Annotated in this window: 51 protein-coding genes (1 of these 51 running past the window's edge); 14 read left to right on the forward strand and 37 right to left on the reverse strand. The window is 39.3% G+C overall.

The features are described 5' to 3' along the window. Nucleotides 1-84: 84 nt before the first annotated feature. The gene (locus tag I6F53_RS04430; RefSeq protein ID WP_331460750.1) at nt 85-771 is read right to left on the reverse strand and encodes a M48 family metallopeptidase; all 687 of its coding nucleotides are present in this window, start codon (nt 769-771) and stop codon (nt 85-87) included. 246 nt (nt 772-1,017) lie between these two features. Here I6F53_RS04430 and I6F53_RS04435 point away from each other — a divergent pair, with 246 nt between their 5' ends. Both I6F53_RS04435 and I6F53_RS04440 read left to right on the forward strand, forming a co-directional pair. Continuing rightward, nucleotides 1,018-4,350, forward strand: a complete 3,333-nt coding sequence (locus I6F53_RS04435) for an MHYT domain-containing protein (protein ID WP_197238625.1) — start codon at nt 1,018-1,020, stop codon at nt 4,348-4,350. 3 nt (nt 4,351-4,353) lie between these two features. Beyond that, nucleotides 4,354-5,346, forward strand: coding sequence for a response regulator (locus I6F53_RS04440; RefSeq protein ID WP_197238627.1), 993 nt, complete (start codon nt 4,354-4,356; stop codon nt 5,344-5,346). Here I6F53_RS04440 and I6F53_RS04445 read toward each other — a convergent pair. Together I6F53_RS04445 and I6F53_RS04450 are read right to left on the reverse strand one after the other, a co-directional pair. Beyond that, a complete protein-coding gene (locus I6F53_RS04445; protein ID WP_197238628.1) occupies nt 5,343-5,783 on the reverse strand; it encodes a VOC family protein in 441 nt (146 codons plus the stop codon). The genes I6F53_RS04440 and I6F53_RS04445 overlap by 4 nt on opposite strands. A 1-nt stretch (nt 5,784) precedes the next feature. Next, nucleotides 5,785-6,516 carry an HD domain-containing protein gene (locus tag I6F53_RS04450; RefSeq protein WP_231616537.1) on the reverse strand — a complete coding sequence of 244 codons (732 nt, stop codon included), beginning with the start codon at nt 6,514-6,516 and terminating at the stop codon, nt 5,785-5,787. Nucleotides 6,517-6,580: 64 nt separating this feature from the next. Here I6F53_RS04450 and I6F53_RS04455 point away from each other — a divergent pair, with 64 nt between their 5' ends. Next, nucleotides 6,581-7,771 carry a class I SAM-dependent methyltransferase gene (locus I6F53_RS04455; RefSeq protein ID WP_197238630.1) on the forward strand — a complete coding sequence of 397 codons (1,191 nt, stop codon included), beginning with the start codon at nt 6,581-6,583 and terminating at the stop codon, nt 7,769-7,771. Nucleotides 7,772-7,802: 31 nt separating this feature from the next. On the opposite strand, the gene I6F53_RS04460 is transcribed toward I6F53_RS04455, so the two are convergent. From I6F53_RS04460 to I6F53_RS04510, 11 genes are all read right to left on the reverse strand, one after another. Continuing rightward, a complete protein-coding gene (locus tag I6F53_RS04460) occupies nt 7,803-8,099 on the reverse strand; it encodes a PilZ domain-containing protein (RefSeq protein WP_007581065.1) in 297 nt (98 codons plus the stop codon). A gap of 9 nt (nt 8,100-8,108) precedes the next feature. Then, entirely contained in the window at nt 8,109-8,489 is a 381-nt protein-coding gene (locus I6F53_RS04465; protein WP_007581064.1) for a response regulator, read from the reverse strand. A 75-nt stretch (nt 8,490-8,564) separates the two neighbouring features. Further along, nucleotides 8,565-12,452 (reverse strand): ATP-dependent RNA helicase HrpA, encoded by a 3,888-nt coding sequence (gene hrpA, locus I6F53_RS04470; RefSeq protein WP_197181512.1) that lies wholly within the window; start codon nt 12,450-12,452, stop codon nt 8,565-8,567. Nucleotides 12,453-12,557: 105 nt separating this feature from the next. Beyond that, nucleotides 12,558-13,589 carry an isoaspartyl peptidase/L-asparaginase family protein gene (locus I6F53_RS04475; protein WP_197238631.1) on the reverse strand — a complete coding sequence of 344 codons (1,032 nt, stop codon included), beginning with the start codon at nt 13,587-13,589 and terminating at the stop codon, nt 12,558-12,560. 290 nt (nt 13,590-13,879) lie between these two features. Then, nucleotides 13,880-14,584, reverse strand: coding sequence for a SapC family protein (locus I6F53_RS04480; protein ID WP_024591000.1), 705 nt, complete (start codon nt 14,582-14,584; stop codon nt 13,880-13,882). A 335-nt stretch (nt 14,585-14,919) separates the two neighbouring features. After that, nucleotides 14,920-15,630: a 6-phosphogluconolactonase gene (gene pgl, locus I6F53_RS04485; RefSeq protein WP_197238632.1), complete on the reverse strand. Its 711-nt coding sequence runs from the start codon at nt 15,628-15,630 to the stop codon at nt 14,920-14,922. A 2-nt stretch (nt 15,631-15,632) separates the two neighbouring features. Next, nucleotides 15,633-17,105: a glucose-6-phosphate dehydrogenase gene (zwf, locus tag I6F53_RS04490; protein WP_197238633.1), complete on the reverse strand. Its 1,473-nt coding sequence runs from the start codon at nt 17,103-17,105 to the stop codon at nt 15,633-15,635. Nucleotides 17,106-17,374: 269 nt separating this feature from the next. After that, nucleotides 17,375-19,021, reverse strand: a complete 1,647-nt coding sequence (gene pgi, locus I6F53_RS04495) for a glucose-6-phosphate isomerase (RefSeq protein ID WP_197238634.1) — start codon at nt 19,019-19,021, stop codon at nt 17,375-17,377. Between the two features lie 667 nt (nt 19,022-19,688). Continuing rightward, nucleotides 19,689-21,944 (reverse strand): aminotransferase class V-fold PLP-dependent enzyme, encoded by a 2,256-nt coding sequence (locus tag I6F53_RS04500; protein ID WP_197238635.1) that lies wholly within the window; start codon nt 21,942-21,944, stop codon nt 19,689-19,691. A 135-nt stretch (nt 21,945-22,079) separates the two neighbouring features. Then, nucleotides 22,080-23,156, reverse strand: a complete 1,077-nt coding sequence (locus tag I6F53_RS04505; protein ID WP_197208773.1) for an AI-2E family transporter — start codon at nt 23,154-23,156, stop codon at nt 22,080-22,082. After that, entirely contained in the window at nt 23,149-23,367 is a 219-nt protein-coding gene (locus tag I6F53_RS04510; protein WP_197238637.1) for a hypothetical protein, read from the reverse strand. The genes I6F53_RS04505 and I6F53_RS04510 overlap by 8 nt, the downstream gene beginning before the upstream one ends. A 145-nt stretch (nt 23,368-23,512) precedes the next feature. Here I6F53_RS04510 and I6F53_RS04515 point away from each other — a divergent pair, with 145 nt between their 5' ends. The 5 genes from I6F53_RS04515 to I6F53_RS04535 are packed head-to-tail and all read left to right on the forward strand — an operon-like array spanning nt 23,513 to nt 27,032. After that, complete coding sequence (locus I6F53_RS04515; RefSeq protein ID WP_165728201.1) at nt 23,513-24,178, forward strand: hypothetical protein; 666 nt, start codon at nt 23,513-23,515, stop codon at nt 24,176-24,178. A gap of 1 nt (nt 24,179) precedes the next feature. Further along, entirely contained in the window at nt 24,180-25,637 is a 1,458-nt protein-coding gene (locus tag I6F53_RS04520; RefSeq protein WP_197118895.1) for a M48 family metalloprotease, read from the forward strand. Between the two features lie 53 nt (nt 25,638-25,690). After that, nucleotides 25,691-26,038: an arsenate reductase (glutaredoxin) gene (arsC, locus tag I6F53_RS04525; RefSeq protein WP_197238638.1), complete on the forward strand. Its 348-nt coding sequence runs from the start codon at nt 25,691-25,693 to the stop codon at nt 26,036-26,038. Beyond that, nucleotides 26,038-26,592: an NAD(P)H:quinone oxidoreductase gene (wrbA, locus tag I6F53_RS04530; protein ID WP_197238639.1), complete on the forward strand. Its 555-nt coding sequence runs from the start codon at nt 26,038-26,040 to the stop codon at nt 26,590-26,592. Before arsC ends, wrbA begins: the two co-directional genes overlap by 1 nt. Further along, nucleotides 26,589-27,032 carry a DUF2069 domain-containing protein gene (locus I6F53_RS04535; RefSeq protein WP_197238640.1) on the forward strand — a complete coding sequence of 148 codons (444 nt, stop codon included), beginning with the start codon at nt 26,589-26,591 and terminating at the stop codon, nt 27,030-27,032. Before wrbA ends, I6F53_RS04535 begins: the two co-directional genes overlap by 4 nt. Nucleotides 27,033-27,130: 98 nt before the next feature. On the opposite strand, the gene I6F53_RS04540 is transcribed toward I6F53_RS04535, so the two are convergent. Together I6F53_RS04540 and I6F53_RS04545 are read right to left on the reverse strand one after the other, a co-directional pair. Continuing rightward, nucleotides 27,131-28,468, reverse strand: coding sequence for an ankyrin repeat domain-containing protein (locus I6F53_RS04540; RefSeq protein ID WP_197238641.1), 1,338 nt, complete (start codon nt 28,466-28,468; stop codon nt 27,131-27,133). 242 nt (nt 28,469-28,710) lie between these two features. Further along, on the reverse strand, nt 28,711-29,304 hold the full coding sequence (locus I6F53_RS04545; RefSeq protein ID WP_166421845.1) for an MlaC/ttg2D family ABC transporter substrate-binding protein: 594 nt from the start codon (nt 29,302-29,304) through the stop codon (nt 28,711-28,713). Between the two features lie 245 nt (nt 29,305-29,549). On the opposite strand from I6F53_RS04545, the gene I6F53_RS04550 reads away from it, so the two are divergent. Both I6F53_RS04550 and I6F53_RS04555 read left to right on the forward strand, forming a co-directional pair. Next, nucleotides 29,550-30,086, forward strand: coding sequence for an acyloxyacyl hydrolase (locus I6F53_RS04550; protein WP_197181587.1), 537 nt, complete (start codon nt 29,550-29,552; stop codon nt 30,084-30,086). Between the two features lie 106 nt (nt 30,087-30,192). Then, complete coding sequence (locus tag I6F53_RS04555) at nt 30,193-30,339, forward strand: DUF2897 family protein (RefSeq protein WP_197238642.1); 147 nt, start codon at nt 30,193-30,195, stop codon at nt 30,337-30,339. Between the two features lie 30 nt (nt 30,340-30,369). Here I6F53_RS04555 and I6F53_RS04560 read toward each other — a convergent pair whose 3' ends face one another. After that, nucleotides 30,370-31,812: a YjiH family protein gene (locus tag I6F53_RS04560; RefSeq protein ID WP_197238643.1), complete on the reverse strand. Its 1,443-nt coding sequence runs from the start codon at nt 31,810-31,812 to the stop codon at nt 30,370-30,372. Between the two features lie 66 nt (nt 31,813-31,878). Continuing rightward, nucleotides 31,879-32,940, reverse strand: coding sequence for an outer membrane protein assembly factor BamC (gene bamC / locus I6F53_RS04565; RefSeq protein ID WP_197238644.1), 1,062 nt, complete (start codon nt 32,938-32,940; stop codon nt 31,879-31,881). Between the two features lie 359 nt (nt 32,941-33,299). Here bamC and I6F53_RS04570 point away from each other — a divergent pair, with 359 nt between their 5' ends. Next, entirely contained in the window at nt 33,300-33,833 is a 534-nt protein-coding gene (locus I6F53_RS04570; RefSeq protein ID WP_197238645.1) for a glycine cleavage system protein R, read from the forward strand. Between the two features lie 11 nt (nt 33,834-33,844). Beyond that, nucleotides 33,845-34,324: a thioredoxin-dependent thiol peroxidase gene (bcp, locus tag I6F53_RS04575; protein WP_007375925.1), complete on the forward strand. Its 480-nt coding sequence runs from the start codon at nt 33,845-33,847 to the stop codon at nt 34,322-34,324. Nucleotides 34,325-34,661: 337 nt separating this feature from the next. Here the strand turns inward: bcp and I6F53_RS04580 are convergent, their stop codons facing one another. The 6 genes from I6F53_RS04580 to queE all read right to left on the reverse strand — a co-directional run bounded on the left by I6F53_RS04580 (nt 34,662) and on the right by queE (nt 40,833). Then, complete coding sequence (locus I6F53_RS04580) at nt 34,662-35,195, reverse strand: GNAT family N-acetyltransferase (RefSeq protein ID WP_197238646.1); 534 nt, start codon at nt 35,193-35,195, stop codon at nt 34,662-34,664. Between the two features lie 258 nt (nt 35,196-35,453). Further along, nucleotides 35,454-36,386 carry a retron St85 family RNA-directed DNA polymerase gene (locus tag I6F53_RS04585; protein WP_197238647.1) on the reverse strand — a complete coding sequence of 311 codons (933 nt, stop codon included), beginning with the start codon at nt 36,384-36,386 and terminating at the stop codon, nt 35,454-35,456. Further along, nucleotides 36,383-37,348, reverse strand: coding sequence for a retron St85 family effector protein (locus tag I6F53_RS04590; protein WP_197238649.1), 966 nt, complete (start codon nt 37,346-37,348; stop codon nt 36,383-36,385). The genes I6F53_RS04585 and I6F53_RS04590 overlap by 4 nt, the downstream gene beginning before the upstream one ends. A gap of 907 nt (nt 37,349-38,255) precedes the next feature. Next, complete coding sequence (locus I6F53_RS04595) at nt 38,256-38,681, reverse strand: hypothetical protein (protein WP_197238650.1); 426 nt, start codon at nt 38,679-38,681, stop codon at nt 38,256-38,258. A 457-nt stretch (nt 38,682-39,138) separates the two neighbouring features. Then, nucleotides 39,139-39,882 carry a class I SAM-dependent DNA methyltransferase gene (locus I6F53_RS04600; protein WP_197238651.1) on the reverse strand — a complete coding sequence of 248 codons (744 nt, stop codon included), beginning with the start codon at nt 39,880-39,882 and terminating at the stop codon, nt 39,139-39,141. Nucleotides 39,883-40,167: 285 nt separating this feature from the next. Continuing rightward, nucleotides 40,168-40,833: a 7-carboxy-7-deazaguanine synthase QueE gene (queE, locus tag I6F53_RS04605; RefSeq protein ID WP_197238729.1), complete on the reverse strand. Its 666-nt coding sequence runs from the start codon at nt 40,831-40,833 to the stop codon at nt 40,168-40,170. Nucleotides 40,834-40,978: 145 nt separating this feature from the next. On the opposite strand from queE, the gene queC reads away from it, so the two are divergent. Further along, a complete protein-coding gene (gene queC / locus I6F53_RS04610; RefSeq protein ID WP_007583902.1) occupies nt 40,979-41,635 on the forward strand; it encodes a 7-cyano-7-deazaguanine synthase QueC in 657 nt (218 codons plus the stop codon). A 93-nt stretch (nt 41,636-41,728) separates the two neighbouring features. Here the strand turns inward: queC and I6F53_RS04615 are convergent, their stop codons facing one another. Continuing rightward, nucleotides 41,729-42,178, reverse strand: coding sequence for a methyltransferase family protein (locus I6F53_RS04615; RefSeq protein ID WP_197238653.1), 450 nt, complete (start codon nt 42,176-42,178; stop codon nt 41,729-41,731). A 208-nt stretch (nt 42,179-42,386) separates the two neighbouring features. Here I6F53_RS04615 and I6F53_RS04620 point away from each other — a divergent pair, with 208 nt between their 5' ends. Next, complete coding sequence (locus tag I6F53_RS04620) at nt 42,387-42,629, forward strand: hypothetical protein (protein WP_007583900.1); 243 nt, start codon at nt 42,387-42,389, stop codon at nt 42,627-42,629. A gap of 4 nt (nt 42,630-42,633) precedes the next feature. On the opposite strand, the gene I6F53_RS04625 is transcribed toward I6F53_RS04620, so the two are convergent. From I6F53_RS04625 to I6F53_RS04680, 12 genes are all read right to left on the reverse strand, one after another. Beyond that, nucleotides 42,634-43,656, reverse strand: a complete 1,023-nt coding sequence (locus tag I6F53_RS04625) for a hypothetical protein (protein ID WP_197238654.1) — start codon at nt 43,654-43,656, stop codon at nt 42,634-42,636. 101 nt (nt 43,657-43,757) lie between these two features. Further along, entirely contained in the window at nt 43,758-44,438 is a 681-nt protein-coding gene (locus I6F53_RS04630) for a tRNA (adenine(22)-N(1))-methyltransferase (protein WP_165740059.1), read from the reverse strand. Next, nucleotides 44,439-45,377: a class I SAM-dependent methyltransferase gene (locus tag I6F53_RS04635; RefSeq protein ID WP_197120008.1), complete on the reverse strand. Its 939-nt coding sequence runs from the start codon at nt 45,375-45,377 to the stop codon at nt 44,439-44,441. A gap of 2 nt (nt 45,378-45,379) precedes the next feature. Then, on the reverse strand, nt 45,380-47,374 hold the full coding sequence (gene uvrB, locus I6F53_RS04640) for an excinuclease ABC subunit UvrB (protein ID WP_197238655.1): 1,995 nt from the start codon (nt 47,372-47,374) through the stop codon (nt 45,380-45,382). Beyond that, complete coding sequence (locus I6F53_RS04645; RefSeq protein WP_166421067.1) at nt 47,371-48,750, reverse strand: MATE family efflux transporter; 1,380 nt, start codon at nt 48,748-48,750, stop codon at nt 47,371-47,373. Before I6F53_RS04645 ends, uvrB begins: the two co-directional genes overlap by 4 nt. A 734-nt stretch (nt 48,751-49,484) precedes the next feature. After that, the gene (locus tag I6F53_RS04650; protein ID WP_197238657.1) at nt 49,485-49,709 is read right to left on the reverse strand and encodes a hypothetical protein; all 225 of its coding nucleotides are present in this window, start codon (nt 49,707-49,709) and stop codon (nt 49,485-49,487) included. Further along, nucleotides 49,702-51,531, reverse strand: a complete 1,830-nt coding sequence (locus I6F53_RS04655; protein WP_231616538.1) for a hypothetical protein — start codon at nt 51,529-51,531, stop codon at nt 49,702-49,704. Before I6F53_RS04655 ends, I6F53_RS04650 begins: the two co-directional genes overlap by 8 nt. Nucleotides 51,532-51,548: 17 nt before the next feature. Then, nucleotides 51,549-51,854 carry a hypothetical protein gene (locus I6F53_RS04660; protein WP_197238658.1) on the reverse strand — a complete coding sequence of 102 codons (306 nt, stop codon included), beginning with the start codon at nt 51,852-51,854 and terminating at the stop codon, nt 51,549-51,551. Beyond that, nucleotides 51,854-52,714 (reverse strand): hypothetical protein, encoded by an 861-nt coding sequence (locus I6F53_RS04665; RefSeq protein WP_197238659.1) that lies wholly within the window; start codon nt 52,712-52,714, stop codon nt 51,854-51,856. The genes I6F53_RS04660 and I6F53_RS04665 overlap by 1 nt, the downstream gene beginning before the upstream one ends. 3 nt (nt 52,715-52,717) lie before the next feature. After that, on the reverse strand, nt 52,718-54,832 hold the full coding sequence (locus I6F53_RS04670) for a hypothetical protein (RefSeq protein WP_197238661.1): 2,115 nt from the start codon (nt 54,830-54,832) through the stop codon (nt 52,718-52,720). 10 nt (nt 54,833-54,842) lie between these two features. Continuing rightward, nucleotides 54,843-55,205 carry a hypothetical protein gene (locus tag I6F53_RS04675; RefSeq protein WP_197238662.1) on the reverse strand — a complete coding sequence of 121 codons (363 nt, stop codon included), beginning with the start codon at nt 55,203-55,205 and terminating at the stop codon, nt 54,843-54,845. Then, nucleotides 55,202-57,671 carry the 3' portion of a tape measure protein gene (locus tag I6F53_RS04680; protein WP_197238663.1) on the reverse strand. 1,133 nt of this gene lie beyond the right edge of the window, so the window shows 2,470 of its 3,603 coding nt (coding positions 1,134-3,603); the start codon falls outside the window, past its right edge — the gene reads right to left on this strand; the stop codon is at nt 55,202-55,204. Before I6F53_RS04680 ends, I6F53_RS04675 begins: the two co-directional genes overlap by 4 nt.

The raw sequence follows: 57,671 nt of genomic DNA on the forward strand, positions 1-57,671 counted from the left end.
TATTCCTATATTCCTATATTCCTATATTCCTATATTCCTATATTCCTATATTCCTATATTCCTATATTCCTATATTCAGCAGTATCAAAACACCCACTGCAAACTCATACCATTTTGTTTTAACCAATTAGAGGATGCTTTGTAATCGGGGAAAAACGCCTCTACTCGTTGCCAAAAAGCTTTGCTATGGTTCAAATACTTTAGATGAGCAAGTTCATGAACAATCACATAATCTATAGCATGATAAGGAGCACCGATAAGATGCAAATTAAAAGTGAGTTCTCGCTTACTATTACAACTCCCCCACTTTCGCTTATAAACCCCTATTTTTAGATCGTCCGGTAGCTCTTCATTCATCTGAGTGCAAAAATACGCTAAACGCATTTCTATATAAGCAATAAGCTGCTCTTTTAGATAAGTCTCTAATAGCTGTTGATACTTTTGAGAAGTGTTTTTAACTCGAGGAGATATTGTAATGAGTAAATGGTTATCATATTGGGTTACTTTGGAATCTTGGCCTGAGTCCAGTTTTAAATAAATAGTTTCTGAAAAAATACTGATTTTTTTAGACTCGAAAGGATATTGCTTAGTGTCCTCAATTAAAAATTGCTTTTTTAATTGCTCTGCAACCCACTCTTGTTTGTCAAACAGCCAAGTGTCAATGTGCTTTTTAGCGACAAAATGTGGTGCATACACAGTCACATTTTGATTGTGTACTTTTATAGCAACTGTTTTGCGTCTAACACTTTTCTTTAACTTATATTCAAACACTCAATTTCTCATAAACTTTTTATTATAACTCAACCCTGCGTAGGCTAAAAACAGGCGTATTAAAACTTAATATTATAAAATGCGTGATATTAAAACAAAAAAACAGATTTAGAAAAACAATAATTGCTGATTAAAAGGAAGTATAAAGTTATAAAGACATTATTTTAGACGGTTAACTTAATTAACAGTTTATTTATTAGTAAATTAGATTAAACTTGTGCAATAAAGACTATATTTTGAGCCATTATGTTATCAGCTTTTTTCATTACTGACCAAGACCCAAGCTTAATTATTAATGGCGTTTATGATCCTGTTTTAGTTTCAATGTCTATCTTGATTGCTATTTTTGCAGCTTTTTTTACGACTCGCCTTATCGATTTAGCAAAAGAAACTGAGTTCCCTGGTTATCAACGTATAGCAAATATGACCGCAGCGACTGTTTTTTCAGCCGGTATTTGGAGTATGCATTTTATCGGTATGCTCGCGTTTTCATTGTGTACCAACATTAGTTACGATCCAACCATTACGCTGCTGTCTTTTTTACCCGCATTTTTTGCTTGTCAGTATGCAATATCGATGCTGGTGAACAGTAATGGTAACTTAAAAATATTATCTATTTGTTCCGTACTGCTAGGCGCTGGTATTGGCACTATGCATTACAGTGGTATGGCCGCAATGGAGCTTGCTCCACTTCTTCGGTACGACCCTCTCACATTTGGTTTATCAATTATAGTTGCCGTTGTTCTTTCTTTTATTGCTTTGTACAGTCGCTTTAATCTTGAACGTGTTTTACCAGGCCTAACACCGCTGCAAAATAATTTAATCAGCGCAACAATTCTTGGATTGGCTGTTGCTGGCATGCATTATATGGGAATGGTTGCAACACGATTTGTAGCAACTTCTCCACTCATTTACGATGATGTTAATGCTAATGCAGGCCTCACCTTTGTAGCTATTGCTGTAGCAACTGCAACAATTGCAATCACGAGTATTGTTGCAGTTATAAATGGCATGGTTCGATACCGTATGTTGCTTGAAGAAAAGTCAGCAGACGAGTCTCGCTTAAATGCAATTTTAGGCACAGCCATTGATGGAATTGTAACGATTGATCATACAGGCATTATTTTAAGTTTTAACGAATCAGCCAGTAAAATTTTTGGCTGGCGTGAAAATGAAGTACAAAATCATAATATTAAAATGCTAATGGATGATGCTATCGCGATGCATCACGATAGCTATCTTTCTAAAGCTAAAAATATTGATTTAGGTAAAGTAATCGGTGTTAACCGGGAGATTTTTGCAAAGCATAAAAATGGCCACTTATTCCCGATTCGCTTGGGGATTGGAGAAGTTAATCAGCCAGGGCAAAATCCTCTATACGTAGGCTTCATAACAGACTTATCAGAGCAACGAGCTTTACAAAAAAGCCTTGAGGAAAAAGAACAAAAATACCGCTCTTTAATGGATAACATGCCAGGTGTGGCTTTTAGGTGTAAGTTTAATGATAACTGGACCATGCTTTTTATTAGCCCGAGCATCAACGAGTTAACGGGTTATAATCCAAATGAATTTACTGAACATTGCATTGAATTTAACGATCTGATTTTAAAGTCCGATCAGCAGCCTATTGTAGATGCCGTAACAAAAGCAATAGATGAAAAACGTCAGTATTCAATCGAATACAGGATTCGCCATAGAAACGGCAAAATCTTATGGCTTTTAGATAAAGGCAGTATCGACTTTGATCCCCAAGGCCAAGCAAAGTGGATTGATGGGGTTTTAGTTGATATTACAGAACGCAAAGAATATGAAGAAAAACTAGAGCAAGCTAAATTTAAAGCTGAAGAAGCCGCTCATGCAAAGCAATCTTTTATGGCTAATATGAGCCATGAAATACGCACACCTATGAATTCTATAATAGGCTTTAGCGACCTGTTAATGGACACCCCACTAGATCAAGAACAGCAAAAACATTTAGTGACCGTAAATAATGCAGCGCGTTCATTACTTAGGTTATTAAATGAAATTCTCGATTCTGCAAAACTAGAGCGCGGTAAACTCACTATTGAGCCAATACACTTTAGTTTAAAGCCAGTAATAGACAGTATTATTTCTACTTTTTGGCTAGAAGCTAAAAAGAAAGATTTAGAACTTAAACTTCATATTAAAGAATCAGTAAGTGCTACTTATTACGGCGATCCGGATCGACTCAGGCAAGTACTTACTAATTTAATTGGTAACGCTATTAAGTTTACCGAAAAAGGCTCTGTTACCGTAACCGTTGGCGTGACACAAAATCAGCATCTGTTTTTTGAAGTAGAAGATACCGGTATTGGCATTGCAAAAGATCGTATTCAAGCAGTGTTCCAACCTTTTGAGCAAGCCGATGGCACTACTACGCGCCGCTTTGGAGGAACAGGCCTTGGTACGACCATAAGTAAACAACTTGTAGAGCTTATGGGCGGAACAATAAACTTAGTAAGTGAACTAGGTAAAGGCACCTGCTTTTACTTTTCATTGCCGCTTAATTTAGGCGACGAAACTAAAATAGATCATTTTGATGGCCTACACACTCAATTACCCGCTCTTAGAGTGCTAGTAGTTGACGATATTGAGCAAAATACAGAACTGCTTTCTTTACTCCTGTCACGCGATCAGCATGCAGTTACCAAGGCATCAAACGGACTTGAAGCGATTAAAGTATTTGAAGAACAAGACTTTGATGTCATTTTAATGGATATACATATGCCATTGTGTGATGGCATAGAGGCAACACAAAAAATAAGAGCAATAGAAAACCAAAGACAAATTAAATACACGCCAATTATTGCGCTCACAGCCAGTGTATTACAGCAAGATAAACTCACGGCTAAAAAAGCAGGCATGAATGGCTTTGCACATAAACCCGTCGATATAAATCAGCTAAACCAAGAAATAGCACAAGTGCTTGGTCTTGGTATTGCAAAAGAAATGGTTATATCGCAAAGCGATCCTAAAGCGCAGCATATAGATTTTGAAAAAGGGCTCGCACTCTGGGGCTCTAAATGTAAGCAGCTTACCGAAATTACTAAATTTATTAGTGATAGTAATAAACGGTTCGAAACATTATTCAGTGATAAATTATCAAATATAAAAGATGTCGATAGCACCATTCACACACTTAAAGGTGTTGCTGGTAACTTAGGCCTAATAACATTAATGAAGTTATTAACCGATTTAGAGCAAAAGCAAAGTGATGCTAAAGTAATTAGTACTTTAGACGATATAAAAAGCGAGTTACTTGTCATCTCACAACTGCTGTCATCAAATACCTGCGATAAGCCAAGTATTAACTCTGAAGATAATAGTTCAGACACGCTATCAATCGATGAAATTAAGTCACTGTGTAAAACGCTTTATCAAGATGCACAAAACGCAGAGCTAAATGATGAGCTATTAGCAAAGCTGCAACGCGGCACACCTTCTATCTATAAAAATGAAGTTGATGATATAGCCGAGGCCTTTGATGAATTTGATTTTGATAAAGCACACGTAATACTAGAAACCTTACTTGAAAAACTAACAAATAATGAGTATTAATTAATGGACTTTACGTCAGATAGACCACGAGTATTAATTGTTGACGATGAGCCTGCAAATCTAAAAGTAATGCGCGAAGTGTTAGGTAATCAATATCGTATGTCGTTTGCTAAATCGGGTGATGCTGCACTGGCATTACTTGAAAAAGAACTACCAAAGCTAATTTTGCTAGACATAATGATGCCAGATATGAATGGTTTTGAAGTATGTCAAATAGTTAAAGGCAACCCTAAAACATCACATATCCCCATTATATTTGTTACTGCGCTTGGCGATGAAAGCGATGAATATAAAGGTTTTGAACTTGGCGCCGTAGATTATATTACTAAGCCAATAAGCCCTGCTATTGTAAGAGCAAGAGTTAAAACTCACTTATCGCTAGTGCAAGCTGAGCAATTAAAACAAGCACATGTAGATTTAGTACAACGCCTAGGCCGTGCTGCTGAATATAAAGATACCGATACTGGCGAGCATATAGTGCGTATGAGCCAATACAGCAAAGTATTAGCATTAGCGCTAGGTATGGATGAGCAAAAAGCAGAGCTTTTACGCCAAGCCGCCCCAATGCACGATGTTGGGAAAATAGGTATCCCTGATGCTATCTTACTCAAGCCAGGCAAGTTAACTTCTGAAGAGTTTGAACATATGAAGAAACACGCCATAATTGGTGCACAAATATTAGCAAATTCTTCATCGCCATTATTACAACTCGCTCATAAACTTGCTATTGAACACCACGAAAAATGGGATGGTTCAGGCTATCCTAATGGAATTGAAGGCGAAGAAATATCTATTGAAGGTAGAATTATTGCCGTTGCTGACGTTTTTGATGCTCTGACTTCAAAACGCCCTTATAAAGAGGCATGGAGTGTAGAGAAAACAGTTTTGCATATGCAAGAGCAAGCAGGAGCTCATTTTGATCCCGCTCTAATCGAACTATTTGTGAAAAACTTAGACGATATTCTTGCTATAAAAAATTCAAATCAAGAAAGCTAATTCTTTTTAGCGCTGTGAGAGCCAAGCTCAACATTTGGGTAGTAAGACTTTATATAACGATAGTCATGTGACGTAATTTCATGGCTATTACCGCTTTCATCTTTAAAGTACATAGAAAACGTAACACCATGATCCGCTAAAACTACTTTTATATTTAAGCTCTCAAGATGATTGAGCCACTGTATAAATTGCTCCCCCGTTGCTAAAAATGCAATTCCTTTGCTGCGCCCCTCACCTTCAAAAAGTGCTAAACGAGTTGTTGAACTAGTATCTTCAAGTGTTAAAGGGCCTCGACCTTGCTCATCCCAAAATGCAAGTTCGGGTACTACACTAAAACCTAAAACACGTTCATACCACTTAACGGCATCAACCAAGTTATCAACATTTAAATGGCAATGATCAATCCCAGATAATTTAGGTATGCTTGTATTATTCACGTTACTCACCTATTTCTGACTTTAATTGCTCTAAAAACTCACGCATATATGTTGTACGTCTATTTGCCTCTGCTTTAGCAGATGGCGTATTCATGCTATCGGCAATATGTAATAACTTTATAAAAAAGTGATCAAGCGTGTATGCTTTATCATCAGCCTCGCGTTCAACACAAAAAGGGTCTTCTGGGTTATACAATAGCCGAGAAATTGATCCGCCTACTTTCATGCATCGACTCACTCCAATAGCGCCCAATGCATCCATTCTGTCAGCATCTTGTACTATTTGCGCCTCAACTGTTTTAATTTTTATATTTGCGCTGAAGCTATGCGCCGCAATAGCATGATGAATCTCATCAAAAAGTGACTCGTCATAATTAATAGATTTTAAAAATTCCAATGCCTTATCGGCTGCCATAGTAGAGGCTCTTGCACGATCAGGATGATTTTTAGCCACCGCAACACAGTCATGCATCCACACTGCAGGTAATACAACTGACATGTTAGCCTGCTCCGCATGACATAACTGTATTGCAACGCGCACCACGCGCTCTATATGGGTAATATCGTGAGCTACATCGGCATGCACTAAAGAGGTTATAAATTCTCTACATTGTGAATTAAGTATTTTTAAATCGGGGCTTAAAACGGCGTCAGGCACTATTAGGTTCCAAAAGCTAATGAATCGATAAATTATCCGTACTTTACCGTGCTTTATGCCCACCTTGCAAAACATTCATTGTATGTTGCTCCTTGCTTGACTAAAATACAGCGCTTATTTATTACTACTGAGAAGCCTTATGTCATCTGCCGTTTACCTACAAGCTGGTCGCGATAAATCATTAAAAAGAAAACACCCTTGGTTATTTTCAAAAGCCATCAAAAAAATTAAAGGTAAACCAGGATTAGGCGACACAGTAACAATTCACGACAGTGAAGGTAAGTTTTTAGCAACTGCTGCTTATAGCCCTCATTCACAAATTCGCGCACGTGTTTGGAGCTTTGATGAAAAAGAAGTCATCGACCAAAACTTCTTTGAACGCCGTTTACGTCGCTCATTAGAAGCACGTAGCCAAGTAATAGAAGAAGGCGGATTAACAGGGTTTCGATTATGTGCTGCTGAGTCTGATTACTTACCAGGCGTTACAATAGACAAGTTTGATAACGTATTAGTATGTCAGCTACTAAGTGCTGGCGCTGAGCGTCATAAAGGCGAGATTGTTGGCGCGTTGATGTCTATTTTCCCGGGCAGTAGCATATACGAGCGCTCAGACGTAGAAGTCCGTACTAAAGAAGGCTTAGAGCCAATTAAGGGTGCTCTGTGGGGTAATGAACCAACACAGCCGGTACTTATTGAGGAAAACGGTTTTAAAATTGAAGTCGATATAATTGACGGACATAAAACGGGCTTTTATTTAGACCAGCGCGATAGCCGCGCCGCACTTGAGCGTTTTTCAAAGGATAAAACGGTACTTAACTGTTTTAGTTATACAGGTACGTTCTCGTTGTACGCCCTGCGTGGTGGATGTGAGCATGTAACTAACGTAGACGTATCGCAACCAGCTTTAGATACAGCAAAACGTAATGTTGAGCACAACAACTTAGATTTAGATAAAGTAAGCTTTGTTAAGCAGGATGTATTTAAGTTACTACGCCAGTACCGCGACGAAGGCAGACAGTTCGATACCATCGTAATGGATCCACCAAAGTTTGCTGACAATAAAGCGCAGCTAACAGGTGCATGCCGTGGTTATAAAGACATCAATATGATTGCTATGCAAATACTAAAGCCAGGTGGAACACTACTAACATTCTCATGCTCTGGTTTAATGGAACAAAACTTGTTTCAAAAAGTAGTCGCCGATGCAGCACTTGATGCAGGTAAAGACCTACTTATAATGGAGCGATTAAACCAGGCAGCCGATCACCCAATTGCTGGCAGCTACCCTGAAGGCTTTTACTTAAAAGGCTTAATCTGTAAGGTTTTTTAATATCTAATCATTCAGTTTAACTGGATTCGACTTAGTTAAACTGAATAATTTCAAGACCTGCTGTTACCGTGCCATCATCTTCTTTGCTGGCACGTATTACTTTTGCTGTTGCATTTAAAGGCGCAATACTTGGGTGAGTCGAATCAATGTTCACCGTTAGTAAGGTATTAGGTTCAAGTAATTCATCTAAATGAATTGATAAACCTGTGGCACTTAAATCTACGCACTCTGCGGCAAAACTTAAACCCGCTATAGGTTCTATTGTCGTTAAATTTGCAGGTGTATTGATCTGCATGCGTCTAAAATTTCGCTTATCATCAGTAAACATACGTTACCTCTAAAAAACCGTGTTAATTTCTTCCAACAAAGCACCCACTGAAAATGGCTTTACAACATACGCATTACAACCAGCGTCAAACCCTGCTTGTTTTTCAGATGGAGACTCTAGGCCCGATACCATAACAACAGGAATATTTTTTGTTTCAGGTGTGTGTTTTAGCATTCGGCATGTATCATAACCATCAAGACCAGGCATACAAACATCAAGCAAAATTATATCTGGTGGACTCGCAATTGCCGATGCAAGGCAACTTTGCCCTGAATCTGCATAACTAACATCAAATTTCGACGCGAGTGCTGCTTTAAGCATTTCAAAATTAAAATACTCATCATCCACCACTAAAAGTCGCTTTGTTTTATGTTCAATCGATGAGGACATAACTATGTCGCTTCCTTTTCAAAACAAAAATAAATCCTCCTATTAAGGTACTAAGCTTAATAGAAAATGCAAGTTTTATTCTATCTCTTTTATCGCATTAAGTACTCGCTTAGCCGAAATTGGGTAAGGCGTGCCAAGTGTTTGTGCAAATAAAGACACTCTAAGCTCTTGTTGCATCCAAAAAATAGCGGTTACTTCTTGTGGAATGGGCAAGCCTTTAGGCGTTTTATTAACTACTTTTTTGTACTCTTGAGCAACTTTATCGAGCTCTAGTACGCATAATCTATCACGATTTGGATCTACAGGCAGTTTTTCTAAGCGTTTTTGAATCGCTTTTAAATAACGAATTAAATCCGTTATTTTATCAGCGCCATGTGCGCTTACAAAACCTTTAAATATAAGCGACTCAAGCTGTGATTTTATATCGCCATGTGCGGTGATCATGGTTAAATCTACTCGCCCTTTCATTTTTTTATGAAGTGCGTGAGCAATACTTAATACTTGCTCAACTTGCGTTGCAATAGATACTACCGCATCACCTAACTCACCACGTATTTGCTCTTTTACTGTTTCAAATGCTTTTTCATCGCGTATATCGCCATGTTTCACTAATAAGCTATCAACACCTGCCGCTATACAGTCATCAATTAAATCAGCTATTTTACCAAATGGGTTAAAATACAAACCCAGCTTTGCCTTATTCGGTAAGTTTTGTTGTAAGTACTTAATTGGCGACGGCACATTTAACAATACTAAACGGCGCAAACCTTGTTGATGAGCTTGCTGCGCTTTTGCTTCACTATCAAAAAGCTCCACTGCAGCGGCTGATTTTTTATCCACCAGCGCAGGGTATGCTTTTATTTCGTATTGACCTTGTTTTTTCACATAAGAAGCTGGCAGTTCACCAAAGTCCCATTGTGTTAGGTCTGATTTTTCAATGCCTTTGTCAGCTACTTTAGACAGCGTTTCGGTGACTTCACCTTGCAGCTCTGCTTTGAGTTTTGCCAAATCAAGTCCACGTGCAAGTAACTTATCGTGCTCATCACGTACTTCAAACTGCAATCGTAAATGCGGTGCAAGCGCGGTTAAATCCCACGCTTCTGCATCAACTCTTACACCCGTCATTCTTAGTAAACGCGTGGCTAAGGCATCAATTAAACCACCTTGCATTGGCTCAATAGCTGCAAGCACTGCATCCGCATAATTAGGTGCTGGCACAAAATTACGGCGAAGCGATTTGGGCAGTGACTTTATAAGCCCACTTATTAGCTCATGTCTAAATGCAGGTATGTGCCAGTCAAAACCACTTTCTTGCACTTGATTTAAAAGCGCTACCGGTATTTGTACCGCAACACCATCAACCGCTTGTCCTGGATCAAAGTGATAAGCAAGCGGCAATATAATATTGTCTTGCTGCCATGTGTCAGGGTAGTCAAACTCAGTGATATTACTTGCGCCGTGCTGCATTAACTCTTCGCGAGTCATGTGTAAGTAATGTTTATTTTGTTGTTTTTGTGTTTTATACCATTTTAAAAATGCAGCGCGGTTATTAATTTCTTTGGGTATTTTTTTATCGTAAAACTCAAATAACGTTTGCTCATCAACTAAAATATCACGGCGACGTGATTTATTTTCCAGAACTTGAATATCTTCTATTAGCTCACGGTTAAATGCTAAAAAGCTCTCGTTTAAGCCCAGCTCTTGCTCAACTAATGCTGTGCGTACAAAAAGCTCTCGGCTCACTTTAGGGTCAATATTGCTATAAACACAGCGACGTTTATTTACAACGAGTAGTCCATACAAAGTTTGCTGTTCAAACGCGATTACCGCACCTGGTTTTTTCTCCCAGTGTGGTTCTGTGTAGCTGCGTTTTACTAAATGCTGTGCTAATGGTTCTACCCAGTTAATGTCTATTTTTGCATTTGTGCGAGCATATAACTTACTGGTTTCTACCAGCTCTGCCGACATAATCCATTTAGGGCTCTTTTTAAATAAGCCTGAACCCGGAAAAATATGAAACTGGCTATTACGTGCGCCTTTATATATTTGTTTCTCATCTTTAAAGCCTATATGGCTTAGCATTCCGCTTAATAACGCTTTGTGAACAAGTTCGCCATCAGCCGCTTGGCTGGTTGCTTTCATGCCCATTTCGTTACACACAGTACTTATTTGATAAACAATATCTTGCCACTCACGCAGGCGCATATAGGCCAAAAAGTCTTTTTGACACAACTTTCTAAACTGGCCGTTAGTTAGCTCGCTTTGCTGCTCTTCTAGGTAATTCCACAAATTTAAAAAAGCGATAAAATCTGAATCTGGGTCGTCAAAGCGCCCATGCTTTTCGTTTGCTGCGGCACGTTTTTCTTGTGGGCGTTCGCGCGGATCTTGAATCGACAGCGCCGCCACAATAATAATTACTTCGCGCAGCGCACCAAGTTTGTGAGCTGTGAGCACCATTTTGGCTAAACGTGGGTCAACCGGTAATCGGCTAAGCTCTCTACCCGATTGAGTTAAACTGGTTTTGCTATCGCGTTTGTCTGGCTTTACTGCTTGTAGTTCTTCTAATAACGATAAACCATCGCTTATATTACGGCTATCTGGCGCTTGCACAAACGGAAATTGCGCCATGTCGCCAAGCCCTAACGCCAACATTTGTAAAATAACCGAGGCAAGATTAGTACGCAGTATTTCAGGGTCGGTAAACTCTGGGCGCGATAAAAAATCATCCTCAGAGTACAAGCGAATACAAATACCGGCCTCAACACGTCCACAACGACCCATACGCTGATTCGCACTGGCTTGCGATATAGGTTCTATTGGCAGGCGCTGAACTTTTGTACGATAACTGTAGCGGCTTATACGCGCAGTACCTGGATCTATGACATAACGAATACCCGGCACGGTTAGTGACGTTTCGGCTACGTTAGTCGATAAAATAATATGACGACGAGAATGCGGTGCAAAAATTCGGTTTTGTTCTGCGTTAGATAACCTCGAGTAAAGCGGTAATACATCGGTGTGTTTTAAATTACGCTTACTAAGTGCATCAGCGGTATCGCGTATTTCACGCTCACCATTTAAAAATATCAGTATGTCGCCAGGGCCTTCTGCGCACAGTTCATCAACCGCATCAAATATACCTTGCAGCTGATCGCCCTCGGCTTCCATATCTTCTTTATTAATATCGGCCGTTGGGTTGTAACGTACATCAACGGGGAAAGTACGACCCGATACTTCTATAATGGGCGCATTATCAAAGTGCTTTGAAAAACGTTCAGGATCAATGGTCGCAGACGTAATTATTATTTTTAAATCAGGGCGTTTTGGAAGTAGGTTTTTTAAGTAACCTAAAATAAAGTCAATATTTAAACTACGCTCATGCGCTTCATCTATAATAATGGTGTCGTATTGATTTAAAAAACGGTCTTGCTGAATTTCTGCCAGTAAAATACCGTCAGTCATGAGTTTAACGTAGGTGTTATTAGAAACCTGATCGCTAAAACGAATTTTAAAACCGACTTGCTGACCAAGTTCACACTTCATTTCTTCAGCAATACGATTAGCCACTGTTCGCGCAGCTAATCGGCGTGGTTGCGTATGACCAATCAAGCCATCAACACCACGGCCAAGCTCTAAACACATTTTAGGTATTTGCGTTGTTTTACCAGAGCCTGTTTCGCCGGCAATAATAACCACTTGGTTATTTGCAATGGCGTCTTTAATTACATCCTTTTTTTGACTTACTGGCAATTGCTCAGGGTAAGTCACTTTAGGAAGGCCCGCTAAGCGTTTATCACGTAATTCTTGGCTACGGGTTATATCAGCCGCTATTTTTTCAAGCGCGTTGGCATGCTTGTTTTCATCGGTTATTTTTTTTACGCCATGTAAGCGTTTTTTAAAAATAAATTGATCTTTTTTCAAGCACGTTTTTAGCTCGCCAAACAACTGACCTAGGTTAACCACCCGCATACCTTATAAAATTAATAATAGAGCATTAATTGTATCAAACTAAATGCTCAGGGTTAATCCTACAAAGCGCATAACTGCGCAGATATATGTACTTATGCGCTATTCGTCGTTAAATATACCTACATAGGTCGCTTGTGTGTTCGATTTACTCGCGCGATACATACCCGAGGTATTAAACGGTAAGCTAATATTTCCCTTCGTATCAACAATAATTACACCACCCGTACCTCCAATCGGCGCAAGCACTTGATTAATAACTTCATCGCCAGCTTGCTCAATCGTTTTATTTTGATATTTAACCCGCGCACAAATATCACTTGCTACGTTATAGCGAATAAAATACTCGCCATGCCCGGTTGCCGATACAGCACACGATTCGTTTTCAGCAAATGTTCCTGCACCAATTACTGGCGCATCACCCACACGGCCATAACGTTTTGCGGTCATACCGCCTGTTGATGTACCCGCTGCTAAATTACCGTTTTTATCAAGTGCCACGGCACCCACAGTGCCCATTTTATAGTTACTAGGTAATGCTTTGTGCGCTGCTTGATACTCTTTGCTGGTTGCTTTGGCCTTCTCTAATTTTTGTTTTGCTTTTAAAAGCGCTTTGTAACGAGGCTCAGTATCAAATAAGTTATTTTCGATAAGTTCAACGCCCTGCTCTTTAGCAAACTCCTCAGCGCCTTGGCCGCTAAGCATCACATGCACAGAGTTATCCATTACCAAGCGCGCTAACTTAATCGGGCTCTCAATATGTTTTACACCCGCAACTGCGCCTGCTTCACGGTTTCGACCATCCATTATAGATGCATCAAGTTCATGCCCGCCATCGTAAGTGTATACTGCTCCGCGTCCTGCATTAAAATAAGGCGATTGCTCTAATACTGTAATGGCCGCTGTCACCGCATCTAAGCTTTCACCGCCTTGCTGCAATACTTTATAACCTGTCTCTACGGCCTCTGTTAATTTAGCGCGGTACTGCTTTTCTTGAGCGGGTGTAAATCGTGCTTTTTCTATTGTCCCTGCCCCACCATGAATCGCAATGGCAAACGGCGTCTCTGCAGCTAATGCGCTATTACTTAAGGCTATAAGGCTGCTTGCAAAAATTGCTAATAATGGTGTTTTCATAATGAGTTCTTTTATGGGAAAGTTGTAAACTAATGTGAATGGTTGCGAGCTTAATTTCAACTAAAGTGAGTTTAATGGCATAAAAAAAGCGCCTTAAGGCGCTTTTTAAAATTTTACGTGTTTGTAATACCAATTTTATTAAAAACATGGTCATTCTAGCGTATTAAATAGCTCACTAACTACGTTGAAAATTATTTATATAGAACAACTATGTATCATAATTTTAGCCTTGTTATTGAGCCATTTTCTTATCGCTATAATAGATCACTAATTTAATGCAATTGGTATAATTAAGCTTGTTTAGCTTTTAAACGCGCTAAACGTGCTACTTGATGAGTAGACGTTAAGAAAGAATAAATTGGTGCTAGGTAACCGCGTTTACGAAGCTCAAGGAAATCAGCATCGCTTAACTCGTTTAGCTTTTTCTCATCGATAAGGTAAATACCGTTGATGTCTTTTTTCTCGCCTTTAATGTCTACTGTTAGCGTTTGCGCTATTAGTAGTTCTTTATCAGCAAGGAATTTAGTGAACGCTTCAGTTACTTGAGAAAACTCAATAAAAGATACAAGCGCTTCTTTACGACGTTTTAGGTAATCTGTTTCTTCGCCGTTTTCAAATAATGCATTACCTTCGTCTTCACCAACAAGCGTACTTGCTTCGTCAATTACGATACCGTATTGATCTTGATCTGGGTGTTTAACTAAGCCTAGTGGGTAACGAGTAGATGCCATAGGTGCAAATGCTGCAGTCCATTTACCATCTTCTACAAAAAGGTTTTCGCCTGGCTCTAAGCCAAACATAGCAACAGCTTGAAAAGTGCCGCTTTCGTTGTTTTTAACGAATGACATTGGAAACTCGTTTGCTACGCGTGCAAACTCATGTGCAACTACTGGCACTAAATGTTGAGTTTTCATGAATTCTACATTGATGCCGTTTTGAATTTTAGTGTTGGCATGTTTTTCGTTGTGTAAAGGCTGTACTTGTTGCTCCGCCATGTTACTGCTCCGTTTATTTTAATTTATATGTTTCATTGTTAATACCTTTAGGCTAATGCTTTTGAGCTAAAAAAGGAAGGGAAACTTTTATGACAACGACCATGAAAAAATAAAATTTAACTAAATCTGAACGTTGCTAAAAAACATACAACTCAAACTCATAAATTTTGTGCAAAAACAACACACTTCATGGTTGTTTTTAATACAAACCAAAGTCATCCATTAACATTGGTTAACAGTTCAGGACTGTTTTTTGCCGTGTTTAGGCTTAAATTTGAGCAAATAAAAAAGGCCACTTATATAAGCGGCCTTTAAAAGTTAAATTAGCACCTAAATTAAGGCGCCCAATATACTTCAATATTTATACTTGGGTGGTTAAGTACAGCACGTAGTGGCATGTCATTAACATCGCCTCCCGCTTTTGCTTGCTTATAAACAGCGAGTTTTTCTTCACCACTAATTAAAAGCTTAACCACTTTAGATTGCGAAATGGCATTTAGCGTTAAGGTCATTCGCTCAGTAATACTACCCGTCACATCACTTTGTATCGCATTAATTGCACATACTGTTTGCGCAGTTGTTAAACCGTACTCTAAACCTTCCGCATGCGGGAATAACGACGCAGTATGGCCATCTGGGCCCATGCCTAGAATAGTTACATCGTATGGCGCTTTTAACGCACTGTAAGCGGCTTCACACACTTCACTGCCTTGCTGCGCAGTTGCAGCATCATTTTTCATGGTTATGAAGTTTGCAGCACTACCATAGTTTTGTAATAACGTGCTTTTAATAAATGCTTCATTACTTTTTTCATGGCTTGGCTCTACCCAGCGCTCATCAACCATAGCAACATCAATATGCTGCCAATCTAAATCAAGAGTTGATAAATGCTTATACGCAGGCGCAGGAGACGAGCCGCCCGATACCATTAATACAGCACGGCCATCGTTTTTAATACCATCACGTAGTGATTGCTCAAGCGTTGCAGAAAGCTCAGCGGTTAGCGCGTCTTTATCGTCAAAAAACTTTTCAACTATCGTTGCCATGCTTATACCTTATCGCCTGTGTTAAACCATACGTGGCTCTTTTCTGCCAATAGTTCATCAGCATCATCCGGACCCCAGCTACCAGCACGATAAAGCGCAGGTTTGCCTTTGTCTTGCCATCTATCAATAATTGGATCAATCCATTTCCACGCTTGACGAACTTCATCACGGTGAATAAATAACGATGGGTTATTAGCAGCAGCATCAAGCATTAAACGCTTGTACGCATCTGAGTGAAAACCGTTGCTGTAAGCTTGCGAAAGCTCAATGTTCATTGTTACGGGTTCAAGTTGCATTTGAAGGTTATCAAGACGCTTAGACATAAGCGTTAATTGAATGGTCTCCTCCGGCTGCAAGCGAATAACAAGACGATTTGGCTCAATGTTACCCACGTTATCTTCGTAGATATTGTGAGATACTTTTTTGTATTCAACCACAATTTCTGCACAGCGCTTAGCCATACGTTTACCAGTACGAAGGTAAAATGGAACACCTGCCCAACGCCAGTTATCAATATGTGCACGAATAGCTACAAACGTTTCTGTTTTACTAGACCCTTCGTTTAGCTCTTCTAAGTAACCCGGTACAATTTTACCGTTTAAGTCACCAGGTACGTATTGACCACGCACAATATTTTCATCAACATCACCACCTACTAGTGGGCGAAGTGCTTCTAATACTTTTAATTTTTCGTTACGAATACTGTTAGCGTTAAGCTTATTAGGCGACTCCATTGCAACTAAACAAAGTAGTTGTAATAAGTGGTTTTGAACCATGTCACGAAGTGCACCGGCTTTATCGTAAAAACCCGCACGGCTTTCAAGGCCAACCGTTTCTGATAAGCTAATTTGAATGTTATCGATAGATTTAGCATCCCACATATTTTCAAACAATGAGTTTGAAAAACGTAGCGCCATTAAGTTTTGTACTGTTTCTTTACCTAAGTAATGGTCAATACGGAAAATTTGCTCTTCATTAAAAAACTCTGCAATTTTTCCATTAATTGCTTCAGCAGAATCACCGCAATAACCAATTGGCTTTTCAACAACAACACGTGATGTAGGGGTAATTAAACCTTTAGTTGATAATATCTCACAACATGTGCCGTATACAGCAGGCGGAAGAGATAAATAAAACACACGAGACTTAGTATTTTCGTGCTCATCTAAAGTGCCTTTTAGCACATCCCAATTGTCATCTGCTTCTGTAACATTACTTACCACTGGCACTAAAAAAGTAGAAAACGCTTTCCAATCTTTAGCGTTAAACTCGCCTTTGCTTAAAAATTCTTGTAATGCTTTATGCGCTGTTTCTATGTATTCAGCACGTTTAGATTCTTCGCGCACTGTTGGTAGAATACGTGAGCCTTCAGGTAAGTTACCTTCTTGATATGCTCTGTACATTGCAGGTAGCAATTTGCGTAACGCAAGATCACCACCGCCCCCAAAAATTATAATATCAAAAGGATTAAGCATAGTTACTCTCTACGTTGTGATACCCAGTACATTTTACAAATGCGCGGGTATGCCTATTTATTGCTAGATTAGATGGCTTTTATAACTGTACTTAAATAAAAGCCTGCTGAATTGTTCTGTATCGATGATTTATTGTTATTTTTTATCATTGCGCTTATTAAATGAGCCTTAGGGGCCCTGTATCTCCTCTCACAAAAATACAGACCCTAAGCACTCCAGCGCTACCCGTTCAAAGGTACTCGGTTTACTTACTTGCGTAAGCGAATTTTTTATTGCGTACGGTTTTGCTTGTAATACGCCATTAAGCCGTTTGTCGAACTATCATGAGCGTGTTTAACGCTTTCATCAGTGAGTTCACTTTCAATTTTAGATGCTAAACCTTTACCAAGCTCTACACCCCATTGGTCAAACGAACATATTTCTAAAATAATGCCTTGGCAAAATATCTTATGCTCATACAGTGCAATTAAACGACCCACTGTTTTAGCATCTACTGTATCTAATAGCATAGATGTTGTAGGACGATTGCCTTGATGAATTTTATGATTTAATAGCTCATCAATTTCTGCTTGCGATTTACCCTTAGCGGTTAAATCAGCGGTAACCTGCTCTGCATTCATACCACTCATCATCGCTTCTGTTTGTGCAAAGAAGTTTGATAATAAAATATCGTGATGCTTATCAACATTCACTTGTGGTTTAACTGATGCAATAAAATCAGCAGGTACAATTACATTACCTTGGTGTAAACACTGATAAAACGCGTGCTGACCATTAATACCCGTCATGCCCCAAATAATAGGAACAGTCGTATAAGGTACTGTTTCGCCTGCAAAGTTAACGTGTTTACCGTTACTTTCCATTTCGCCTTGCTGTAAATAAGCAGGCAACATATGCAGTGCTTGGTCGTACGGTAATATAGCTTGGGCTGTGTAGCCCAAAAAGCTCGTATTCCATACACTAAGCAACGCCATAATTAATGGTATATTTTGTTCAAACGGCGCAGATTTAAAGTGCTCGTCTATTTCAAACGCGCCTTCTAAAATGGCTTCAAAGGCGTCATAGCCTAAATATAAAGCAATTGGTAAGCCTATCGCACTCCAAAGTGAAAAGCGACCGCCAACCCAATCCCACATAGTGAATACGTTTTCATCAGCTATACCAAAGGCTGCCGTTTTTTCTAAATTTGTACTTACTGCAACAAAATGTTTAGCGATTGCACTTTCATCTTTTGTTGTTTGTAAAAACCAATCAACCGCTGTTTTAGCGTTTGTCATGGTTTCTGACGTCGTAAATGTTTTTGACGAAATAACAAATAATGTTGTTTCAGGGTCAATGGCTTTTAATATAGACGAAATTTGTACGCCGTCAGCATTAGATACGTAATGAACATTTAACGTATCATCAGCAAGTGCTTTTAACGCCTCGGTTGCCATTTGTGGGCCAAGGTTAGAACCACCTACACCAATACTTACAACATCTTTTACCGTTTTACCGGTATAGCCTAACCATTTACCACTGCGAACTTTTTCAACAAACACTTTAATTTTAGCTAATTCGTTATCTACTGCTTGCGTTACGTTCTCGCCATCAACAATTAATGGAGTATGAGCGCGATTACGCAGTGCCGTATGCAAAACTGAGCGATTTTCAGTGATATTTATTTTTTCACCGCTAAACATTTTATCGCGCCACGATGCAATATCGCATTCTTTAGCAAGCGACATTAAGTTAGCAAAAACATCGTTATCAATAAGTTGCTTAGAATAGTCGAATAATACGCCTGGTATTTGAGTCGAAAACTGAGAAAAGCGCGTGTCATCTTGTGCAAATAACGTTTTTAGATGTGTTTGTTTCATCTTAGCTGCACTTTGTTCTAGTGCTTGCCAACTTGCTAGTTGCGTTCGGTTAGACATGGATATACCCTCTAATTCTTTCAATCTATTGATTCAAAAATATTTTTTATAAAAGCGAAAATATTAACATTGCTTTTTTACACTAAATTAAAGCGCAAATAGTATAACTAAAAATGCAAAAAAAGTGCTGTTTTTATAATTTTAGATGCAGATGATAACGCAATTTTTAGCTTTTGACACCGGTATCATAAAAATTTTATAAATTAATTTACCCGCAATTTTAAAGGCAACGGGATAGCTTAATCAATCAAAATGAAATATTAATGAATTTTTATAAGCACAATAATTACTTTTTATAGTTATTCATTAATTATTAGGGCCTGTTTATCTTTCGAAGTTAAATTTGCAGCAGTGTGTTTGGCATTTAGGCAAGGCAGAGCCTATGTAGTTTGGTTATTCCCCATAAATAGGCGATAACGTGGAATAAATGCCAAACATGCGCTGCCCGAAGGGTTCTGCCTAGGGGCAATTTACTCTTTGTTACTCGGTTTTTACTTAGCCCACTAGGTTACAAACCTCACGCCGCGAGTAAATAGCCCCTAGATTGAACAAATTTTAATCCTGAAAGGTCAACAGGCCCTAGGGCTTGTTTACCTTGCGAGCAAATAAACCTTAAAAACAAAAAAATCGGCCCTAAAGCCGATTTTGTATAAATTACAAACGTTGTTTAATTACTAAGCGCTAAACCGCCATTTAGGTTATAAACGGTTTTATATCCTAGTTGCATTAAGTTAGTTGCAGCAATTTTTGAGCGGTTACCACTACGGCATAATAAAATATATTTATTATCTTTATTTAACTGCCCTTCAAATACCGCATTTGCCATTCTGCTAAGTGGTATATTTAATGTTTTTTCATCTAGCGTATTAAATAACTGAGCAACATTATTTGCTCCATGCTCATACGGCTCCCGAGTATCTATTAAATATGTATCGCTGGTGTTTAACATTACTTTAGCGTCATCAAAATTTAGTTGCTGTGTATCAACCTCAGGTAACGCATTTACATAACCACACAGCTGCGTGTTATTTACTTTTTTTGAGGCATCGTGCTGCTGTTTTTGTACTGCAAATTCATCAACTGAAATACTACCGTTCACTAGCGCGTTGAGTAATGGCGTTTGGCTTTGTTGTACAGCCCAGTTCATGGCAAAACATTGCTGGTAGTCATGCCCTGAGCAAATAATACTGCTGTTATTAAGTTGCTCGCTCATTGCTAAAATAGAGCGTGCCATTGCTTTTGCATCCCCACCTATAAGCGATGTATTACCAAGTCCTGCAGGCAATATTAAATCACCACAAAAACAGTAACGCGTTTCACCATTACTGTTTTTTAATAAATAACTTACGCTATCTTTGCTGTGCCCAGATGTCGCTACTTTTTCAAGTACGTCATTTCCTAAACCAATATCTACTGCATTTAATGGCCAACCTAACGAATCAACCTCGCCTGTTACAACACGCGATGCAAGAACACTGGTAAGCAAATTAGTCGCAGACTCTCGCTCTTGATGTAGATGAGTATTAAGCACCGCTGAAATAGTTAAGTTTTGTGTATTTGCTATTTTTTCAAAACGCGGAATAAGCTCAATAATAGGGTCTATTATAACTGCGTGTTTATCATCGCTTACATAAAGCCAACTACATGCCCCTTGGTGCCTAAATTGAGTTAAACCAAGCGCGCACACTTCTTGTTGTGGTGTAGTGCTGTCAGACACAATTAAACAGTTTGCTTGCAAAATTGCTTTTAATGCGCGAATACGCCCACAAGCATCATCTATATCGTGCTGTGTTGCCGCTGGCCCAAACGATAGCCTAATCGCGTTTTCGCTTTGCCACTTACTTGCCCCCATTGCATCTAAAACAAAACTTGTTGATGCGCCTGTACTACAAGCCGAGCCACCACTTACGCGAATGCCCGCAGCGTCAAATAAATCAATCACTTCTTTGCTCGTTAAATCGTTAACAGCAAAGTTAAGTGTGGTTGGCACGCTATAAGCAAAATCATGATTAAATGTAATATCGCCAAAGGTATCTTTTATCGCGCTTTGTAACTGGCTTCGGTAAGCATTAAGTACGCTAATTGGTTTAAATGTATCGTCTGACTTATCAAGCAACATACTAAATAGCTTATTTAACCCTGCAATACCGGGTAGGTTTTCGGTGCCTGAGCGCATACCACTTTCTTGACCGCCACCCGCTATAAAAGGCGTGTACGCGCTGCCACTACGAATATATAAAAAGCCAATACCTTTAGGTGCATAAAGCTTATGTCCCGAAAAAGGGGCGTAATCTATTGTAGTGTCACTTAGTGCGAGGGTTTGTTTACCCAGCGCCTGCACGCAATCAACCATCCACGATACATTTTTATTACGGCTACGAATTACCTGCTCTATAGCGGGTAAATCTTGATACACACCGGTTTCGTTATTAACGGCCATGGTGCAAATCATCAATGCGTTATCTATATGCTGTGCTATAAAATCTAAATCTAAAATACCGTTGCTATCAACTGGAATAGCAAGTACCTCAGCATTAACGTTAAGTACGCTATTCCAGTGCTTAAGTGTGTTTGGCACCGCTTTGTGCTCAGTAGCGCCATATAATAATACGGGGTTTTTAATCGGGTGTTTTTTAGCCTCTATTAGCGTAGAAACCACCGCAGTTTGAATACCTTCTGTTGCGCCAGAGGTAAATAAAATATCGCCAGTAGTTGCGCCAATAACCGTGTGTGCTTTTTTGCGTGTTTGTTCTAATAAATGCTTGGCTTGAATGCCTGTGATGTGCGGGCTTGAAGGATTACCAAAACATATTTGCATGGTATGAGAAACAACATCAGCTATACAAGGCAACACAGGGGTCGTTGCGTTTGCATCAAGGTAAACTTGTTTTACTGGCTCATCGTGCAATAAAAACTCAGACATTAAAAAACGCACCTTATTACTAAAAAATATATCTTATTACCAATGGTACATAAATTTACAGGTAATGAGTAATAATCAATTAGCACTAGAGATGCGTTTACTATTCTTTTTTATACTAAAAATCTGTTTACGCTATTACTCAGTAGTTTCTTTACTCAACTCTTCATGCGTAGACGACCACGCTGTTATAAGCGCTTTTACTAATGAAGCCAACGGGATGGCAAAAAATACGCCCCAAAATCCCCATAAGCCACCAAAAAATAATACAGCGACAATTATAAACACCGGATTTAAATCAACCGCCTCAGAAAACAACAGTGGCACAAGTACGTTGCCATCAAGCGCCTGAATAATTCCGTAAATAATTAAAATGGTCCAAAACTGGGTTTCTAATCCAAATTGAAACAGCGCAACTGCCGCTACCGGAATAGTTACCAGTGCCGCACCAATAAATGGAATTAACACCGACAAGCCCACAAGCACGCCAAGTAACGCAGCGTAACGTAAATCTAAAACCGTAAAGGCTATAAACGACACACCACCAACAATCAAAATTTCAAACACTTTACCGCGAATGTAATTCATTATTTGCTGATTCATCTCGTGCCACACTTGCAAAATCAAGCGTCGTTGCTGTGGGATCAGTTTAGCGATACTGCCCGTTAACTCAAGCTTGTCTTTAAGCATAAAAAACACCAGCAACGGCACAAGCACTAAGTAAATAAGCCATGCAACAACATCTTTTAAAGAGGTTAGTGAAAACGACAGTACAGCCTGACCAAACTCGATTATTTTAGCCTCTACTGTTGCCACAATTGCCTGTACTTGCTCAATACTAATTAAACTTGGGTATTGCTCAGGTAAAGCGATTAAATAAGACTTCCCCTGCTCTAACATATGCGGGGTTTCTTGCACTAAGTTACTGGTTTGCTTCCAAAGTACGGGGCCAATAACCAAAATAAGGGTGAGCATAATGCTAATAAATATCAACATTACAATAATCGTTGCACTAAAACGTTTTAAACCAAAACGCTCTAAATGAACAACCGGCCAATCAAGTAAATAGGCAATAACTAATGCCACAAGCACAGGAACAATTAACGAGCCAAAAAAGTAAAGTAAGGCCACTGAGGCCAATAATAAAAATAATAAGGTAGACGAATGAGGATCCGAGAACTTCCTTTCGTACCATGTTTTTACGTATTCAAACATGTAATGGCTCCACTAATAACAACCCACGTTGTTTATCAAAATTGTAACTATAAGCATTTTTTTGCAAAAAACGTTCAATATCGTTCGCACTTTCACCTTTATTAAGACTAAAGGTGATGCGATGTTTTGATGACTGTGCATTTCGTAGCGCAAGTTTAAACTGCACAAATTGCTGAGGACACTCAAACTCTTTTAAATCGCGCTCCACCATAACTACTTTATCCGTATAGTAAATGAATAATAAGTCGCATATTGTCGGTCAATATACTTATATACCCAAACCGTAGTAACTTTTTGTTAAAACAATACCTGCAATAGTTTATCCTTATAGCATAACTAGCAGTAAGGATAAGTTAATGCCTGGAACGCATAATAAAGCGCAACTACCAAGTAATCCAACACTCAAAGAGATTAATTGGTTTAAAAAGCAAATTAATTGGGGCGAACTTCCTCCTTTTTATCATCTTGTTGCCTCATCAATAAGCGAATCAGAAGGAATTTTAGATCATGGATTCGATAATGCAGTTAAACAACTTATAGATAAACGCAATTGGAACTTAGATTTATTAGAAGGCCATGAAGACAGCTTTGGTGTAATACACACTAAACATAAGCCACGTATAGCGCTGCACCAGGTATTTACCGACAGAGGCTTTGAGTTATGGGCACAGCCTTATGCTAAAGATGTTATTGTTGACCAATACGTAAAAGATAATCGCTTTATGGAATTTAGAGTGTGGGATCCGCATTCAATGAAAAACCTAATCAGAATAAATCAATTACATAAGTTTATTGGCTTTTATTTTGAACGAGGCGACAAAGCAGATAAAGCCATTATTTTACATGCACATAAAGTAGTACATAAAATTATTACTTTTTTGCAGCGAGAATTGAACGTTGTAAAGCTTGATGGAGTCACAATAAAAGAACTATACCAATTGTGCGAAAAAGACAGCCGTGCAAGCAGTGACGAAATAGACATAGCCAAAATTGCAATTGGCGAACCAATTAACAAGGAATAAAATGCAGCTAAAATCAGCATTTATCACTTTATGCAGTGCCGCGCTTACGTTTAGCTTATTAGTAAGCGAACCTTTAAAAGCGCAAACTAACTTTACTCTTCCTGATTTAGGAACATCTGCATTACAAGCGCTGCCACTTGAAAAAGAAAAAGCTATTGGCGAAGTAATGATGATGCAAATACGCGGCTCATCGCCCGTTATAAACGACCCTGTATTGGATGAATACCTGACCACTATTGGCCGTAAATTGGTGGCTAATGCTAACGATGTGCGCTTTCCGTTTTCGTTTTTTTGGATAAACAACTCAGAAATAAACGCCTTCGCCTTTTACGGTGGCCATGTAGGTGTGCACACAGGGTTAATAGCACAAGCCGATAACGAGAGTCAGTTTGCCTCGGTACTTGGCCACGAAATTGCTCACGTAACACAGCGCCACTTAGCACGTAGAATTCAACAACAACAAGATAACAGCGCGCTGACCATTGCAGGTATGATTGCCGGTATACTCGCAACCGTTGTTGCACCCGACGCCGGCATTGCCATTATATCAGCGAGCCAAACACAATCAGCTTTTAGTCAGTTAACGCATAGCCGCTCAGCCGAGCAAGAAGCCGACCGTATAGGTATGCAAACACTTAATAATGCGGGTTTTGATGCACGTGCATCGAGCGAATTTTTAACTAAACTTGCAGCGCAAATTCGCTATAAATACAAGCCACCTGCGTTTTTGCTTACTCACCCATTACCAGAGAGCCGTGTATCAGACGTACGCTTGCGGGCAGAGCAGTATCCTCAACGCCATATAAACGCGAGCCTTGAGTTTAGTTTAGCAAAAAGTCGCGTACTGGCACGTTATTACAACAAACCAGAAAAAGCGGAAGACCTATTTAGAAAGCTCCTTCGCGAAAACACCTACAACAATACAGCATTAAAATACGGTTTAGCTATTAGTTTGCTTGATCAAAAAAAGCTTGATGAAGCAGCGCCAATGTTAGATGAGCTTTTAAAAAACGATCCTAAAAACCTATTCTATATAGACACTCATACCGATTTACTCATCGCACAAAAAAAGGCAGATGAAGCCGTTAAATTTTTAGCGGATTTAAATCAGTATCGTCCTAATAATCAGGTGATTACACTTAACTACGCCAACGCTGCACTTGAAGCTGAGCAGTACGAACTTGCCGAAAACATTTTAAAGAGTTTTTTGCTTGAAAAGCCAGATCACAACTTAGGTAAACAACTCCTTGCTGACGCGTATAAAAAACAAGATAAATTAGCCTCTTACCACGAAGCTAACGCTGATGTATTAGCGCAATATGGTGCTTACTTAAAAGCCGCTGATGAAATCCAAAAAGCGCTTAATTTCGTAGAATCAACAGAACTTGTAAAACAACAGCGTTTAAAAGCACTGCTTACTCAGTATCGACTTTTACAAAAAGAGCTAGCGAGGCTTTAAGTCTGCAAGCGCTTACCCTAAAATAGACGCAATTCACACTTTGGAATCATTTTATGTCTGTTACTATTTACCACAACCCTCGCTGCTCTAAATCGCGCGAAACGCTAGCGCTACTGCAAAGTAAAGCGGTAGAGCCAAATATTGTAGAGTATTTAAAAACGCCTCTTACTCGCGAGCAAATTTCAATGCTTGTAAGTCAGCTTGGTTTTTCATCAGTACGCGAACTAATGCGCACTAAAGAAGATGCTTACAAAGAACTTAATTTGAAAGATGAAAGCAGTGAGTCAGCATTAATAGACGCCATGGTACAAAATCCAAAGCTAATTGAACGCCCTATTGTTGTTAATAACAATAAAGCAGCTATTGGTCGTCCGCCTGAAAACGTACTAAGCGTTTTATAATGAGCGAAACCATTGTGGTACTTTACCACTCAAGCCATGGCTCAGTTGAAGCAATGGCTCACGAAATAGCAGAATCAATTGAGCAACAAGGCGCAACTGCCCTGCTGCGTACTTTTGTAGCTAAAAATCCGCACGACATTGTAATAACCAAAGATGATTTAATAAATTGTGATGGTTTAGCATTTGGTACGCCAACCCGATTTGGCATGATGGCCTCCCAAGCAAAAGCATTTTGGGAAACCACCAGCGAATTATGGCTAAAAGGCCAATTAATAGATAAGCCAGCCTGTGTATTTTCGTCATCAAGCAGTATGCATGGTGGTAATGAAGCAACCTTACTTAACTTATCTCTGCCATTATTACACCACGGTATGATGCTACTGGGCGTACCGTACGATGTACCCGAACTACTTGCAACACAAACAGGTGGAACACCATACGGTGCAACACACGTAGCTGGCAGCGCTAATAGTGCACAGCTTAGCAAAGACGAAATTAAAATATGCCAAAGCGTTGGTAAACGCCTTACTCACATTGCGAGAAAACTTAAATGAATACCGCTGACAACCCAGCTAAAAAGCCAATTACAGTAAAATTTCAGCGTGCCGCACTCTTTGGCTATGTAGGTTTACTTATTCTTATTCCATTGTGGATGTATTTTGTACCACCTTTAAATGGTAATGCGAGTTTAGTGTCTTTATTTGTACCTATTATTCCGTTATTGCTGCCGCTAAGAGGCATAATTAAAGATTATACTTACACTTATGCGTGGGCTAACTTTATTGTAATGCTGTATTTTATTCACGGGCTTACTATGCTTTGGGCTGCTCCTGATGAGCTTATATGGGTACTGCTAGAGCTTGTATTTGCCTCTTCAATGTTTATTGGCTGTACGTATTATGCAAGGCATCGCGGACAAGAGCAGGGTTTAAAAATCCGTAAACTTAAAGAAGAACTTGCTGAAGAAAAAGCAGCAAATGAGCACGGTAAATAGCCTCTTACCTAAACCGATTAGGCTATCCATAAACGATATAAACAAAAAACGCGCTTAAATTACTTTAAGCGCGTTTTTTATTAACTTTTTAAAAGTGACTAAACCAAATCACTCAAAGCTGCTAGCACCACAATGCTCGCCAACCCTATTTGAGCCACTAAGCTAATAAACGAAAAGCCTCTAAGCACAAATAAACCCCAAGGGTGTTTAATATGCGGATATAACGCGCAACGTTTTAAAGTGGTTGCAAAGAAAAAACAAATCACCGCCGCCATAGTTAAACCCAGCGTCAGCTCACTTTTAATAGAGAGTGTTTCATCAAAAAAGAAGAACAACTGTAAAGGCAGCAGTATAGTGACGATAGCGTGCAGCACATGTACTTTTTTAATGCGATCAAACTGCCCTTCTGGCGAAAGCTCTTTAATACCAAAGTCACGTTCTAAGCATTTAACTAAGTTATTGGCTTTTATACTTACCGCTAAACGGTAACAGCTTAAACCTTCTTTATTGCGCGCTCGAAAGTCGTATCCGGCTTTAATTAGCAGTACCATAAGTGATTCATTTTTAGCAAATACAGCATAATGAAGTGCTGTATTACCTAAATTATCAACCGCTTTTTTGTCTTGCTTTGCAAGTAGCGTTTCAACCACATTTACAAAGCCTTTTTCGGCGGCCCACATAAAGGCTGTTTTATTGTTTTCATCAGTAAGTACACCGGTAGCGCCTTGCTCAATAAAACGCATTGCCATTGTTTGCTTGGCTGTTTTTTTACGTAGGTGCGTTAATAATGCTTTTTCTAGCAGCACAACAGAGTCAACGTCAGGAGAAACCTGTGTAAGCAACGTGAAGTAGTCTTTACCTGCTGCTACTTTTTCGCTGGCAAGCTCACTGAGCATTTCTAAATCGGCAATAGACTCTGGAATAAACGCACTTAAACGCTCTCTAAAATCAACTTCTTTCCAAAGCGCTAATGTATCCTTTGCCGAAAGCTTACTGTTATTATTTAACGCATGCTCAATTAGCGTGAAGTAGCGTTTACTAAAAAACAAATCAACTAAAGACAGTGGCGTATCTAGGGTGTTTTGCGCAGCCACACTTGCGTATTTTTCAAGACGCTGGCACAACATAAGCACTAAGCTTTCAGGGGTGTATTCATTATCGTAGTAATGGCTTTTAACCGCACTAATATACGCTTGTGCGTCTTCGTCATATTCAGAGATATGTTGAAAGTAACATTCTTCAAATGGCTCTAACGGGGTTAGCCATGCCAAATAATAAATAGGTGGCAACACGGTGGTGCATACACCATCGTCTTCATTTGTAGAACGACAAGCAGGCCAAGCTTCCAAAGCATCTAAAATAAAGGCACCGTTTTGTTCTACCAGTCCTTTAATAAGTAATGGGTATTCCTTTGGCCAAATCAGTACATTTTCCATTAAAACAACACAACTCCAGTGTGGCTTGGGGGGTGGTAAGTTATATCAGTTTTTAGCTGACACCACGCTTAATCAAAGTGCCGATATTCTAGCACACCTTTGTTTTGCTGCTAGCGCAAAATTGCGCAATAACAACAATCCTTTAGGATTACAGTAGACAAGAATATAAAAACGGCCAAGTACATAAGTACTTGGCCGTTTTTGAGGTTGGAGTTGGGCTTAATCAGAGCCAGACAAATAGTCTATTTACTTTTTAATTCGCTAATAACTTGCTCTAAACCCACTTCAGAAATGCGTTGAATAATCTCTTTTTGCTTAGCACTTAATAGTGAAATACCTTCGGCAACAATATCGTATACTTTCCACTCATCGTTTTTACCTAAACGAAGCTTAAAGCTTAAGTCGATTGTAGGCGCATTTGGCTCAATAATTTGCGTGTTAACTGTTGCGTACTCAGAGTCGCTTTTTGCGTTGTTACGCTCAAATACAACTTTTTGACCTGTGTACTTCATTAGTGCACCAGCGTATGTGCCTGTTAAGTAATGCTCTACTGCATCTATAAATTGAACAGCTTGCTCGCGCTCAATACCTTTAATGTGTTTACCTAATAATTTAAACGACACAAACTTAACATCAATATGTGGCATTAAACGTTTTTCAACAATGGCAGCCATCGCATCTTTGCTAGCTGTCCCTTTTGAGTTTACTTGACCAATGTCTGCAAAAAGTTTGTCGGCTACTGATTCTAATAACTGATCAGGCGATTGCTGAGCTTGTGCAAATAACGAACTACTAAAAAAAGCAGTGGCTAAAACGAATAGTTTAAAGAGTTTCATAATTGTATATGTCTGTGTGATTAAGATGGTTGTAATTTACCCGTTCTATACGCAATAAAAAAGGCACAAATAAGCAATTTATTAATGCCCAAATTGCACCAATTGAATAAGAAAAGAAAATTCAAGTAGTTACAAACCTCCATTAACAGCCTATATACAACCGGCATTTTGTCCTCATTGTAATTGTTAACAGGTCGCCCTTATCATTTAGTTATCACTTTGAACTAAACAAACAATTGGCACCTATGAAAACGTCACTTAAAACACTTTTTATCTCTTTAGTATTAGTAGTTTCACTTTTTGGAAAACTTGCTTTTGCTCAATCGAATCACGGTTATGCTGTTGATTTTCTTAAAGGCGAAGGCAACGTAAATGGCGTTAAGCTTGCGTATCAGTATCATGCGCCGAGTATGCAAAACCTTATTGGCGATGCACGTTTTTACTTTGAAACCAGCGTAAATATGTGGGAATACCGCCACGGCGATGAAACACAATCAAACCTAGTACTTGCTATGTCACCTGTGCTGCAATTTCCTGCCTTCAGTTTTAACAATACCCCATTTTATGTAGAAGCAGGGATTGGTGTATCACTGATTGATGAAACGCAGTTCGCCGGTAAAAACATAAGCACTCACTACCAGTTTGAAGACCGCATTGGCCTTGTTGCCGACTTTGGCCACACTAACGTTGCCCTTAGAGTAATTCACTATTCAAACGCGGGCTTTAAAGAGCCAAACCCAGGGCTTAACTTTTTAACGCTTTCGGTAGCTAGACGTTTTTAAGGTTATTGATTGTGTTTAAAGTTATTGATTATATTTTGAGTTATTTAATTGCTGTTACAGCGTAAAACGGTCACACTTAAAGTACTAAAGATTAAGTGATACTGCGATGCAAACCTGGCATATTGTAATAATTGTCGCCGTTGTTTTTGCCATTATTATTGGTAATATTGCGCTGATTAGACTCTCTGCAAAAACAGAGTTTAAAAAGCTAGAGGCCAATATAAAAAATACAGCAGACACAAAAAAGCCCTGATTAATCAGGGCTTTTTAATACGTGCTAAACCTAGCCTACTAACCAATGCGCCATCAGCGCAATAACAGGTAAAGTAATTAGCGTTCGCAAAATAAATATAATAAATAACTCTAAAATATTTACTGGTATTTTACTGCCAAGTAAAAGTGCGCCCACCTCAGACATATAAATAAGCTGAGTTACACTCATTGCGGCAATAATAAAGCGCGTTATATCACTTTCAATAGTACCGGCTGCTAATATTGATGGAATAAACATATCAGCAAAACCAACCATAATAGTTTGTGACGCGGCTGCCGCTTCTGGGATTTGCAATAACTCTAAAAATGGCACAAACGGCATACCTAAATACTCAAATATAGGCGTATGCTCAGCAATAATAAGTGCAAATGTACCTACCGCCATAACCACAGGCAATACACCAAATACCATATCAAGCGCGTTGTGTACGCCCTCTTTTATAGTGCCTTTAACACCTGTTGAGTTATCAGCTTTAGCTAATGCAACATCTAACGAATGGCTAAATAAGGTTTTATGACCCGGAATTGTCTCAGCGTCTCTATCTGGTTCAGTGCCATCAATTAGTAAATCTTTTTTAAAGCGAAGTGGTGGTAATCGCGGCACAATAATAGCGGCAACAATACCGGCTAAACATACCGTTGCGTAAAACGGAGCAAATAGGTATTCAAGTTTAACTTGTCCTAACACCACTAAACTAAAGGTAATTGAAACCGCTGAAAACGTAGTACCAATAATAGCCGCTTCACGTTGTGTATAGTGTTTTTGATCGTACTGCTTTGCAGTCATCAAAATACCTACACTACCATCGCCTAACCACGATGCAGTACAGTCAACCGCACTTCTACCCGGTACGCCAAATATAGGGCGCATGACTTTAGTCATTAACGTACCAGCAAGCTCTAGTAGACCAAAGTTTATTAATAGCGGCAGTAATAAGCCCGCTAAAATAAATACCGAAAACAGCACAGGTAGTAAGTCATTTAATACCAGCGCGCCAGTATTGGCTGAGGTAATCATCTCGCTGCCCATGCCTAAGTACGTCATTAAACCAAATGCCATACCAAATAAGCGCACAATTAACCATACCCAGCTCACATCAAACAAATGCTTTAATAAAGGTGACTGGCAAATAACTGCAGGCTTAAAGGCTTTAGTAACAACAGAAACAACACCAGTAATACAAATAATTACAGTAATAAAGGTTTGTATTGATTCAGCCATAACCCCTTGTACAATTTTTGCCATAACGGCAATAGGAATGGTCATTCCTGCAGAAATATCAATAACTATTTCTTTAAAGAAAATACTGCTGAGTGTTTCAGACAGAGCTGTTTTCATCTCTACAGAAGTAGTTATGGGTGTCATAAATAAAAACACACCAATTAACGAAGGAACCAAAAAAGTAAACCAAGTGCGCCACGTATAATGTGAACGATGAGGTAGCTGGGACATATTTTTTAACCTATAAAAACCACAAAAAGAGCTTAGCGCTCTTTTTGTGGTAAAACTTATTATTATTTAAATTTTAATGCCGCGCTGGATAAGTGCTGCTTCTAATGCTTGTTGTAAACCATTCATAGTACCTGGTTCAAGCGTTTCGCCTTTGTCATCCATCCACGTTAAGCTAGTACCGCCTTCTTTAGTTTTACTTACTAAAATTTGGTATTGGCCTTCATCAATCGGTAGTTGAGCTACCTCATCACCCCAAATTGAATCCCATACACTACTTTCAGGTTTAGTATAATCAGCAGTAATTAAGCCTGTATCTGGGTTAATTTCAACAATAGTGAACGACAAACGCTCTAAAAATCCAGAGAAACGGTCAAACACAGCTTCGTAAGATTGCTCAGTTACAAGTGCTGCATTACCTTTGTTATCAAAGCCCATTTCAAGAGAAATAATACCTTGGCGTTTACGCATATCAACTTCAAGTTGACGGTAACGGTAATCAAACTCGCTCACTACTTGGTTAAGCGCACGCACTTCTAACTGCTGCTTTAACAAATCAGTTAGCGTTTTATCGCCTTTAAAATCTATCAGCTCTACACGTAAAGACGCAGTACGCTGGTGTGATTTTTCTTCAATAGTGAATCTAAACTTTTCTAAGTCATCGTTTACTTCATCGCCCCACCACCAAAAACCTTCTTCTGTTTTGATGATTGAGTACCAATCGGTTTCAATTGTACCTAAAAGCTTATCTTCTTTAATTGTAGCTGCGTTATTATCAGCAAGTACCGATTGAATTGTATCCCAAAGAAACTCATCTAAATCAGCAATGCCATCGTTTTTATCAAAATAAATACGCGCTTGTTTATCTGCTTCTTCTACCCAACTGCCTTTAGCTATTGTTAATACTTGTGCCGGTGGGCGGTAATTTGTAGCTTCAGGATTATTGTCGTATTGACCTACATCCATTTTATAAACTGGATCTTGAGCTGGTTGAGATAACGACGCTGGTGCTTTTACAGGCTCATGCGTACGATAATTACGCTCATTATGTGCTTGATTAGTAAATACACTACATCCTGATAAACTTACCAATACACTTACTGCAAGTGCTTTTGGGATCCAATACTGCACAGATATTTCTCCTTAGCAAACCCTTTAATTGTTTTAACAAATATATGAGTGGGTAATGCCGATTTGGTTCAGTGTAAAATCAATATTAACTTTACATTTATTATTTGGCTGCCTAAATGCAATAAAGTTCAGTACTTCAACTTAGCGATAAAACTAAGCGCAAATAAGCAAATTTTAGCTATGGTACTTTCCCGTGCCAGTAAAAACAAGAAACACCGCACTTTAAAAGCGCTTAATTAGCGTGTGCTGTAGTTTAGAGCCCTTTTTGTGTTAAACTTCGCCGCCGTGCAACCTCTCGTGTGTATTTTCGGTGTTGCCAACTCGGTTGATATAATCCAAGTAACAAGGTATTTGAACTCATGACTGTATTTTCAAATCATCAAATTGTTTTAACAGCGATTGGCGAAGACAGACCCGGTATTGTAAGCGAACTAACCCAACTGGTTAGCGATTGCCACTGCAACATTATTGACAGCCGCATTGCAATTTTAGGCTGCGAGTTTACCTTTATAATGTTACTCAGCGGCGATATGTCTGCAATAAGCCGCATAGAGCACGTACTACCTACTAAAGCCATGGAACTTGGCCTACTTACCATGATGAAGCGCACAGCAAGCCATACTCCTAGCGAGTTTTGTGCAGGTTACACGCTTGAATACACAGGCATAGACACTCCCGGTACACTGAGCAAAGTAACGCGCTTTTTTGCCGACAATAATATTAGTATTTGCTCACTTAAGTCAGACACTTATTCTCAAGAAGACAACATTAAAATGCGTTGTGAACTTGAATTCAACATACCTGTTGATGTAGATATAGATCAATTTAAAATTAGTTTTGAGAGCCTTTCTCATACGCTAAACGTAGATTATATTTTTAAACGAATTCGTTAAGGATGCTAAACATGAACACAATTAGTCCATTACAAGCAGGCGATACTGCACCCGCTTTTAGCCTACAAAACCAAAACGACGAAACAGTAACATTAAGTGAGCTGTTAAAAGAGCAACAAGTGCTTGTGTACTTTTACCCTAAAGCGTCAACGCCGGGTTGTACTGTACAAGCCGAAAACCTACGCGACCAACAAGCTGAGCTTGCTAAATTTAACACCCGCGTTGTAGGTATTAGCCCAGATCCAATTAAGCGCCTTAAAAACTTCGAAACTAAAAAAGAGCTTAACTTTGATTTATTAGCCGATGAAGACCACGCCATTGCAGAAGCATTTGGCGTATGGGGCTACAAAAAGTTTATGGGTAAAGAGTACGATGGTATTCACCGCCTAACGTTTTTAGTAGGCCAAGACGGTAAAATTAAACACCTATTTGATAAGTTTAAAACCAAAGATCATCATCAAGTGGTTTTGGATTATCTTGCAGCAGAATAAGTTAGCTGCAGAATAAGTTAGTGGCTTAGTAAGATAGCGGCTTAGTAAGATAGCTACCAGCGATTAAAAATACAGAAAAGCGTTGCTCCAGGGCAACGCTTTTTTTATGCTAGTTATTAAGAATTTTTGTTAAGTGAAAGCATGATCGAGGGAGAGATAAATAGGCACTCAATAATTTTGATGTATGAAGTCAAGATTTGACCCCTTTGGTTTTTTGAAGTCAAGATTTGACCCCTTTGGTTTCACTAACAATTGTTATAATTGTGGGAAAGAGATTGATAAAAACAGTAATTAAATAGACCGAGTTATTACTGGAGAGTTTGGTATATGGGGTTATTCACAAAGTCACTTGGTATATATTAAGTTGTTGTAGTGTATTATCAACCGATACAAAGTTTGGAATTGTATTAACTAAACTTGCACCTGATTTTAAAGCAATTTTAATACTAGCTACATTTTGTTCTAAGCATCTAAACTCAATTACTTTAGTACTTGTATTTTTGAGTATGCTTGGCACTTTTGCGATTACTTGACTGATAATACCATTGCCTTGTGCAACACTACTTAACCAGTAACCAAGTTCCGCTATATTCAAATCAGGGCAAATAGACTTAACTGCAAAAACACCACTGAAATTATCTGGCAGATTCAAGTCTTTATAATAAATTTTAAACCACCGCGAACCATTAAGCCCGCTGTTTACTCTGTCGAGTATGTACTTTTTAGCTGATTCAATATTGTTTACCTCTTCTACCCAAGGCAAAAATTCACCTAAACTTGCACGACTTAAATTAACAGTCTTCAAAATATCCGCAGCATCGCTTTCCACTAAAGGAGCTAGTTTAATGTGTTTTGCAATTTGGATATGCAAGTGTTCTTCCTTGTGAGTATTGATTTTATAGTCATAAGTTTAAAGCTAAAGATCACTATTAAGTAGCCCCAAACTTATTTGACGGCTGAATAACCTTTGAGCTATTAAAAAGATACAAAAAGGTACTACTCTAGGGCAACGCTTTTTATGCTAGTTATTAAATGTTTTGGTTAAGTGAAGCATTCTCGAGGGATAAATAGGCAGTCAATAATTTTGATGACTGGAGTCAATATTTGACCCCTTTGGCTTCAATTAAAGTTAAATACCACCAGCTTTAGCCTTTATATTGTTTAAAACCTCAGCCCCATACTTTCTTAATATACGGTCTAGAAACTCAGGCTCAATATGAATCGCAAAAGATATCAATCCTAGTATATGTGATGCATCTTCAGGCGTTAAAGACTTAAATTTTGACTGATGGATCATTGCTGAAATTAATCTTTTCTTATCCCTGCCAACCGAGATATGATTATCATTAGTCAATGTCACGCCTGTTACATGCCGATTATGAGCTTTAGACGTAAAAATAGTTTTTTCGCTATTGACCTCAATACCTTGAACTGTTTCATTTAGAATGGTTTCAATTATTTTCGGCAAATCGAAGAGATTGTCCTTAAGTTTAGTCGAAAAAGTTATATCATCAGCGTATCTTGTATATGTTATTTTTCTATTAATACAAAGGTCAAATACAGCCTCGTCAAAGTAATTCATAACAAAATTTGACACAATAGGCGATGTGGGTGCACCTATACTTAATATTAAGTCATCGCGTCCTTGTGGTTTCCAAAAAACTAACCCTGTAAGAATGGCTCTATCTGCAGCTGTAAATACCACTCCTTTCTTTTCAGCAACAGTAAAAAAAAGTGATGGGGTAATACTTGGGAAAAAATTCTTGAAATCCATTTTTAAAAGATACTTTGAATTTATATGTGCTTTAGCATTATCTTTAATGCCAAAACCTTTTTTATAAGCAAAGGCTGCTTTATGAATATCTAGACTCTTTTCAAATAATTCCACCAAACTCCTTTGAATAAACTTTAGTTCTTTTGATGGATGTGCAATTGTTCGAGTTTTTTTTGAGTTTCTTTTTGCTATTTCATAGACTTTATAGCGATGCGGAGCTGTAAGAGCAAAACTGGTTAAATCGTGCTCAGCAATAAGTAATGATTCTGATAAATATTCAATAATCATTTCTCTTGCCCTCTTTTTAACGCTAATATCTCCCTCATTGCATTTCGTCTTTTTCTAGATTGATCATCATTAAAAAGTACAAATGCTTGCTGGATTCCAATTCTGACTTTTTTATCATCGAAACCATTACCTCCTCTCATTTTACCAAAGTTAATTGCCCTGTCTTGAGGTTGGTTAGGGTAGTAGTATTTGTATAAGCTGTATGAAATGGAATCTATTATCTCTAGCTTGTTAAGTAAGTAGAGGTGCCTCATTACTTCGGAAGGTCTAATCTCTAAATCCAAAGCTAGTAAAACATATTCGATCTCACTGAATAAAATTGGATAACTAATTCTGATGATTTCTGCGATTAACAAAGCTACATGACCTGAGTTACATTTATCAAAGTCTACATTTTTTGACAAAGAAGAAAGTTTTTCCTCAATTGACAAACATAAATCGTCTAAATGAGCAGTTTCGTAGTTTCTTTCAGCTATCGGCCATGGATATATAGCTACAGCAGAAGGTTCTTTCTTTCTGATATTTTCAAGAGGGCCTAAATAGATAAACGAATCTTCAGCGCTAACTTCTGAAGACGGGGCAACTATCAGTAATTTTTTGTAAAAATTGGGTTTGGTGCAAAACATACCTAACTCAACTAAAGAACCAGGGCTTTCTAAAAAAATCAGAACTAAAGACGCTAAATTAGCTATTTCTTCTTCGAACACTAATAGGTCGGGGTATGCATTCTCTTTAAAATAATCTTTAAAAGTTTCAGCTTGAACTATTGCATCATGTATAACTGGGTATTGAGAGGCTGAGTATGAAATTAAATGGTTCCTGAAGCTTAGAGGAATTTGAGCTGTAACATCTACCGCACCTCCACATACAAAAATATGATGCTTCTCTAAGTTAACTTTGAACTTGTCCGTAGAAAGTTTTTCAAACGTTTCAATTAAAGTGTTTTCAAACTTAGTACTCAACCTATTCCCTTATAATAAAAATGGGGCTTACTGCCCCATTATGTAACTCTTTACTCAGAGGAAGCGGTAGATATTTATCTATCGCTCCTGAGGCACGAAGGATCGGTAGATAAATATCTAACGCAGCCCAAATGTGCTCAATAAATTTGTGTCTAGCGAAACGCCAGACAAGGCAGATAATATTCGCCTAAACGCTAAAGAGTTACCCGATAATAATTTGATTCAAATTAGAATGCAACATCAAAAATCAAAGGGGTCAAATCTTGACTTCATACGTCATAACTAATTAGCTTTTTATATTTGCCGAAACTTAAATACGTTACTGTGTCGGATGGTGCTTCGCTTATCCGACCTACGTTTTAAAATATATAATACGGGGTATTGGGGGCGTGGGTATTGGAGGTTTGTTGTAAGGACCAAAGAAACCAAAGGGGTCAAATCTTGACTTCATACATCATAATTAATTAGCTGTTTATATTCGTCAAAACTCAAATAAGTTACTGTGTCGAAAAATCAAAGGGGTCAAATCTTGACTTCATACGTCATAACTAATTAGCTGTTTATATTCGCCGAAACTCAAATACGTTACTATGTCGGATGGCGCTTTGCTTATCCGACCTACGTTTTCAAATATATAATGTGGGGGTATTGGGGGCGTGGGTATTGGAGGTTTGTTGGGTTTCGCTATGCTCTACCCAACCTACGTTGTTTGTCTTAAAAACCAAAGGAATCAAATTTTGACTTCATACTTTGACTGCCTAGAAAGAGCTATAGCCGTTCCACTAGTCCCTAATAAGACTCACCTACTGCGTATTGTTGACAGTTTTTTAAACCATTTCATACATTCGCTTGAAGACAAGTTTTATTAACTTCAAGCGCTTTAATTAATATGAACTAAGTTTTTGATTCATTTCTTTAATTCGTTGCATCGTCCGTGAATTGAATAAAAACCTTCGCTACTGTGTCGTTCAATTTCTGAATAACCTGAAGTACAATACTTGCTGCTTGCTAATTCTTTTTCTAATGCGACTTCTAATTGAATATAAAATTCACTGCTTTTATCTGTTCCTGTCTGGTCACTATTTTGATTTCGATCTCCACGCCCACCACCCTTTCTACCTTCACGTCCACCACCCCTTTTTCCTTCACGACTAGAAGATTTTTGCTTATTTCGTTCTTTAAACTCTTTAGAAATTGAAAATTCTTTAACGTTGTTTTGTGCAATATTAGTATTGAAATAGTATTTATTATCATCTTTTTTGGGGCTTGATGTACACCCTAGCAATGAAAGCAATAAAAGCAATAAAAGTGCTATTAAGTGATTTTTGTTCATTTGTGCATATCTCTTTATTGTAGAAGTCATAAAATGCTTATAAAGGCGGAAAAAGGTAAGCTAAAATTAACAACTTTAGCTTGGATTACAGCGTTGAAATATTCGAGTAAAATATTGCCTAAAAGAATAAAACTATAAGAAATAATCACTCTGATCGACCCACCTAGCCAACATAAGGTTATTGTAGTGGTCAATAAAATTTGGCCACTGTTTTAAAACCAAAGGGGTGAAAGCAAAAGGGGTAAAATATTGACTTCATACATCATAATTAATTAGCTGTTTATATTTGCAGAAACTCAAATACGTTACTGTGTCGGATGGCGCTTCGCTTATCCGACCTACGTTTTTAAATATATAATGCGAGGTATTAAGGCGTGGGTATTGGAGGTTCGTTGGAGCTCGTTGGGTTTCGCTGCGCTCTACCCAACCTTTTATCTCTTCTTTATGAGTGTTTAACTTAAATTTTTACGCAGACAAAAATAGCGTTGCCTGAGCGCTGTGCCCATGGGGTTATTTTGTCGTAGTCATGTTCAAATATATGGATTTCGAAGTACGCCTTTAAGGCTTCTTTAAGCTCGGTATAACTAAAAGCGACCATTGGGTGCTCGTCGTGCCATACGAGTGTTTTGTCTGCGGTGGTTTTTTCTATGTTGAGTTTTAATAGCTGTTTATTGCCTGTGCCGCTGTAGTGCCAGCCAGATCTAAATGTGAATAAGCTATTTTCACTAGTTGCGGTGTGCTCTACAAATGAATCGCTGTCGATTTTGTTTTTATCAACGGTGTTAAAGCAAAATATTCCACCTGCATTTAATGCATTGTGTACGCTAGCCAGGCACTCTTTTAGCTTTTTAATGCCGTCGCAGTAATGCAGTGAATACAAAAAGCAGGTAATTAAATCCAAGTGCTCGGCTACCTTAAACTCACTCATGTTTTGCAACGAAAATTGCGCTTCTGGGCAGCGCCTTTTTGCTTTATCTAGCATTGGTTGGTTTAAGTCAAGGCCACTACTTTTATAGCCGTTATCAATAAAATGACGTACATGCGGGCCGGTGCCACAGGCTAAATCGAGATGAGTATTCCCGCCATTGCCAAAAATTTGGTGCAGCCTGCGAATAGAATTACTTTGGGCTTGATAATCTATATCTGCGCACATTAAGTCGTAGTAATCAGAAAGGTCGGTGTAAAGCGCATTTGCGGACATATAAGCCTAGTAATAAGTAGTAGAATATTTTTAAGTCGCGCATAGTAAACTAGTTACGGCTATTAGCGAAGAAGATATGAGCTTTAGGGTAGATGTAATCTTAGGTTATAAAGTTCAGGCTATAAAGTACAGGGTTGTCGGATGGCGCTTCGCTTATCCGAGCTAAGTACACGACCTACGTATTTAAATATTATAGAGCGTTGTTATAAAACGGTGTGGGATTGAAGATTCGTTGGGTTTCGCTACGCTCTACCCAACCTACGTACTATAACTTTAAACTACTATTTAACTAATTCCTAAATACTTGTGTACTTGTATTGATAGGCGCCAGTTTTTGGCAATACAGGTGTCGATTGCAAGTTTGGTTGCTGATACTTTTTGGCTAATTGGCTGTAAGTAAACAAGCTTTGGATTAACACCTGTTTTAGCAAATAACGCTTCGAGCTCTTCTACGTGCTTTTGCATAGCTACGGGGTGTTTAATTTCGTTTGCGCGCTTCATGGTGCTGGTAAGTACTTCGTAACCGCCGCGCATATTAATTTTTGGCGATACCGTTACCCATGTTTGCTCTGGGGCGAGTATTTCAAACGTGCCGCTGGTTTCTATTTGTGTGCTAAAGCCGTGTTCATGTAATAAGTTACATACTGGGTTTAAATCAAACATGCATGGCTCGCCGCCGGTAATTACTACGTGCTTTGCGGTATAACCACGCGATTGAAACAACGCTAAAATTTGCTCTGCACTGGCGTTAGCCCAATGATCTGAGTCGGCTTTTTTTTCTACGGTTTCATCCAGCGATACTTTATATACATTATCAACATCCCAGGTTTGTTTAGTGTCGCACCAAGAGCAGCCTACAGGGCAGCCTTGCAGGCGTAAAAATATTGAGGGTGTGCCAGTAAAGCTAGCTTCACCTTGAATGGTTTCAAACACTTCATTAATTTTGTACAAAAGAGATCTCACTTACTACCTAGCAGCCAAATTGCTACTATTAAAAAACCAAAAAGCGCTGTGCAAAAATTGTTATTTAAGCTGCGGCCGTGTAGTATATCGCGCCCTGATATAAACCTCTATTAAAACTAAGAGCAAAACAGATATGACGCAAAAAGTAGTTGTTATTTATTCCGGCGGTATGGACTCATTTACCGTATTAAATAAAGCCCTGCAACAAGGCCATGATGTATATGCCCTATCATTTGACTATGGTCAGCGTCATGTAAAAGAGCTTAAAGTGGCGGCAAGTGTGTGCGAAAAATTAAACGTTCCGCACAAAATTGTTGATATTTCGGCGATTAACCAACTTATTGGTGGCTCATCACTTACTGATGATATTGATGTACCTGAAGGCCATTACGAAGAAGAAAGCATGAAAAGTACGATTGTACCTAATCGTAATATGATTTTGCTCTCGCTTGCTGTTGGTTACGCGGTATCACTTAAAGCTGGCCAAGTTTATTACGGCGCTCACTCTGGGGATCATGCTATTTACCCTGACTGCCGTCCTGAATTTGTGCAAAAAATGGATGACGTTTGTCGTATTGCTAACTACGACGCTGTAGAAATTTTTAGCCCATACTTAAACAATACTAAAATTGGTATTTTAACCGACGGTATTGAAATGGGTTTAGATTACAGCCAAACGTGGACTTGTTATAACGGCCGTGAAAAGGCCTGTGGTAAATGTGGCGCGTGCCAAGAACGTCTTGAAGCATTTGCCCTAAATAACATTACAGACCCGTTAGAATACGAATAAGCAGCAATTAATTAGTAATACAGTTGCTACAAACAAAAAAGGCTATCATCGATAGCCTTTTTTGTTTATTTAGCTTTATCTGATTGGTATAACCTACAACCAACGTTTTACGCGCGCTTTGTAAGCGGTAAACTCTTCACCGAATAATTTAGTGAGCGCACGCTCCTCAGGTATTATTTGAAACAACGTTAAATACGCAATAAACCCTATAATACATAAAAGTGCCCACAATGAGCTTAACCAAATACCCCACCCTGCTAAAATAAATGCAAAGCCTACATACATTGGGTTACGCGAAATCCGATAAATGCCGCTCGTAATAAGTTTTGACGCTTGCTCAGGTTTATTAGGGTTTACGGTGGTGTTTGCTATTTTAAAACTAACCACCCCTGCAATACAAAAAACACACCCTATAATGAGCAAACTTGCTGCTAAGTAGGTAATAAATGCGGTGAAATCAATAACACTATAATGCGCAATAAGCGCCATTATGCCTGCAAAAAACAGCACAACAATAACGGGAGGTATTTTATTATTTAACATGGCAACTCACTGTATTGGCTAAAGTATGTTTATTATATGGTGGCTATGCAGCCATTAAACAATATCTAAAGTGTATAAATGATGAACACGCTCAAACCTGAGCTTAAGTAAAGTATACAAATTAAGTTACAATTGTCAGCTTTATCAAAAGCGCTTAAAGGTTATACTTTAACCATAAACGAATAATAAAATGATAAGGAATGAGGTTATGTCTGGAACTACGATGATTGTACTTATTGTGCTAATTTCGGTTGGCTCAGGAGTGGTTTACGATATGTATAAAAAGCATCTTGAGTTTAAGCATAAAATGCAAAACAACAACAGCGATGCCCATAAACAATTAGCTGAAACAAATGCACAAGTGCTTGCATTAAAAGAGCGTGTACAAACACTTGAGGCTATTGTTACTGATTCAAGCTTTAGCGTTAAAGATGAAATTAATAAGCTTTAAATTGTTATAAATAATTTGGATATAAATGCGCGTTTTCTGGCTGCTCAATACCATGTGCAGCTAAAAAGCCACCAATAGCTTGCCCGCATCCCTGTGGTGCTCGCCCGCTGTCTATCTCAAAGTTTAACTGGTTAGCATGTTGCTTACCCATAGAGCACAGCCCTAAGGTACTTGGCGAGCGCATAGCGATACTTAAGTTACCTATTTGTTCAACCACAACGTGCTTACTAAAGCGTGCAAAACCTTTGTACTTAAATTGCTCGTTCACGTAGTCATTACTTGTAGCTACTAATGCCGTAATTAAGCCATGTAAAAAACTATTAGCAGATGAGTCTGCTGTTAAAAACGAAATAGTTTTGTTATTAAACTCGCTAAGTTGGCAACCCTCACATAAAAGCTCAACGGTATATAAATGTTGCTCAGCTACTTGCTGCTGGCTTTTAAGCTCAATACTTTTTCCTGCAAATACAATACGTTTAAGCACTTCATCAACACGACTTTTTGCACTTGCGCTTTTAACAAGCTCAGGGTTTTGCGCCATTACAGGTAAGTCGTGATGGTTATTAAATGGCGTGCTTGTTGCGCCGCTTTGCATTAACTGAAAAAGCTCTCTTACTTCATGCTCACGCGCTACTTTTAACGCTAAAAATGCGGTTTGAATAAGCTCTGACGTTGGTAAGTTTGGCTCTATTATCCAGCGTCTACCAAATAACAGTTTTTTAGCTTTGGCTTCATTTGTAGATGCACTTTTTTGGTAGTTATCGGGGCTGAGCACTGCTACTTGCAGGTAAATTTCTTCACCTTTTTGTGCGGCTAGCACTCTAAAGTGAGCCGAAAACTCAATACTCTCAAGCACTTCGTTTACGCTTTGAAGCGTGTGCTTGTAGCGTAAAAAGTGTTGTGGCACCACCCAGCTACTATTAGCCAATTGCACGAGGGGTGCATAATAAATAGGTTGCTCGTAACTGTGTTGCCATTTTTGCTCATTGCTAAGCAAATGATTAATGTGACTCTTGTTATCTGACATAAATAAACCAAATAAACTCGCGTTGTGCGATATAAACTATGAACACATTACGTCGTCAATGTCGTAATTAGATCACATGTACGCCCTACTTTCGGGCTTTTTTAACTATCGGTGAGTTCTTGATAGTCTGTTATAACTTTTTGATAGTATGGCTTATCTTTATTAAGCATTTTATTATAATGATTTATGAGTTGCCGTTGGTACATAGCGTGTTCTGCACTACTAACATCCCACATATTATTGCCGGTATGACTAATCTCATTATTGCTACTAAAGCTCACTTCAATCACTTCATAAAAACGTTTGTTGTCGTAAACTATTTGCTCACTTACAAGCCCTAAACCTAATTGCTTTAAACCAGCTCGTAACTTATAAGTGTGGTGCACCGGGCATAAAATAAAACGAACACTCTGCAAATTATCAACGGTATTATTAGCAATAATGTGTTGTATTAAACTTAACAACAGCTCACCGCCAACACCTGCTATTACAACTACTTGGCTTTTACTTTGAGCAATTTCAATTTTGCCTACGTCCTGACATAAGACCTGCCACTGCGGTTTTTTATTACAGTTTTTTTGTAATTTATTAATCGATGATAATTGCGCGCTTAAATCGTCCATTAAAGTGGCGACTATATCAACAAAAATGACTTGGTTTGCAGCTGCGCGTTTTAGTAGCGCCATGCCTAAATAACCATGGTCGCAGCAGCAATCCCAAATAATATCGTGATGCTGCGAAATTAGTGTATCAATGGCAGTTAGGCGTTTGCTGAGCTTCATTTAATCAGCAGATTGTGACGTTTTGTAGATAAGTGCTTTTAAGCTTCTGTCGCTGTCTACTTCAATAAAGCGTGCGGTAGGGGCTAGGCGCTCAACAAATTCAATTGCGCCTTCGGTGTGCTCATTTATTAAAACTTTAAACGCATCTTCACTAAGCTCTGGGCTATTAGCACACAATAACAATTGTGTTGTGTCGCAAAGTAGCTCTGGTAATCTGCGCAGCACTTTTTGATAGTCTTTAGTTAATATAAAGCTGCCTTTTTGAAAGCTTGGCGGATCAACTATTATTAAGTCAAACGGGGCTGCTTTTTTTAGTTTTCCAAACGACTTTAAAATATCATGAGGTAAAAAACTCACGCCGCGCTCAAAACCGTTTAGTTGATGGTTTTGCTTACCTACTTTAAGTACGCCTTTGCTCATATCCATGTTCATTACATGATCTGCCCCGCCTTGCATTGCTGCAAGCGAAAACCCACACGTATATGAAAACAAATTAAGCACTTTGCCATGCTTACTATTAGCCATTACAAACTCACGGCCGCTGCGCATATCGGGAAATATTCCGGTATTTTGACGGCTCTGTAAATCAACCAAAAAACGAATGCCGTTTTCGGTTACAACATGCGGGTTAGGTAATTGCCCATAAACCACGGTGTTTTGGCTTTGTACACCAGCGCGTTGCTGATACACAAGTGACGTAATAAGTTCTGGCTGGTTTGCTTGCGCCCACTGCCACACAACATCGGTAAGCTCGCTTAGTGTTTGCTCGTCAATTTCGTCGTACGAAACCAAAAACAAACTTGGCGGATAAAAGTCTAAATTTATATGGCTCAACGCCTCAACACTGTGGCCTCGACCATGAAAAACACGGCACAGTTCATTTTTTAAAATTGGCGCATCTTCAAGCGCAGTAATAAGAGGAGTAAAGTTTGCTGTCATTTTTAATTAATCAACTGTTGTTGTAGTTCATGTATTTCATCGCGAACAGAGCCCGCTTTTTCAAATTCTAGATCGCTTGCGTATGCATGCATTTTGGTTTCAAGCTGCTTAATTTGCACGGTAATTTCTTTCGCGCTAAGTACCTTTTTAGAGTCTTTACGAACAAGTCTAAGGTTATCTTTAGGGCCGGCTTCTTCGCCTACATCCATCGCATCAAGAATCTTTTTGGCTAGTGAATGCGGCTCTATACCGTGTTCAATATTATAAGCATGCTGAATTTCGCGTCTGCGTGCTGTTTCGTCCATGGCCTTAGCCATCGATTTTGTGATTCTGTCGCCATATAAAATAGCGCGACCATCTAAGTGACGTGCAGCACGACCAATGGTTTGAATAATTGAACGCGCTGAGCGTAAAAAACCTTCTTTATCGGCATCAAGTATGGCTACTAGCGCCACTTCTGGCATATCCAGGCCTTCTCGAAGTAAGTTAATACCCACTAACACATCAAACACACCCGCACGTAAATCACGAATAATTTCAACCCGTTCAACTGTGTCTATGTCTGAATGTAAGTAACGCACTTTTACGTCGTGCTCACTTAAGTAATCGGTTAAATCCTCCGACATACGTTTGGTCAAAGTGGTTACAAGTACACGCTCGCCCTTCTCTACACTTTTGTAAATTTCTGATAGGAGGTCGTCTACCTGATCGCCTACTGGGCGCACTTCAATAAGTGGGTCAAGCAGTCCTGTTGGACGAATTACTTGCTCTGCGATTGCGCCCACACAACGGTCTAACTCAAAGTCGCCTGGCGTTGCCGATACATAAATTGTTTGTGGTGAAATAGCTTCAAATTCTTCAAAGCGCAGCGGCCTGTTATCCATTGCAGAGGGCATTCTGAAGCCATACTCAACTAAGTTTTCTTTACGGCTTCTGTCGCCTTTATACATTGCGCCAATTTGCGATACGGTTACGTGCGATTCATCAATAATCATCAATGCGTCGTCTGGGAGATAATCAAGTAACGTAGGCGGCGGATCGCCAGGCGTACGACCCGACAAATAGCGGCTGTAGTTTTCTATACCAGAGCAATAACCTAGCTCTCGCATCATTTCTATATCGTATTGCGTACGCTGTGTTACACGTTGTTCTTCTACTAATTTATTAGCACTGAGTAACTGGGCTCTTCGATCTTTTAGTTCTTCTTGTATTTTATCGATAGCACCGAGTATTTTTTCACGCGGGGTAACGTAGTGTGTTTTTGGATAGATAGTGGTGCGTACTATATGCTTTTCGACGGCGCCAGTAAGCGGATCAAAAATACTTAAGCGCTCTATTTCGTCATCAAACATTTCTACGCGAATTGCGAAGGTGCTAGATTCTGCAGGAAATATATCAACCACTTCACCGCGTACACGATACGTACCACGGCTAAAATCTATGTCGTTACGCGTATATTGTATTTCGGCAAGGCGACGTAGCATGTCGCGTTGATCTACTTTTTCGCCCACTTTTAAAAGCAGCATCATTTTCATATATGACTTAGGGTCGCCCAAACCATAAATAGCCGATACCGACGCCACAATAATGGTGTCGCGGCGTTCAAGCAGTGCTTTGGTTGCACTTAAACGCATTTGCTCTATGTGCTCGTTTATTGAGGCATCTTTTTCAATAAAGGTGTCGCTTGATACAACATAGGCTTCTGGCTGGTAGTAATCATAATACGATACAAAATACTCAACCGCATTTTTAGGGAAAAACTCTTTCATTTCTCCGTATAGCTGCGCGGCAAGTGTTTTATTGTGCGCCATTATTATTGTTGGACGGTTTAAGTCGTTAATAATATTAGCCATGGTAAAGGTTTTACCTGTACCAGTGGCGCCTAATAATGTTTGATGTGCAAGCCCTGCTTCTAGGCCTTCGCACAGCTGTTTAATCGCTGTTGGCTGATCGCCTGCTGGTTTAAAATGTGATTTTAACTGAAAATGGTCGCTCAATTATTGCACTCCTGTAACGATTCGCCGCTCAGCGTTTCTAGTTTTTTCATAAACCATTTATACGCCACTATTGCTGTAAATAAGTTACCTAAAGCAGCGCCAATAAACAGCCCTAATAATCCGGCTATTTCGTTGCCTACATAAGCAAATGGTACATAAAATATGAATAACCGAATGACACTTAAAACCAGTGCGTACATTGGTTTGTGTAAAGCATTAAACGATGAGTTTGATAATATGATCACCCCTTGTAAGCCATAGCTCAACGGGATGGTATAAATAAAGAGCTTAATTACATCTATTACGGCTTGTTCTTTACCAAACAATTGGCTTATAACGCCTGAAAATGCAATGAGTAATACGTAAATAGCAAATTGCCATACCATCACAAATTTTAGTGTACCTGTGTACGCTTCTTTAACGCGGCACAATTTGCCAGCCCCAAAATTTTGGCTAACAAACGGCGGCAAAGTCATAGATAGCGCAAGCACTAATATACTTGCAATAGATTCTATACGGCTGCCTACCCCAAATGCGGCTACAGCCTCTGGGCCGTGGTGCGCAACCATAGCGGTCATTACGGCCATTGCAACCGGTGTAAGCATGTTCGCACCTGCTGCAGGTAAACCAATCTTTAATATTTTACGAATAGCGCCAACAACCGTTTGCTTGCCCGCTTTTAGGCTCAACAAACGCTTTTTAAACATTAATATATACAAAATAATAATTACTGCGACTGCCCATGCAATAACACTTGCTATGGCTGCACCTTGAATACCTAAGGCAGGTATTGGTCCAAACCCAAATATCAACATGGGGTCAAGTATCGCGTTTATAAGCCCTGCTCCGCCCATTACTATACTTGGCGTTTTTGTATCACCACTGGCGCGCAGTACCGAATTACCAATCATGGGGGTTATTAAAAATAAGCTACCAATAAACCATACATTCATGTATTCGTGTATTAACGGTAATACTTGTGCGCCCGCTCCGAGTAAAGTAAATATTGGGTCAATCATTAAATACCCAACCGACGACAACACAATAACTAAAACCACACCAACCATTAAAGAAATGCTGGCATCAAAACGTGCTTCATCAATTTTATTACTACCGAGTGCTTTAGCAATAACCGCAGATGTACCAATACCCAGTCCTATTGCTAAGCTAATAACGGTAAAAGTAACCGGAAACGTAAAGCTGACGGCAGCAAGTGGCTCAGTGCCAAGTAAGCTTATAAAGAAGGTATCTACAATATTGAACATCATTAGCGTGATCATGCCGAATATCATCGGGATGGTCATGGTCTTTAATGTAGGCAAAATGGGATCGTTTAGTAAATCTGGGCGAGTCTGAGATTTTGAAATTGCGCGCATGGAATAAATAGGCCTCTTTTACTGAACGAATCATTTTAAAGCATCAAGGCAGTTCAAGCCACGGATTTATCACTACAATTGATGTAATTAATGAAGTAAAGATTCGAAAAAATAGTAAAACTTCATTTTTACATCTTTTTGTTAAAATAGAGCCTTAACACTCCAAAAAACAATTAAAACACATTTTTATAACTTTTATTACAAACACACTGTGTTATCTGGTGCTTTTTTACACAAAGGCATGACTTGATTTATCGTTACGAAAAAATTCACTCATCGAGTTACACCCTTTAGCCATAAAAACATAACCAATTGTTTTTAAACAAATTAAAAATAATGATTTAAAAGCTTGAAATCGTTGTAGCGCCCTAGACCATTGGTGCCGATGATGTTCTTAAAGTTTCATAAACAGAGTTATCCACAGAAACCGTGGATAACTCATTCAAACCCGCATTTATAAAGGCTTTGAGAGAGCCGCAATTTTCGATGAGGTCCAACCAATTAATCATTTGCTAATTGTGGCATTTTTATAAACTCACTGTAGCCGCCGACCAAAATTGGGTAATCGCACGGGTTACGTTGGGTAAATGTTAATTACCCAAGTAACTCGCGCGGGTTACGTTGGGTAAATACAAGAAATGCCCGAGCCTAAATAATTAAATATATCTGCTCAATTGCTACTTTTGGCCAATTTTAAAACAGCAGTTAAACACCTTATCTAACAAATTTTTAAATTAAACTTCTATTTCTGTATACGGCAACGTTGGAGCTGCACCAACAATACGGCCATTTTCAACGTATGCCGCACCTGATTCAACGCTATCACCCAACACAATACTCTGACTGCTGTCACTATATTGAACGTGTGTGGTGCCGTTTGAGTTCACTGTAACTACTGTCACTATTGTTCGCTGCGTTCTATCGAGTACTGAGCCTAGGCGATTGAGTGTGTTAGACATTGCTGATCACCTTTATAGTTTGGCTTACTGTGATAGCGCCTGATTCGCTAATACTTGCGCTTATATCCATATTGTCGCACGTTGCTTTGTAGGTAGAGCTGGCATATGTAACACCTACTAACATGCCTGGTCTAATTGGTGGTAAGTCGTTTAGTAACTTTGTGCGTATAGTGCTTTGCTGTTTGTTGCCACTATTTGCAAGTTCATATGAGCCGCGCTGCCTTGCTGCTTGGTTATCTGTTATCAATGAGTCCACTACGTCACTTGAAAATTGATCGCCTAACGTTCCTGCACGTTTGATTTTACACGCTACGCCTTGCTGCTCACCGCGAACAAATACCGCGTTATGCGTTTGGTTAATTGTTTGGCTTGTATTGTGCTCAAGTATTATTGAGTCGTTTAGTATTACATCACAAATAGCGTTTTCAGTATCCCAAGGCATAACAGGCCAAGCAGGTATAACTGAAACAGTTTTGTTAGCGCTATCTATATCAAGCATTGCCCCTACCGATTTAGCAACACTTAAAAGCGCAGCTGCTGGGGTTAAATCAGTATAAGTAAATGCCCCTGTTGGTATTGGGTAATCTATCATTTTATTATCGAGCGACCAGCCTGTATTTACTAAAATATCAGACATGATCCCCGCTAACGTTTTAGCCGTTGGGTTGGCGTAGTTTGTTGCGCGAGCATATGGGGCCGACAACAACGCAAAGCGACCACGACAGCTTGCGCTATAACTTGAATTTGCAAAGCGATTGGCAGTGCTAGGCTGCTCACAAATAACATAAAAATCGTAGCCGTTTATTGAGACTTTTAGCTCTTGGCCCAGGGCGCGTTCAAAGTCGATACGAGAACAAAACTTAAGGTTACCCGTAGCACTAAACTGGCTGCGTGATACTGAGTAATTTACGCTACTAATTAGTATTTTTACGTCGTCTAAAACACGCACGCAATTAATGGTTGGCTGCATGATATATGTATTCCTAATCTGAGGCTCAATAGGTATTTTTCTGTCTATTGTTGGTACGTCATCATCACCGCGAACTAAACCACCGGGCAGGCCCCAATAGCACACTTTATCGGGTGCATTAAAGCGCATTTTTATATAACCGGTTCGGGCTTGATGCGGGGCGTTAAAATCGAGCTTTACATAACCTTTGAACGGGTGATTACGCCAATAGCAGATGTATTCTTTATCTGTTTGGCCGTAGTGTAAAACAAGGTTACGTGACTCTAAAATAGGCTGTACATGCCAATGCAGATCACGCGCTATTTTTAGTAATTCTGAGCTGTTCCAGTACGGTTTGAACTCGGTATGTTCAATGTTTAACTGAGTTAGCCAGTTAAAGTCTACTTCGTTGTATTCAATCGCCGTGATTATTTTATAGGGCATTTGAATAACGTTTGATATATAGCCACTGTTACCCCATGTAACACTGTTTTGTGCTTTGACTAATGCGGTGGCTTGCCAGTCAAAATTAAATTCCACAGGAACTAATTCAGCGTTGCTAAAAGCCGTTTCAAACTCGGCTTTAACAGACTGAGTTTGACATGCTAATGTTTTACTTTGTGTCATTAGTGATGGGTTAAACCAGCTTAAAACAGACTCGATACCGATATTAGCTTGTAAAAAAGGTAGCGTTGGATCAACTGGCCCATTGTCATCATGTAAACCAAAATGTATTTCAACTGGGCTAACAAGTATTTTTTTTGAATCTGTGAACTTAATATGGATTATTTCTGACTCTTTATCAGAACCAGAACTCATAAGTACAGGGCTTATAAGGTTCTCTTTCAACGCTGTAAATTTTAATATTGGCATACAGTTTTTTCATTAAGCTAATTAGCTATTTGATATGACTTCACGATTGGCTCAACCTCGTCTACCACAGCTGGCATATAACCACCTGTTCTATCGAAAGCCATTACAACAACCGTGCTTTGGCTCTTGACATTCAATTTGAACTTGCCATCTAAATCAGTCATAGTGAAGTTTTCGAAAGTAAATGATGACTTATCTAACAGCCCAATCAACTGATTTTGACTTGCTGTATCATCTGAATTCTTTAGATCACCTTTGATTTCAAATGTAATTAACACCGATGAAAGTTCAAATATTGGTGATAATTTTTTAGACAAATCCATTATGATAATTTCCATCGAAGTGAATTAAAAAATAGATAGCCATCTATAACTGAGTAATTATCAGGTATATCTATTGAGCTATTGTATATATATGCTGACTCAATATTAGGAAGTCTCCCAACTAGCTGGTTAGATTCATTTTTGAATGCTAGGTCAAGCCAAACGATTCTGGTTAATGCTTGTGGGGTTAGTTTTTTTTCCAAATGAGTATTTGGTGATAAGTAATTCAAAACTCCAGAACTCATTGTGTTTGGATCTAGCAACAGTGGTACTTTAACTTTTCTAAAGAAGTAATCTGTGCCCGGCTTTAAAAACTGAATAGAATCATTGTCATGCCAATATGGATTATACCCAATAAGCGTATAAGCCATATCAAACCCAGCACAGTCTAAACGACCGATAAATGCTGCTGCCGATGTGCCTGACGCTACACCTGTTTGCATTAGATAAAACCATTCGCTGGTCGCAATTAAACACCATGTTGCTCCTCTTTTATCTAAGTACTGATTCGCTCCTTTATCTTCTGATATCCTTCCAGTCCAATCTTCATAATGAATAGAACTAACAGGATTTTCTATATCAGTCCACCCATCGATTGCGCCAATCATTGCTGCTTTATTTGTCAAATAACTATTTCTAGCATCATCATAAAGTAAGTAATACCAGTTTTGGCTTGCAGGACTGAATATCATATTATTGTTATCCGCTGAAATTTCATTCAATGCCCAGCCTGCGCCTTGTTTGGTTCCGTAACCATCTATCAAACATTTTTTTAGCACTTGCAACATCGAGCCATTATTTAGATCTAACTGCGGTGCACCTTCATCATCCCATCTATAAACTGTTACTGCTTGAGTCATAATTTAATCCTTATTTCCACGAAAACTTAAAGTTGAATTGTCACGCACTATGTCTGAATGCCCGGGTGATACTGAGCGTGTAACCATAATTGGCTTGCTTGCGCCGAGGGTTTCAAATAAGAACGCTTCACCAGGGTTTAAGCCCGCGCCAAATGCTTCTTTACGTAAAATAAAATACGGAGCGCCTGCAAAGCTGTTGATAGGTGAGCAGTCGTTTAACGTATCACCGCTGTATATATTGCCTACTGATTCCCCAATCACGTTGTAAGCTGTTGTTGATGTGAAAACTATGGCCCAACGCTGGGGTATTGAGCCTATGTTGCTTAATTCAATTGGGTATTGAGTTGTGTTAATAGCGCTTGATGCTGCCGCGCCTGTATCACCAAAATTGTTTTGCCAAGCAGCTAATGTGCGCTCATCTTTGGTTTGAGCCTGAAAGTCACCTAATACCTGCACGCTGCTTACTGTTGCGCCAACTGGGTATGCACGGCTAAGGGGTGTTAATAAGCTAAGCTTATTACTTTCAATTCCATTAATTAACGCAAGCTCAGACTGGATTGCAGTAATAATAAATGGGCCAGAAAAAGCGCTTATACCTGCATTTATTGCTATTTCACCTGTTGCTTTATCGTAGCTGTAATTGTCATCACTTACAGACCACAAACTAGCTCCTTTGCTGTCAACAATATCAATAAAGTCAGCATTAGATAACACATTAACAACTTGCCCGTTGGTTAGCGTAGCCGCTGTTGAGCGCTCTCTGTTTTGCACACTTATTGGGTTGAAATTATGAAATATATTTACAGTCCCACCACCAGGTAATGTTGATGTGTCGAACTCGCCCTGCGGTGATGGTACTGTTGTTACTTCAACCTCATTGTAATCGTAGCTAATTGAGTCGGGTTTTATTCCCTCTGAAAACACCACATCAACATAGCCTGTTTCGCTTACGGTGCCTGTAATATTAGTGCCAGTGATTGCACCGCTCAAATCGCTTGAGGCGCTAAATGTTGCGCCTGTTGCTATTTCAAACGTAATGTAAAGTGAGTCTCTAACAAAGCTGGAATTTGGTAATTGCCATTGCTTTTTAGTTATTACACGATCACCTTTTATAATGATTGCACCTAAGTTGTTCTCAACAGTGCCATTGTAATCAACTGGATCAACTTCTGTTATTAACCCAGTTGCATAATCAATTTTTGCAAAAACATAACCTTCAGAAATGAAATTACCATTCCCATCATCATTAAATACACTATCAAGTCCCGCTTTTTTAAGCCTTACTGACCCTCTTAAAACCTGTTCGCTAGCCGCAAGCGTTATACTTTGGCTTTGTGTAAAAGAATGAAAGCGCATATCTTCGCTAGACATATAGCTAAACGTAAAATATTGGCCTTTAGTTACCGCTTGTAAAAGCTGAGCAGACACAATCCCATTTTCAAACGTGAGGTCTGACTGCGTCATTTTTTTAGTTAAAGTAATTAAGCGAACACCTCCTACGCTACCGTGACCACCGTAACGAGTATATTGATATTCAGCAAAAAAATGAGGGTCATCATTCAACATATCCGGGACAGGTATATTAACCTCAGTTATGTTACCAAAACTCTGAATACGCTTGGTTCTGTACGTGCTAAAGGCGGGCTCTGCATCGGGTTTTAAGCCTACTTTAGTGTTTATTGCTTTAACACTCGGTGTTAGTGAGCGGGTAATTGATTCAATTGAAATCTCTTGCCCTTCGCTATCTACTGCCGCAGTTAGCGTGCTAGTCCCGTGAAATTTGGTATCAGCAAGGCCCAATAAAGGCAGCATATCGCTAACTAAATCAGTATCTTTCAGCTTGATTGATTCAACCAGCAATACATTTACAAGTGGATCATCTGGCTGGTCGCTTAGGAATATGTGCGCGTCCTGCAGGCGGCTTGAATCGTCAGTGCTTAGCGCCGGGTATAGCTTCACCAAATCAAATGATGAACGCGCATGGTCAATGTCACTAATTGAGCTAAACACATCGTTAAGTTTGCCGCTAACAATGGCGTTGCTTGTGCGGTGTCCGCCTGCGTGTAGCTCGTTACCTATGCGCTGTGGCTTAAATATTTTTAAATCGGTTCTTTGCATTATCGGGCCTTTAAACAGTTTTTAAACGTAGGTTTACGTTTTGAAAATAGGTAGGTGCTGAGTCTGAAAAATGCGTATGTGGTTTACCCTCTACCGGCTTTTGGCTGTGGTCCCACACCACATTAAATACAGTGCCGCGTATTGTTATTTCAAACTGAGTTAGCGTTGTGTTGGCGTGTTCAAATAACGGGTTAAACACGCTGGCCGCCTCAAAGTCACTGTATAAATTAATTGAGCGCCCAGCGGGTATAATCGTTTTTTCTATATGCTGCGCACCATTTAGGGCACGTTCTGATTGCTCAGCAACGGCGCTGTAATCGAGTTCGTCTAACCAAACAAAGTTATCTAATTGCTGGGCGTTAATTACTATCATTGTGTATTACTCAGTTGCTCTAATGTTTGTAAAAAGCGTTCTTCAAATTCACCATAAATGAGTTGTTTATCAGGTAGCACAAGTTCTAAACGCACTGTTTTGACTGCGTTACTGTTTCCAGCATTCGTAACTGGCTGGGCCTTTAAAGCGGCTGTTAGCTCCTTTACTACTGAGGCCAAGCTGTTTAAAGCGCTGTTAGATGCCGGATTAGAGCTTGTATTATTTTGCGAATACGTGGGTACTTTTGGTGTATACGTTTGTGTGGGTGCATAGCTAGGCGTGTAAGCCTGTGATTGACTTACTTTATTGCTGGGCTTTAACGCTTCACGTCGTGCTTTAATCGCATCATTAATTATCTTTTTATTCTCAGTACCTAACTTGCTCAACTGCTGGTTAAGCTCTTTATAAATTTTATCTAAATCGGCATTCGTTTTGGCGGATGCAACACTTCTTTGGTACTTCTCCAAATGCCCAGTTTCATAACCTGCTCTTTGTCTTTTGTTACGTTCGGCTCTAATCTCGGGTGTATCTAAGTCATATGCATTTCGACCATTATTTTCTTGATAATCGACTACTTGGCTAACGCTTGCGCCTGACGTTTGGCTTCGTTGACTGTAGTAACTTTGAGCGCTTTGTGATGCACTTTGATATGAGCGAGATACATTATCTAATTGCCCTATTTGCTCACGTAGGCTTTTAGTTGCAGAGTCACTTGCCCTGGCTTGCTCTTTTGTGGCCTGCGTTCCTGCTTTTGTTGCGTTGGTTGCAGCATCTTGGGCGTTTTTAAAGTCACCTAATAAATTATTTACAACGGCTAGTACATCGCTTAAACGCTCTTTTTGGTAATTGTATTCTTGAGCCGTTAACGCGCCCGATTGATAACGACTATTTAACCGCTCAAGCTCTGCGGTTACATTACTTTGTTGGCGCTGTAATTCGCCCAGGCTTGCAAGTTCTAACTGCTGCACTCGGGTTAAATCGTTTGTTTGATCAGCTAAGCGTTGTTGCTGAATAGTAAGTGCTGCTTGGGCTTGGGCTTTTTGCTCAGCGGTAGCAGTGCTGCTTGCCATTACTTGCTGATTAGTAATAATTGCGTCGCGGGTTTGCTCTAGTTCACGCGTAAAGCGGTTTACTGCATCGCTGTTAGTATCTGTTACTGGCTTAAGTGCGTTGGCCTTTTCTATCAGCTTGTCTAGCTCTTCGGTAAGCCCAAGCGCGGCAGCTGCGGCTTGAATACTTGAGGGTACAGTTTGGTCGGTAGCATCTGCGGCTTTTATTGCGGCTTCGGCCCACTTTAAATACGCTTGTTGCTGTATAGCTAAGGGCTGCTCAGATTCTTGCATTAACTCATAAGCTGCACGTAGCTTGTTTGCGGTATCGTCCAGCGCTTTAACTGAGGTTAAGCCCAGCGCCTCGTAGGCTTTACCCACATCACCTGCAAATATTTTTTGACGCTCTAATAATTCGCCATGCTCAGTAAACTTAACTTTTAGTGCATCTAATACAACTAGTTGGCCCTGGTATTGTTCACCGGCGGCAATAATAGCAGTACGAGCCGACTCTATACTTTGTAAAAAGCCGTCTACGCCTACGGTTACACCATCAAGTGCAGTGGCTTGTTGCTGTAACGACTCTATGGTTTTTACAGCTTCGGGTAATGTTAGGCTTAAAAATGCCTGGCGTTCTTTTTCAGCTGCTAAGGTTTTAGCTGTGGACTCGGCTAATTTTTGCTGCTGGTACTCAATATTTACATAACGGTTGGTTACGTCATCCCATACTAATGTGCCTGCCTCTATCAACGCGTCCAGCTCGGCCATGTTGGTAATAACTAAGCCGGTTGAACTTGATAACGATTTTAATTCTTCGGTAAGTAACTGGGCTTGCTGCGCTGATTGCTGCTGTGATTTACGTAGCGCTTCTTCGGCTACAAGTAAGTCTTTATATAAAAAGCCAACCTCAATTAGTTCGCTAATTAACCAAGTGTATAATCCCGCTTTAGCCACCGTTTTAAGTGCTGTGCTCCATTTTGCAGCGGCTATACCTGCGGCGTTAGTGGCTACAGTGGTTGCACCAATGGCCGCTGTATAGGTTCTTAGTGATGCGATTGCCGTTGTGGCACCACTTATTACACTTGTAAAATAGTTACCTACTTTTAGCGCAAGCCACACTTTAGCAACGGTGGCTATTTCTTCGCGATATTCGTACAGTGTTGTTGCAGCGCCTTTAATTGCTTCGCCCGTACTTACAATAACATTACTAATTTTTTGCGCCCACTCTTGCAAGCGGCCATCTGCGGCCATGGCTGCAAACTCAGTGTTAAGGGCTGTTATATTGGCTTTTAACCAGTCCATAGCACCACTTTGCGCTATAAGGTTATAAAACTGCTCCATGTTGTCTTTAGCGTTTGATACTTGCCCGCTAAAGAGAGCCATTTGCGCTGCGGCTGAGCCAGCACTCGCACGACCC

It is taken from the genome of Pseudoalteromonas sp. SWN29, assembly GCF_015864465.1.
In the GTDB taxonomy this organism is placed as follows: Bacteria; Pseudomonadota; Gammaproteobacteria; order Enterobacterales; family Alteromonadaceae; genus Pseudoalteromonas.

What these genes read in the sequence shown, in the direction of transcription:
- I6F53_RS04555 (WP_197238642.1), top strand. Translation starts at nt 30,193, where the DNA reads ATGCAAACCTGGCATATTGTAATAATTGTCGCCGTTGTTTTTGCCATT.
- arsC (WP_197238638.1), top strand. Translation starts at nt 25,691, where the DNA reads ATGTCTGTTACTATTTACCACAACCCTCGCTGCTCTAAATCGCGCGAA.
- I6F53_RS04655 (WP_231616538.1), bottom strand. Translation starts at nt 51,531, where the DNA reads ATGCCAATATTAAAATTTACAGCGTTGAAAGAGAACCTTATAAGCCCT.
- I6F53_RS04465 (WP_007581064.1), bottom strand. Translation starts at nt 8,489, where the DNA reads ATGTCCTCATCGATTGAACATAAAACAAAGCGACTTTTAGTGGTGGAT.
- I6F53_RS04615 (WP_197238653.1), bottom strand. Translation starts at nt 42,178, where the DNA reads ATGTTAAATAATAAAATACCTCCCGTTATTGTTGTGCTGTTTTTTGCA.
- I6F53_RS04510 (WP_197238637.1), bottom strand. Translation starts at nt 23,367, where the DNA reads ATGGTGGAGCGCGATTTAAAAGAGTTTGAGTGTCCTCAGCAATTTGTG.
- I6F53_RS04660 (WP_197238658.1), bottom strand. Translation starts at nt 51,854, where the DNA reads ATGGATTTGTCTAAAAAATTATCACCAATATTTGAACTTTCATCGGTG.
- I6F53_RS04440 (WP_197238627.1), top strand. Translation starts at nt 4,354, where the DNA reads ATGGACTTTACGTCAGATAGACCACGAGTATTAATTGTTGACGATGAG.
- I6F53_RS04585 (WP_197238647.1), bottom strand. Translation starts at nt 36,386, where the DNA reads ATGATTATTGAATATTTATCAGAATCATTACTTATTGCTGAGCACGAT.
- I6F53_RS04475 (WP_197238631.1), bottom strand. Translation starts at nt 13,589, where the DNA reads ATGAAAACACCATTATTAGCAATTTTTGCAAGCAGCCTTATAGCCTTA.
- I6F53_RS04435 (WP_197238625.1), top strand. Translation starts at nt 1,018, where the DNA reads ATGTTATCAGCTTTTTTCATTACTGACCAAGACCCAAGCTTAATTATT.
- I6F53_RS04670 (WP_197238661.1), bottom strand. Translation starts at nt 54,832, where the DNA reads ATGCAAAGAACCGATTTAAAAATATTTAAGCCACAGCGCATAGGTAAC.
- I6F53_RS04600 (WP_197238651.1), bottom strand. Translation starts at nt 39,882, where the DNA reads ATGTCCGCAAATGCGCTTTACACCGACCTTTCTGATTACTACGACTTA.
- I6F53_RS04645 (WP_166421067.1), bottom strand. Translation starts at nt 48,750, where the DNA reads ATGCGCGCAATTTCAAAATCTCAGACTCGCCCAGATTTACTAAACGAT.
- I6F53_RS04625 (WP_197238654.1), bottom strand. Translation starts at nt 43,656, where the DNA reads ATGTCAGATAACAAGAGTCACATTAATCATTTGCTTAGCAATGAGCAA.
- I6F53_RS04455 (WP_197238630.1), top strand. Translation starts at nt 6,581, where the DNA reads ATGTCATCTGCCGTTTACCTACAAGCTGGTCGCGATAAATCATTAAAA.
- I6F53_RS04595 (WP_197238650.1), bottom strand. Translation starts at nt 38,681, where the DNA reads ATGAACAAAAATCACTTAATAGCACTTTTATTGCTTTTATTGCTTTCA.
- I6F53_RS04550 (WP_197181587.1), top strand. Translation starts at nt 29,550, where the DNA reads ATGAAAACGTCACTTAAAACACTTTTTATCTCTTTAGTATTAGTAGTT.
- I6F53_RS04635 (WP_197120008.1), bottom strand. Translation starts at nt 45,377, where the DNA reads ATGACAGCAAACTTTACTCCTCTTATTACTGCGCTTGAAGATGCGCCA.
- bcp (WP_007375925.1), top strand. Translation starts at nt 33,845, where the DNA reads ATGAACACAATTAGTCCATTACAAGCAGGCGATACTGCACCCGCTTTT.
- wrbA (WP_197238639.1), top strand. Translation starts at nt 26,038, where the DNA reads ATGAGCGAAACCATTGTGGTACTTTACCACTCAAGCCATGGCTCAGTT.
- I6F53_RS04535 (WP_197238640.1), top strand. Translation starts at nt 26,589, where the DNA reads ATGAATACCGCTGACAACCCAGCTAAAAAGCCAATTACAGTAAAATTT.
- I6F53_RS04665 (WP_197238659.1), bottom strand. Translation starts at nt 52,714, where the DNA reads ATGACTCAAGCAGTAACAGTTTATAGATGGGATGATGAAGGTGCACCG.
- I6F53_RS04515 (WP_165728201.1), top strand. Translation starts at nt 23,513, where the DNA reads ATGCCTGGAACGCATAATAAAGCGCAACTACCAAGTAATCCAACACTC.
- zwf (WP_197238633.1), bottom strand. Translation starts at nt 17,105, where the DNA reads ATGCTTAATCCTTTTGATATTATAATTTTTGGGGGCGGTGGTGATCTT.
- I6F53_RS04675 (WP_197238662.1), bottom strand. Translation starts at nt 55,205, where the DNA reads ATGATAGTAATTAACGCCCAGCAATTAGATAACTTTGTTTGGTTAGAC.
- queC (WP_007583902.1), top strand. Translation starts at nt 40,979, where the DNA reads ATGACGCAAAAAGTAGTTGTTATTTATTCCGGCGGTATGGACTCATTT.
- pgl (WP_197238632.1), bottom strand. Translation starts at nt 15,630, where the DNA reads ATGGCAACGATAGTTGAAAAGTTTTTTGACGATAAAGACGCGCTAACC.
- I6F53_RS04545 (WP_166421845.1), bottom strand. Translation starts at nt 29,304, where the DNA reads ATGAAACTCTTTAAACTATTCGTTTTAGCCACTGCTTTTTTTAGTAGT.
- I6F53_RS04560 (WP_197238643.1), bottom strand. Translation starts at nt 31,812, where the DNA reads ATGTCCCAGCTACCTCATCGTTCACATTATACGTGGCGCACTTGGTTT.
- I6F53_RS04570 (WP_197238645.1), top strand. Translation starts at nt 33,300, where the DNA reads ATGACTGTATTTTCAAATCATCAAATTGTTTTAACAGCGATTGGCGAA.
- I6F53_RS04480 (WP_024591000.1), bottom strand. Translation starts at nt 14,584, where the DNA reads ATGGCGGAGCAACAAGTACAGCCTTTACACAACGAAAAACATGCCAAC.
- I6F53_RS04650 (WP_197238657.1), bottom strand. Translation starts at nt 49,709, where the DNA reads ATGTCTAACACACTCAATCGCCTAGGCTCAGTACTCGATAGAACGCAG.
- I6F53_RS04505 (WP_197208773.1), bottom strand. Translation starts at nt 23,156, where the DNA reads ATGTTTGAATACGTAAAAACATGGTACGAAAGGAAGTTCTCGGATCCT.
- I6F53_RS04450 (WP_231616537.1), bottom strand. Translation starts at nt 6,516, where the DNA reads ATGTTTTGCAAGGTGGGCATAAAGCACGGTAAAGTACGGATAATTTAT.
- I6F53_RS04520 (WP_197118895.1), top strand. Translation starts at nt 24,180, where the DNA reads ATGCAGCTAAAATCAGCATTTATCACTTTATGCAGTGCCGCGCTTACG.
- I6F53_RS04620 (WP_007583900.1), top strand. Translation starts at nt 42,387, where the DNA reads ATGTCTGGAACTACGATGATTGTACTTATTGTGCTAATTTCGGTTGGC.
- I6F53_RS04460 (WP_007581065.1), bottom strand. Translation starts at nt 8,099, where the DNA reads ATGTTTACTGATGATAAGCGAAATTTTAGACGCATGCAGATCAATACA.
- I6F53_RS04630 (WP_165740059.1), bottom strand. Translation starts at nt 44,438, where the DNA reads ATGAAGCTCAGCAAACGCCTAACTGCCATTGATACACTAATTTCGCAG.
- I6F53_RS04500 (WP_197238635.1), bottom strand. Translation starts at nt 21,944, where the DNA reads ATGTCTGAGTTTTTATTGCACGATGAGCCAGTAAAACAAGTTTACCTT.
- pgi (WP_197238634.1), bottom strand. Translation starts at nt 19,021, where the DNA reads ATGTCTAACCGAACGCAACTAGCAAGTTGGCAAGCACTAGAACAAAGT.
- I6F53_RS04540 (WP_197238641.1), bottom strand. Translation starts at nt 28,468, where the DNA reads ATGGAAAATGTACTGATTTGGCCAAAGGAATACCCATTACTTATTAAA.